Annotated in this window: 53 protein-coding genes and 2 tRNA genes (2 of these 55 cut by a window edge); 35 read left to right on the top strand and 20 right to left on the bottom strand. The window is 67.0% G+C overall.

The features are described 5' to 3' along the window. From AB4Z32_RS17960 to trxB, 3 genes are all read right to left on the bottom strand, one after another. Positions 1-617, bottom strand: partial view of an ATP-binding protein gene (locus AB4Z32_RS17960; RefSeq protein ID WP_442123224.1) — the beginning only. It extends 1,603 nt beyond the left edge of the window; the window shows 617 of its 2,220 coding nt (coding positions 1-617); its start codon is at positions 615-617; its stop codon lies off the left edge, out of view. Between the two features lie 155 nt (positions 618-772). Then, positions 773-1,453 (bottom strand): Smr/MutS family protein, encoded by a 681-nt coding sequence (locus AB4Z32_RS17955; protein WP_442123223.1) that lies wholly within the window; start codon positions 1,451-1,453, stop codon positions 773-775. 57 nt (positions 1,454-1,510) lie between these two features. Next, positions 1,511-2,464 (bottom strand): thioredoxin-disulfide reductase, encoded by a 954-nt coding sequence (gene trxB, locus AB4Z32_RS17950; protein ID WP_442123222.1) that lies wholly within the window; start codon positions 2,462-2,464, stop codon positions 1,511-1,513. Positions 2,465-2,648: 184 nt separating this feature from the next. On the opposite strand from trxB, the gene AB4Z32_RS17945 reads away from it, so the two are divergent. The 8 genes from AB4Z32_RS17945 to AB4Z32_RS17910 all read left to right on the top strand — a co-directional run bounded on the left by AB4Z32_RS17945 (position 2,649) and on the right by AB4Z32_RS17910 (position 10,371). Continuing rightward, the gene (locus AB4Z32_RS17945) at positions 2,649-5,291 is read left to right on the top strand and encodes a DNA translocase FtsK (RefSeq protein WP_442123221.1); all 2,643 of its coding nucleotides are present in this window, start codon (positions 2,649-2,651) and stop codon (positions 5,289-5,291) included. Between the two features lie 107 nt (positions 5,292-5,398). After that, complete coding sequence (gene lolA, locus AB4Z32_RS17940; RefSeq protein ID WP_442123220.1) at positions 5,399-6,043, top strand: outer membrane lipoprotein chaperone LolA; 645 nt, start codon at positions 5,399-5,401, stop codon at positions 6,041-6,043. Next, positions 6,040-6,660 carry an energy transducer TonB gene (locus tag AB4Z32_RS17935; RefSeq protein ID WP_442123219.1) on the top strand — a complete coding sequence of 207 codons (621 nt, stop codon included), beginning with the start codon at positions 6,040-6,042 and terminating at the stop codon, positions 6,658-6,660. Before lolA ends, AB4Z32_RS17935 begins: the two co-directional genes overlap by 4 nt. A gap of 48 nt (positions 6,661-6,708) precedes the next feature. After that, a complete protein-coding gene (locus AB4Z32_RS17930; RefSeq protein WP_442123218.1) occupies positions 6,709-8,034 on the top strand; it encodes a replication-associated recombination protein A in 1,326 nt (441 codons plus the stop codon). Between the two features lie 152 nt (positions 8,035-8,186). Then, a complete protein-coding gene (locus tag AB4Z32_RS17925) occupies positions 8,187-8,411 on the top strand; it encodes a hypothetical protein (RefSeq protein WP_442123217.1) in 225 nt (74 codons plus the stop codon). A gap of 110 nt (positions 8,412-8,521) precedes the next feature. Then, positions 8,522-9,817: a serine--tRNA ligase gene (gene serS / locus AB4Z32_RS17920; protein ID WP_442123216.1), complete on the top strand. Its 1,296-nt coding sequence runs from the start codon at positions 8,522-8,524 to the stop codon at positions 9,815-9,817. A gap of 80 nt (positions 9,818-9,897) precedes the next feature. Beyond that, a tRNA-Ser gene (locus AB4Z32_RS17915) sits at positions 9,898-9,987 on the top strand. A gap of 294 nt (positions 9,988-10,281) precedes the next feature. Continuing rightward, positions 10,282-10,371: transfer RNA gene (locus AB4Z32_RS17910), tRNA-Ser, on the top strand. A 62-nt stretch (positions 10,372-10,433) separates the two neighbouring features. On the opposite strand, the gene AB4Z32_RS17905 is transcribed toward AB4Z32_RS17910, so the two are convergent. Then, positions 10,434-11,402: a methyltransferase gene (locus tag AB4Z32_RS17905; RefSeq protein ID WP_442123215.1), complete on the bottom strand. Its 969-nt coding sequence runs from the start codon at positions 11,400-11,402 to the stop codon at positions 10,434-10,436. A gap of 191 nt (positions 11,403-11,593) precedes the next feature. Here AB4Z32_RS17905 and AB4Z32_RS17900 point away from each other — a divergent pair, with 191 nt between their 5' ends. The 5 genes from AB4Z32_RS17900 (at position 11,594) to AB4Z32_RS17880 (ending at position 16,653) form a co-directional block, all read left to right on the top strand. Beyond that, positions 11,594-11,779, top strand: coding sequence for a hypothetical protein (locus AB4Z32_RS17900; RefSeq protein WP_442123214.1), 186 nt, complete (start codon positions 11,594-11,596; stop codon positions 11,777-11,779). A gap of 15 nt (positions 11,780-11,794) precedes the next feature. Beyond that, the gene (gene ypfJ, locus AB4Z32_RS17895) at positions 11,795-12,661 is read left to right on the top strand and encodes a KPN_02809 family neutral zinc metallopeptidase (protein ID WP_442123213.1); all 867 of its coding nucleotides are present in this window, start codon (positions 11,795-11,797) and stop codon (positions 12,659-12,661) included. Positions 12,662-12,884: 223 nt separating this feature from the next. Next, on the top strand, positions 12,885-14,069 hold the full coding sequence (locus AB4Z32_RS17890) for a zinc-dependent alcohol dehydrogenase (RefSeq protein ID WP_442123212.1): 1,185 nt from the start codon (positions 12,885-12,887) through the stop codon (positions 14,067-14,069). A gap of 9 nt (positions 14,070-14,078) precedes the next feature. Next, positions 14,079-14,654, top strand: coding sequence for a hypothetical protein (locus tag AB4Z32_RS17885; RefSeq protein ID WP_442123211.1), 576 nt, complete (start codon positions 14,079-14,081; stop codon positions 14,652-14,654). A 211-nt stretch (positions 14,655-14,865) separates the two neighbouring features. After that, on the top strand, positions 14,866-16,653 hold the full coding sequence (locus AB4Z32_RS17880) for a M4 family metallopeptidase (protein WP_442123210.1): 1,788 nt from the start codon (positions 14,866-14,868) through the stop codon (positions 16,651-16,653). 12 nt (positions 16,654-16,665) lie between these two features. On the opposite strand, the gene AB4Z32_RS17875 is transcribed toward AB4Z32_RS17880, so the two are convergent. Both AB4Z32_RS17875 and AB4Z32_RS17870 read right to left on the bottom strand, forming a co-directional pair. After that, positions 16,666-17,370 carry a M23 family metallopeptidase gene (locus AB4Z32_RS17875; protein ID WP_442123209.1) on the bottom strand — a complete coding sequence of 235 codons (705 nt, stop codon included), beginning with the start codon at positions 17,368-17,370 and terminating at the stop codon, positions 16,666-16,668. Positions 17,371-17,424: 54 nt separating this feature from the next. Continuing rightward, positions 17,425-18,609 carry a L,D-transpeptidase family protein gene (locus tag AB4Z32_RS17870; protein ID WP_442123208.1) on the bottom strand — a complete coding sequence of 395 codons (1,185 nt, stop codon included), beginning with the start codon at positions 18,607-18,609 and terminating at the stop codon, positions 17,425-17,427. Positions 18,610-18,736: 127 nt separating this feature from the next. Between AB4Z32_RS17870 and AB4Z32_RS17865 the strand changes: the two genes are divergently transcribed. Continuing rightward, entirely contained in the window at positions 18,737-19,039 is a 303-nt protein-coding gene (locus tag AB4Z32_RS17865) for a 2Fe-2S iron-sulfur cluster-binding protein (protein WP_442123207.1), read from the top strand. Here the strand turns inward: AB4Z32_RS17865 and AB4Z32_RS17860 are convergent. Then, the gene (locus AB4Z32_RS17860) at positions 19,036-19,926 is read right to left on the bottom strand and encodes an alpha/beta hydrolase family protein (protein WP_442123206.1); all 891 of its coding nucleotides are present in this window, start codon (positions 19,924-19,926) and stop codon (positions 19,036-19,038) included. The two genes, AB4Z32_RS17865 and AB4Z32_RS17860, sit on opposite strands and share 4 nt — an antisense overlap. A 141-nt stretch (positions 19,927-20,067) precedes the next feature. Between AB4Z32_RS17860 and AB4Z32_RS17855 the strand changes: the two genes are divergently transcribed. Beyond that, a complete protein-coding gene (locus AB4Z32_RS17855) occupies positions 20,068-20,250 on the top strand; it encodes a hypothetical protein (RefSeq protein ID WP_442123205.1) in 183 nt (60 codons plus the stop codon). Next, positions 20,247-20,483, top strand: coding sequence for a hypothetical protein (locus AB4Z32_RS17850; protein WP_442123204.1), 237 nt, complete (start codon positions 20,247-20,249; stop codon positions 20,481-20,483). The genes AB4Z32_RS17855 and AB4Z32_RS17850 overlap by 4 nt, the downstream gene beginning before the upstream one ends. Here the strand turns inward: AB4Z32_RS17850 and AB4Z32_RS17845 are convergent. Then, positions 20,456-20,659 carry a hypothetical protein gene (locus AB4Z32_RS17845; protein WP_442123203.1) on the bottom strand — a complete coding sequence of 68 codons (204 nt, stop codon included), beginning with the start codon at positions 20,657-20,659 and terminating at the stop codon, positions 20,456-20,458. The genes AB4Z32_RS17850 and AB4Z32_RS17845 overlap by 28 nt on opposite strands. Before the next feature lie 195 nt (positions 20,660-20,854). Between AB4Z32_RS17845 and AB4Z32_RS17840 the strand changes: the two genes are divergently transcribed. Together AB4Z32_RS17840 and AB4Z32_RS17835 are read left to right on the top strand one after the other, a co-directional pair. After that, positions 20,855-20,992, top strand: coding sequence for a hypothetical protein (locus tag AB4Z32_RS17840; RefSeq protein ID WP_442123202.1), 138 nt, complete (start codon positions 20,855-20,857; stop codon positions 20,990-20,992). Positions 20,993-21,062: 70 nt separating this feature from the next. Further along, complete coding sequence (locus tag AB4Z32_RS17835) at positions 21,063-21,434, top strand: hypothetical protein (RefSeq protein ID WP_442123201.1); 372 nt, start codon at positions 21,063-21,065, stop codon at positions 21,432-21,434. A gap of 23 nt (positions 21,435-21,457) precedes the next feature. Here AB4Z32_RS17835 and AB4Z32_RS17830 read toward each other — a convergent pair whose 3' ends face one another. The 3 genes from AB4Z32_RS17830 to AB4Z32_RS17820 form a co-directional block, all read right to left on the bottom strand. Continuing rightward, positions 21,458-21,673, bottom strand: coding sequence for a hypothetical protein (locus AB4Z32_RS17830; protein WP_442123200.1), 216 nt, complete (start codon positions 21,671-21,673; stop codon positions 21,458-21,460). 160 nt (positions 21,674-21,833) lie between these two features. Further along, positions 21,834-24,677, bottom strand: coding sequence for a bifunctional diguanylate cyclase/phosphodiesterase (locus AB4Z32_RS17825; RefSeq protein WP_442123199.1), 2,844 nt, complete (start codon positions 24,675-24,677; stop codon positions 21,834-21,836). A 120-nt stretch (positions 24,678-24,797) separates the two neighbouring features. After that, positions 24,798-25,526 carry a methyltransferase domain-containing protein gene (locus tag AB4Z32_RS17820; protein WP_442123198.1) on the bottom strand — a complete coding sequence of 243 codons (729 nt, stop codon included), beginning with the start codon at positions 25,524-25,526 and terminating at the stop codon, positions 24,798-24,800. 99 nt (positions 25,527-25,625) lie between these two features. Between AB4Z32_RS17820 and AB4Z32_RS17815 the strand changes: the two genes are divergently transcribed. From AB4Z32_RS17815 to AB4Z32_RS17785, 7 genes are all read left to right on the top strand, one after another. Continuing rightward, positions 25,626-25,901: a hypothetical protein gene (locus tag AB4Z32_RS17815; RefSeq protein ID WP_442123197.1), complete on the top strand. Its 276-nt coding sequence runs from the start codon at positions 25,626-25,628 to the stop codon at positions 25,899-25,901. 7 nt (positions 25,902-25,908) lie between these two features. Next, a complete protein-coding gene (locus AB4Z32_RS17810; protein WP_442123196.1) occupies positions 25,909-27,081 on the top strand; it encodes a GGDEF domain-containing protein in 1,173 nt (390 codons plus the stop codon). 78 nt (positions 27,082-27,159) lie between these two features. Beyond that, on the top strand, positions 27,160-28,119 hold the full coding sequence (locus tag AB4Z32_RS17805; protein WP_442123195.1) for a Ppx/GppA phosphatase family protein: 960 nt from the start codon (positions 27,160-27,162) through the stop codon (positions 28,117-28,119). A gap of 19 nt (positions 28,120-28,138) precedes the next feature. Beyond that, entirely contained in the window at positions 28,139-28,924 is a 786-nt protein-coding gene (locus AB4Z32_RS17800) for a substrate-binding periplasmic protein (RefSeq protein ID WP_442123194.1), read from the top strand. Between the two features lie 7 nt (positions 28,925-28,931). Next, positions 28,932-32,516, top strand: coding sequence for a response regulator (locus AB4Z32_RS17795; RefSeq protein WP_442123193.1), 3,585 nt, complete (start codon positions 28,932-28,934; stop codon positions 32,514-32,516). After that, on the top strand, positions 32,513-33,643 hold the full coding sequence (locus AB4Z32_RS17790; protein WP_442123192.1) for a response regulator: 1,131 nt from the start codon (positions 32,513-32,515) through the stop codon (positions 33,641-33,643). Before AB4Z32_RS17795 ends, AB4Z32_RS17790 begins: the two co-directional genes overlap by 4 nt. A gap of 86 nt (positions 33,644-33,729) precedes the next feature. Beyond that, positions 33,730-34,308 carry a hypothetical protein gene (locus AB4Z32_RS17785; protein ID WP_442123191.1) on the top strand — a complete coding sequence of 193 codons (579 nt, stop codon included), beginning with the start codon at positions 33,730-33,732 and terminating at the stop codon, positions 34,306-34,308. 65 nt (positions 34,309-34,373) lie between these two features. Here AB4Z32_RS17785 and AB4Z32_RS17780 read toward each other — a convergent pair whose 3' ends face one another. Further along, the gene (locus AB4Z32_RS17780; protein ID WP_442123190.1) at positions 34,374-34,691 is read right to left on the bottom strand and encodes a hypothetical protein; all 318 of its coding nucleotides are present in this window, start codon (positions 34,689-34,691) and stop codon (positions 34,374-34,376) included. A gap of 275 nt (positions 34,692-34,966) precedes the next feature. Next, the gene (locus AB4Z32_RS17775) at positions 34,967-35,614 is read right to left on the bottom strand and encodes an ABC transporter ATP-binding protein (RefSeq protein WP_442123189.1); all 648 of its coding nucleotides are present in this window, start codon (positions 35,612-35,614) and stop codon (positions 34,967-34,969) included. Positions 35,615-35,693: 79 nt separating this feature from the next. Here AB4Z32_RS17775 and egtD point away from each other — a divergent pair, with 79 nt between their 5' ends. The 4 genes from egtD to AB4Z32_RS17755 all read left to right on the top strand — a co-directional run bounded on the left by egtD (position 35,694) and on the right by AB4Z32_RS17755 (position 39,807). Beyond that, positions 35,694-36,713, top strand: coding sequence for an L-histidine N(alpha)-methyltransferase (egtD, locus tag AB4Z32_RS17770; RefSeq protein WP_442123188.1), 1,020 nt, complete (start codon positions 35,694-35,696; stop codon positions 36,711-36,713). Between the two features lie 21 nt (positions 36,714-36,734). Further along, positions 36,735-37,970, top strand: coding sequence for an ergothioneine biosynthesis protein EgtB (egtB, locus tag AB4Z32_RS17765; protein WP_442123187.1), 1,236 nt, complete (start codon positions 36,735-36,737; stop codon positions 37,968-37,970). Next, entirely contained in the window at positions 37,967-38,905 is a 939-nt protein-coding gene (locus AB4Z32_RS17760; RefSeq protein WP_442123186.1) for a YihY/virulence factor BrkB family protein, read from the top strand. The genes egtB and AB4Z32_RS17760 overlap by 4 nt, the downstream gene beginning before the upstream one ends. A 77-nt stretch (positions 38,906-38,982) precedes the next feature. After that, the gene (locus tag AB4Z32_RS17755) at positions 38,983-39,807 is read left to right on the top strand and encodes a YdcF family protein (RefSeq protein ID WP_442123185.1); all 825 of its coding nucleotides are present in this window, start codon (positions 38,983-38,985) and stop codon (positions 39,805-39,807) included. Here the strand turns inward: AB4Z32_RS17755 and AB4Z32_RS17750 are convergent. Together AB4Z32_RS17750 and leuA are read right to left on the bottom strand one after the other, a co-directional pair. After that, positions 39,791-40,657, bottom strand: coding sequence for a cupin-like domain-containing protein (locus AB4Z32_RS17750; RefSeq protein ID WP_442123184.1), 867 nt, complete (start codon positions 40,655-40,657; stop codon positions 39,791-39,793). The two genes, AB4Z32_RS17755 and AB4Z32_RS17750, sit on opposite strands and share 17 nt — an antisense overlap. Beyond that, the gene (gene leuA, locus AB4Z32_RS17745; RefSeq protein ID WP_442123183.1) at positions 40,657-42,345 is read right to left on the bottom strand and encodes a 2-isopropylmalate synthase; all 1,689 of its coding nucleotides are present in this window, start codon (positions 42,343-42,345) and stop codon (positions 40,657-40,659) included. The genes AB4Z32_RS17750 and leuA overlap by 1 nt, the downstream gene beginning before the upstream one ends. Before the next feature lie 507 nt (positions 42,346-42,852). Between leuA and AB4Z32_RS17740 the strand changes: the two genes are divergently transcribed. After that, entirely contained in the window at positions 42,853-43,065 is a 213-nt protein-coding gene (locus AB4Z32_RS17740; RefSeq protein ID WP_442123182.1) for a hypothetical protein, read from the top strand. 126 nt (positions 43,066-43,191) lie between these two features. Here AB4Z32_RS17740 and selD read toward each other — a convergent pair whose 3' ends face one another. Both selD and senB read right to left on the bottom strand, forming a co-directional pair. Further along, positions 43,192-44,244 carry a selenide, water dikinase SelD gene (selD, locus tag AB4Z32_RS17735; protein WP_442123181.1) on the bottom strand — a complete coding sequence of 351 codons (1,053 nt, stop codon included), beginning with the start codon at positions 44,242-44,244 and terminating at the stop codon, positions 43,192-43,194. Between the two features lie 10 nt (positions 44,245-44,254). Continuing rightward, positions 44,255-45,223: a selenoneine biosynthesis selenosugar synthase SenB gene (gene senB, locus AB4Z32_RS17730; protein ID WP_442123180.1), complete on the bottom strand. Its 969-nt coding sequence runs from the start codon at positions 45,221-45,223 to the stop codon at positions 44,255-44,257. A gap of 41 nt (positions 45,224-45,264) precedes the next feature. Here senB and senA point away from each other — a divergent pair, with 41 nt between their 5' ends. Next, a complete protein-coding gene (gene senA, locus AB4Z32_RS17725) occupies positions 45,265-46,467 on the top strand; it encodes a selenoneine synthase SenA (protein WP_442123179.1) in 1,203 nt (400 codons plus the stop codon). 85 nt (positions 46,468-46,552) lie between these two features. Here the strand turns inward: senA and AB4Z32_RS17720 are convergent, their stop codons facing one another. Together AB4Z32_RS17720 and AB4Z32_RS17715 are read right to left on the bottom strand one after the other, a co-directional pair. Continuing rightward, on the bottom strand, positions 46,553-48,085 hold the full coding sequence (locus tag AB4Z32_RS17720) for a DEAD/DEAH box helicase (RefSeq protein ID WP_442123178.1): 1,533 nt from the start codon (positions 48,083-48,085) through the stop codon (positions 46,553-46,555). Between the two features lie 409 nt (positions 48,086-48,494). Beyond that, positions 48,495-49,865 (bottom strand): transglycosylase SLT domain-containing protein, encoded by a 1,371-nt coding sequence (locus tag AB4Z32_RS17715; RefSeq protein WP_442123177.1) that lies wholly within the window; start codon positions 49,863-49,865, stop codon positions 48,495-48,497. 437 nt (positions 49,866-50,302) lie between these two features. Between AB4Z32_RS17715 and AB4Z32_RS17710 the strand changes: the two genes are divergently transcribed. Next, positions 50,303-50,872: a DUF1415 domain-containing protein gene (locus AB4Z32_RS17710; protein WP_442123176.1), complete on the top strand. Its 570-nt coding sequence runs from the start codon at positions 50,303-50,305 to the stop codon at positions 50,870-50,872. Continuing rightward, a complete protein-coding gene (locus AB4Z32_RS17705; protein WP_442123175.1) occupies positions 50,853-51,068 on the top strand; it encodes a DUF1289 domain-containing protein in 216 nt (71 codons plus the stop codon). Before AB4Z32_RS17710 ends, AB4Z32_RS17705 begins: the two co-directional genes overlap by 20 nt. A 33-nt stretch (positions 51,069-51,101) precedes the next feature. Here the strand turns inward: AB4Z32_RS17705 and AB4Z32_RS17700 are convergent, their stop codons facing one another. Next, positions 51,102-51,611 carry a DUF1993 domain-containing protein gene (locus AB4Z32_RS17700; protein WP_442123174.1) on the bottom strand — a complete coding sequence of 170 codons (510 nt, stop codon included), beginning with the start codon at positions 51,609-51,611 and terminating at the stop codon, positions 51,102-51,104. 220 nt (positions 51,612-51,831) lie between these two features. Here AB4Z32_RS17700 and AB4Z32_RS17695 point away from each other — a divergent pair, with 220 nt between their 5' ends. Together AB4Z32_RS17695 and AB4Z32_RS17690 are read left to right on the top strand one after the other, a co-directional pair. Continuing rightward, on the top strand, positions 51,832-55,017 hold the full coding sequence (locus AB4Z32_RS17695) for an EAL domain-containing protein (protein WP_442123173.1): 3,186 nt from the start codon (positions 51,832-51,834) through the stop codon (positions 55,015-55,017). After that, on the top strand, positions 54,980-55,449 hold the start of the coding sequence (locus AB4Z32_RS17690; RefSeq protein ID WP_442123172.1) for a molybdopterin cofactor-binding domain-containing protein. 1,852 nt of this gene lie beyond the right edge of the window; 470 of the gene's 2,322 nt are visible here — the first part of the coding sequence; it begins with the start codon at positions 54,980-54,982; the stop codon falls past the right edge of the window. The genes AB4Z32_RS17695 and AB4Z32_RS17690 overlap by 38 nt, the downstream gene beginning before the upstream one ends.

The raw sequence follows: 55,449 nt of genomic DNA, 5'->3' as shown, positions 1-55,449 counted from the left end.
ATGTCGCCGGCCGGATAGCGCTGGCCGAGGTAGGGCACGAGGTCGTCGCGGCGCGCCTCGGCCACCACGTCGCCGCTGTCGTCGGGGCGGAAGCGGTAGGCCATCACGCGGTCGAAGCCGGTGAACTCGCGCACCTGGCGCACGGCGGTGTCCAGCAGGGCGTCCACGTTCTTCTGGCGGCGCAGGCGGTCGATCGAGGAGTGGGCCTTGATGGCGAACTGGGCGACGGTATCGGCGGCGACCTCGCGCGCCTCGAACTCGGCGATCACGCGGCCCTCGTGGGCATGCACGACGCAGTCGTATTCGGTGTCGCCGACGGTAATCGCGGCAACCATCGGCATGGCCTCGCCCTCGCTCATGCTGTCCAGCGATTCCTGGATCAGCTCGGTGACTTCGGCCGGCAGGCCGAGTTCGCCGAAGGGCTTGGCGAGTTCGAGATGGGCGGCGAGGGCGGCGGGGGCGTTTTCGGTCCAGCCTTCGACCTCGCCGGCGGCGGTGAAGAAGATCAGTGCTCCGTGCGGCTGGATCGAACCCGGGATGTGGATCGGTTCATCTGCACAGTTGAGCAGGTCGACACGCATCGGGGCGCCCATCGGCACCGGTGATCTTGACTTCAATTCGCATCATCCCTTCTCATGCAAAACCACCATGGTTTCGCTAAGAGTGCATCTTACAGGTTTCAAAGAAGGCATGCCGTGCGTTTTTCAACTTAACGCGACAGTGGAGGGCTTTTTAGCCCGAAGTAGACCAAAAATTTGAACAAATGTAAGACTTAGTCGTCATTTAGCGCAGGGCGCAGAAGGACGATGAGGGCGCCATGGCCGCCATCGGTCCGGCCGGCCACGCAGAAGGCGACCACCTCGGCGGTCTGCACCAGCCAGCTGTGCACCATGCCGCGCAGCACCGGCTCGCCGCCGGCGGAGCCGTAGCCGACGCCGTGGATGATGCGCACGCAGCGCACGCCATTCTTGCTCGATCGGCGCAGGAAGGCATCGACCAGGCGCCGCGCGAGGTCGCGGGTATGGCCGTGCAGGTCCAGCTCGTCCTCGACCTGCCAGTGGCGTTTTCTCAGCTTCTTGACGACGTCGGGGCCGACGCCGGGCGCCGACCAGCTGAGGGTGGGATCTTCGTCGAGCAGGCCGTCGACGTCGAACTGGTCGGACAGCATCGACTCGCGCAGCACCGCCTCGATGTCTTCCTCGTGCAGCGGCGGACGCTGCGGGCCCGGCCCGGCGGCGCGGCGCTCGGCCTCCTGCACCGGGCGCCAGACGTAGCGGTCCGATTCCGGCATCGGCTTGACGTCCTTGACGGCCTCGCGGAACTCGACCGCGTTCGCCTTGTCGATGCGCTCGCGCCGCGCGCGCGCGGCCTTTTCGATGGCGCGCTGGCGCTGATCTTCCTTGAGCTGTTCACGCAAGGATTTGAGATCGGAAAAGTCTTTCAGGCCCGCCACTTCATTTCACTCCTTTGTCATTCCCGGCATTGCCGGAAATGACCTCCCACCAAGTAATTACTCCAGCGCTTCCAGATAACGCTGCGCATCCAGCGCCGCCATGCAGCCGGTACCCGACGAGGTGATCGCCTGGCGATACACGTGATCCTGCACGTCGCCGGCCGCGAACACGCCCTCGACGCTGGTCGCCGTGGCCATGCCCTCGGTGCCGCTGCGGGTCTTGATGTAGCCGTTGTGCATCTCGAGCTGGCCGTCGAAGATGCCGGTGTTCGGCTTGTGGCCGATCGCCACGAACAGGCCGTGCACCTTGATGTCCTTGGTGGCGTCGCCGGCGCTCGACTTCAGGCGCAGGCCGGTCACGCCGCTGGCGTCGCCCAGCACCTCGTCCAGGGTCTGGTTCAGCTCCAGCACGATCTTGCCTTCCTCGACCTTGTGCATCAGGCGGTCGACCAGGATCGGCTCGGCGCGGAACTTGTCGCGGCGGTGGATCAGGGTCACCTTGCTGGCGATGTTGGACAGGTACAAGGCTTCCTCGACCGCGGTATTGCCGCCGCCGATCACCGCCACTTCCTGGTTGCGGTAGAAGAAGCCGTCGCAGGTGGCGCAGGCGGACACGCCCTTGCCCATGAATTCCTGCTCGCTCGGCAGGCCGAGGTACTGGGCCGAGGCGCCGGTCGCGATGATCAGGGCGTCGCAGGTGAACTCATGCGAATCGCCCACCAGGCGGATCGGCTTTTCGTTCAGAAAGGTCGTGTGGATGTGGTCGAACACGATCTCGGTATTGAAGCGCTCGGCGTGCTGCAGCAGGCGCTGCATCAGTTCCGGACCCTGGACGCCCAGCGGATCGCCCGGCCAGTTCTCGACGTCGGTCGTGGTCATCAGCTGGCCACCCTGCTCGACGCCGGTCACCAGCATCGGGCTCAGGTTGGCGCGTGCGGCGTAGACGGCGGCGCTGTAGCCGGCGGGGCCGGAACCGAGAATCAGGACTTTGGCGTGTTTGCGAGTGGTCATTGCAGGAATTCGTCTTATTGGTAAGGGAAGGGAACTGGGGCTGAAAAGCCACTTTATCAAGGGGATATGTGGCTCACATTATAGTCGATGATGCACACGGGCATGAATCGTGGGCCCGCTTGGCAATATATCGCTTAGAATGGTCGATCTTTGTAAGTTCCCAGCAGCATCGGTTTCAATCAGCATGAGTAAGAATAGTCAATCGACAACTTCGACCTATACCCGCAAGCCTGCGCCGCCCCGGCAGCCGATGCCCAACCGGCTGGTGCGCTTGCTGTCGGAAGCGCGCTGGCTGGCCACCGCCGTGGCACTGCTGTATTTCGTCCTGATCCTGCTCAGCTATAACAAGGCGGATCCGGGCTGGTCGCACGAGAATGCGGTGCCCCACGTGGTCAACCTGGGCGGCCGCGCCGGCGCCTGGCTGGCCGACCTGCTGCTGTTCATCTTCGGCTTTTCCGCCTGGTGGCTGTGCGTCTGCTTCGCGCGCGCCGTGTGGAGGGGCTACCGGCGCCTGCACAACCGCTTCGTGATCGAGGCCGCCGAGCCGGAACCGGAGCACCAGGGCGAGACGGTGATCCGCTGGGTCGGCTTCGCCCTGATGTTCGCCGGCAGCGTCGGCCTCGAATACCTGCGCATGTGGACGCTGAAGGTGGAGCTGCCGCGCTCCCCCGGCGGCGTTCTGGGCCAGCTGATCGGCCATTCCGCCCACACCGCCTTCGGCTTCACCGGCGCGACCCTGCTCCTGCTGCTGCTGTTCGGCCTGGGCTTTTCCTGGTACTTCCAGGTGTCCTGGCTGGCGGTGGCCGAGCGCATCGGCGAATCGGTCGAGACCAGCCTCGCATGGTTCCGCCTGCGCTACGAAGACCGCGAAGACCGCCGCCAGGGCGAGGTTGCGGCCAGCCGCCGCGACGAAGTGGTGGTGAACGAGCGCGCCAAGTACGTCGAGAAGCATGCGCCGCCGGCCCCGAAGGCCTTGCCGGAGCCGGACGACGAGTCGGAGAACGCACCGGCGCCGGGCTTCCTGGCCAAGATGATGTCGAAGGTCGGCAAGGGCAAGGCAGAGAAGGCGGAGACCAAGGGCGAGGCCAAGCTCGAGCCGCGCGCCGAGCCGATGCTGGAAGACGAGGTCGACGAGGATGGCGTGGTGACGCCGCGTGCCCCGGCGCCGCGCGAGCCCGCGTTCGCGCCGCCTGCCGCCGCCGAACCTGCGCCGCGCGCCCCGGTATCGGCATCGGCCGCCGCGCCGGCGCCGATCAAGATCGAGCCCCAGGTGACCAGCGTGCCGCGCTCCGAACGCGCCGAGAAGGAAAGGCAGAACAAGCTGTTCGAAGGCATGCCGGGCGATTCGACCCTGCCGCCGCTCGGCCTGCTGGACGATGCGCCGCCGGCCCAGGAATCGGTGGCCATCGAAACCCTGGAATTCACCAGCCGCCTGATCGAGAAAAAGCTGTCCGACTTCGGCGTCGAAGCCAAGGTGGTGGCCGCCTATCCGGGCCCGGTCGTGACCCGCTACGAGATCGAGCCGGCCACCGGCGTCAAGGGCAGCCAGATCGTCAACCTGGCGCGCGACCTGGCGCGTTCGCTGTCGCTGACGTCGATTCGCGTGGTCGAGACCATCCCCGGCAAGAACTACATGGCGCTGGAGCTGCCGAATCCGAAACGCCAGATCGTGCGCCTGACCGAGATCCTCGGCTCCAAGGTCTACGGCGACAGCGCTTCCAGCCTCACCGTCGCGCTGGGCAAGGACATCGCCGGCAAGCCGGTGATCGCCGACCTGGCCAAGATGCCGCACCTGCTGGTGGCGGGTACCACCGGTTCCGGTAAGTCGGTCGGCATCAACGCGACGATCCTCTCGCTGTTATATAAAGCTGACCCGGACGATGTGCGCCTGATTCTCATCGACCCGAAGATGCTGGAGATGTCGGTCTACGAAGGCATCCCGCACCTGCTGGCGCCGGTCGTGACCGACATGCGCCAGGCCGGCCACGCCCTGAACTGGGCGGTGAACGAGATGGAGCGCCGCTACAAATTGATGAGCAAGCTGGGCGTGCGTAACCTGGCCGGCTACAACGGCAAGATCCTGGAAGCGGCCAAGCGTGAAGAGCACATACCGAACCCGTTCTCGCTGACCCCGGACGCGCCGGAACCGCTGGACAAGCTGCCGACCATCGTCATCATCATCGACGAGCTGGCCGACCTCATGATGGTGGTCGGCAAGAAGGTCGAGGAACTGATCGCCCGTATCGCGCAGAAGGCGCGTGCCGCCGGTATCCACCTGATTCTGGCGACCCAGCGTCCGTCGGTGGACGTGATCACGGGCCTGATCAAGGCGAACATCCCGACCCGTATCGCGTTCCAGGTGTCGTCGAAAATCGACTCGCGCACCATTCTCGACCAGATGGGCGCCGAGACCCTGCTGGGCATGGGCGACATGCTCTACATGCCGCCGGGTACCGGCCTGCCGGTCCGCGTGCACGGCGCCTTCGTCTCCGACGACGAAGTGCATCGAGTTGTAAAACATCTGCAATCGACGGGCGAACCGAATTACATTGAGGGCATCCTCGAAGGCGGCGTGGCCGAGGAAGGCGGCGCCGACGGCGCGGTGGCGGGCGAGGGCGGCGGCGAATCCGACGCCCTGTACGACCAGGCCGTGCAGGTCGTGCTGAAGAACCGCAAGGCCTCGATCTCGCTGGTGCAGCGCCACCTGCGCATCGGCTACAACCGCGCGGCGCGCCTGATCGAGCAGATGGAGCAGAGCGGCCTGGTGTCGCCGATGCAGTCGAACGGCAACCGCGACATTCTCGTGCCTGCGACCAGCGCCGAATAACGTACGTCGCGTTTGCGTAGGGTGGGCACGCCGTGCCCACGCGGGCGCATGCGTCGTGCCAACGTAACGCGTGGGCACCGGGTGCCCACCCTGCAAGGAACATATCGATGAAGAATATGACGCTGAAATTTTCCCTGGCCACCCTGCTGGCCGCAAGCTCGCTGGCCCTGAGCGCCACCGCCTCCGCCAGCGCCCTCGAACAGTTCAAGAGCTTCGTCGCCGGCACCAAGTCCGCCCGCGGCGACTTCATCCAGACCCAGGTCCGCAGCAAGGCCGCCACCGGCAAGGCCCAGCCGGCATCAAGCGGGACCTTCGTGTTCGCCCGTCCCGGCAAGTTCATCTGGACTTACCAGAAGCCCTACGAGCAGGTGCTGCAGGCCGACGGCGAGACCCTCTATGTCTACGACAAGGACCTGAACCAGGTCACCACCCGCAAGCTCGGCAACGCCCTGGGCAGCTCGCCGGCCGCGATCCTGTTCGGCAGCAACGACCTGGAAAAGAACTTCACCCTGGTCGAAGCCGGCACCCGCGACGGCCTGGAATGGATGACGGCGACGCCGAAAGCCAAGGACACCACCTTCGAGCAGATCGGCATCGGCCTGAAGGACGGCGTGCCGCAGGCGATGGAGCTGAAGGATTCCTTCGGCCAGACCTCGGTGCTGAAGTTCACGAACTTCCAGCGCAATCCGCAGCTGGGCGCCCAGCAGTTCAAGTTCGAGGTGCCGAAGGGCGCCGACGTGGTGAACCAGTGAGACACGGCCTTGCGCTGCTGACGGCGGCGCTGGCCGCCTTTCATGCAGCGCCGGCCGCCGCCCGGATACCGCCGCCGCCCAAGGCCTGCGCCGCCGCGGAATACCCTCGCGAGGCGGTGCGCTACGAACTCGAAGGCATCACGACCCTGCGCTACCGGCTGGCCGCGGACGGCCGCGTGAGCGAAGCCCAGGTCGCCAGCTCGAGCGGCTGGGCGCTGCTCGACGATGCCGCCATCCGCACCATCCGCTCCTGCAGGTTCACGCCCGCGGAAGCCGCGCGCGCACAAGGCGCGGCGCTGCCGGTGCAGTACGTCTGGCGCCTGAACGGCGGCGGTGTCCTGCGTCCCCACCTGGTGCCCGGCAGCTGCCCCGCGAGCGGCCGCTTCGCTGCCTTCCAGCCCTACGAGAACGCGTCCAGCGGTCCGGACGGGGTCAAGGTTCGCTTCCTCGTCGACGGCGCCGGCCAGGCGCGCGGCGTGAAGCTGGAAGGCGCCAGCCTGCCGCCGGAGAGCGCCGCCGCCCTGGTCAGCTATGTCGAAAGCTGCCGCTTCGGCTTCGACCCGGCCGTCAAGGGCGAGCGCACCGATACCGCCTACGGCCGGGTCTTGTTCCGCTGAGCCGCCGCACCGGCTACCGGCCGCGCGTCCATCGGCTACACTAAGCACATGGACAACCACGATTTATTCAAGGCCGAACCTTCGCCCCCGCTGGCCGAAGCCCTGCGGCCCAAAACCATCGCCGAGGTCATCGGCCAAAGCCATCTGCTGGGCCCGGGCAAGCCCTTGAACCTGGTGTTCCAGTCCGGCCGCCCGCACTCGATGATCCTGTGGGGTCCGCCGGGCGTCGGCAAGACGACCCTGGCGCGCCTGACCGCGAACGCCTTCGACTGCGAATTCATCGCGCTGTCGGCGGTGCTGTCCGGCGTGAAGGACATCCGCGCCTCCATCGAGCAGGCCGAGCACTACCTGGCCGGCGGCAAGCACACCATCCTCTTCATCGACGAGATCCACCGCTTCAACAAGTCGCAGCAGGACGCCTTGCTGCCGTTCGTGGAGAGCGGACTCGTGACCCTGATCGGCGCCACCACCGAGAACCCGTCCTTCGAAGTCAATTCGGCGCTGCTGTCGCGCTCCCAGGTGTATGTGCTGAAGGCGCTGAACGACGACGAGATGCGCCAGCTGTTGGCGCGCGCCCGGGAGCGGGTGCTGCAGAACCTGCAGTTCGACGAGGTGGCGGTCGACACCCTGGTCGGCTACGCGGACGGCGACGCGCGCCGCTTCCTCAACCTGCTCGAGCAGACCAAGACCTCGGCCGACACCGCCGGCGTCACGCGGATCACGCGCGAGTTCGTCGAGAACGCGCTGACCCTGAACGCGCGCCGCTTCGACAAGGGCGGCGACAACTTCTACGACCAGATATCCGCCTTGCATAAATCGGTGCGCGGCTCGCATCCGGACGCCGCCCTGTACTGGCTGTGCCGCATGCTGGACGGCGGCGCCGATCCCAAATACCTGTCGCGCCGCATCGTGCGCATGGCCTGGGAAGACATCGGCATCGCCGACCCGCGCGCGATCCAGCTCGCCAACGACGCCGCCGAGACCTTCGAACGCCTCGGTTCGCCCGAGGGCGAGCTGGCGCTGGGCCAGGCCGTGATCTACCTGGCGATCGCGGCCAAGAGCAATGCCGGCTACAACGCCTTCAACGCCGCCATGGCCTTCGTCAGGAAGGACAAGTCGCGCGAAGTGCCGGTCCACCTGCGCAATGCGCCGACCAAGCTGATGAAGGAACTGGGCTACGGCCACGCCTACCGCTACGCCCACGACGAGCCGCACGCCTACGCGGCCGGCGAAACCTATCTGCCCGACGGCATGCCGGAGCCGGGCTGGTACCAGCCGGTGCCGCGCGGCATCGAGGCCAAGATTGCCGAGAAGATGGCCTGGCTGCGCGGCCTGGACGACGAGGCGCGCGACGGCGGGGACGGCGGAAGCTGAGCACGCTGCGGGCGCCGGAAAAGATCGCTTTTTCGCGTTTCATCCCGCATTTCGTGCGCTTTGTCGCATCTCGATGGAGTCCGAGGAGGGGAGTGGCTACAGTACCACCATACCGAAGCACCTCAACCAGACACTACACCAAGGACACCATCATGAAACTGCTCAAGAACCTCGAAGCCACCTTCCTCGTCGCCGCCGTCGTGACCAACTTCGCCAGCTACGCCGTCGCCTCGGCACAGGCACCGGAAGCGATGCGCGCCGCCCCGGTCGCCGCCGTGGTGAGCCCGGCCGTCAAAGCCGAAGTCAACCCGAAGGTGCCGGTGGTCGTGGTCAGGGCCCAGCGCCTGAGCGCCGCCGAAAAAGCGGCACTGAACTAAAACATTCCGAGCTGATTCTGTAATCGATCGATTACAAACTCGCGGACCTGGAGCTGTCGGCTTGGTACAATTGCGCATTCGATAAAACCAATCGCAACGCAAACCCCGACATGATTGACATCCAACTTCTCCGCAAAGACATCGACAACGTTGCAGCGCGCCTCGCGACCCGCAAATTCCAGCTCGACGTCGCCGGCTTCAATGCCCTCGAAGCCGAGCGCAAGGCGATCCAGACGCGCACCGAAGAACTGCAGGGCAAGCGCAACAGCCTGTCCAAGCAGATCGGCATGCTGAAGGGCAAAGGCGAAGACACCAGCGCCGTGATGGCGGAAGTGGCCGGCATCGGCGACGAACTGAAGGCCAACGAAGTGGCCCTGGCCCAGGTGCAGGAGAAGGTGGCGCGCTTCATGGAAGCGATCCCGAACCTGCCGCACGAGTCGGTGCCGGTCGGCCAGGACGAATCGGGCAACATCGAAGTGCGCAAGGTCGGCACGCCGCCTACCTTCGACTTCGAAGTGAAGGACCACGTCGACGTCGGCGCCCCGCTGGGCCTGGACTTCGACACCGCGACCAAGCTGACCGGCTCGCGCTTCTCGGTCATGAAGGGCGGCATCGCTAGATTGCACCGCGCACTGGCCCAGTTCATGCTCGACACCCACACCGGCCAGCACGGCTATACCGAGTGCTACACCCCCTACATGGTCAACGCGGATTCGCTGCGCGGCACCGGCCAGCTGCCGAAGTTCGAGGAAGACCTGTTCGCCGTGAAGAAGGGCGGCGCGGAAGGCGAGGGCGAGAACTTCTACCTGATCCCGACCTCGGAAGTCTCGCTGACCAATATGGTGCGCGACGAGATCGTGGCGCTGGACTCGCTCCCGTTCAAGGTCACCGCCCACACCCCGTGCTTCCGCTCGGAAGCCGGCAGCTACGGCCGCGACACCCGCGGCATGATCCGCCAGCACCAGTTCGACAAGGTCGAGCTCGTGCAGGCCGTGCACCCGGAAAAATCGTACGAAGCGCTGGAAGAGATGGTCGGCCAGGCCGAGTTCATCCTGAAGAGCCTGGGCCTGCCTTACCGCGTGATGGCGCTGTGCACCGGCGACATGGGCTTCGGCGCCGCCAAGACCTACGACCTGGAAGTCTGGCTGCCGGCCCAGAACACCTACCGCGAGATCTCGTCGCTGTCGAACACCGAAGCCTTTCAGGCCCGCCGCATGCACGCCCGCTTCCGCAATGCCCAGGGCAAGCCGGAACTGCTGCACACCCTGAACGGCTCCGGCCTGGCAGTCGGCCGCACCCTGGTCGCCGTGCTGGAGAACTACCAGCAGCTTGATGGCAGCGTGGTGATCCCGGAAGTGCTGCGTCCTTACATGGGCGGCATCGAGCGCCTCGTTCCGGCTGCCTGAGCGGCTGCGTAAATAGCTCTTCCGTTTTCGCATCAGGCTGCTATAATGTGGCCTCTCGCGAATACAGCGACCGGTTACCAGGAGAGGTGGCAGAGTGGTCGAATGTACCTGACTCGAAATCAGGCGTACGGGTGACCGTACCGTGGGTTCGAATCCCACCCTCTCCGCCAAAACAAAGAAAAAGGCTCCCACCGGGAGCCTTTTTCTTTTGGCGAAGAGGGAGGGAAGCGCCTGCGCGCTTCCCGTTGGGATTCGAAGGGCTGGGCATGCTTGCCCAGCCCGCCCGAATCGCCGATCTGCAGTTCCTTGCGCGCTGCGCGCGCAAGGAACTGCGCCGCGCGCCGAGGGCGCGCGCTCCTTCACCTGACCTTCAGCCAGTAGCAAAAAGCAAGCCCCAAACCCTTGCGAGAAACCCAAGCACCCCCTATAATGCGTGCTCTCGCGAATACAGCGACCGGTTACCAGGAGAGGTGGCAGAGTGGTCGAATGTACCTGACTCGAAATCAGGCGTACGGGTGACCGTACCGTGGGTTCGAATCCCACCCTCTCCGCCAGAACGAAAAAGGCTTCCTTCGGGGAGCCTTTTTTCATTCCTGCATGCCGGGAAGCAGTCTCGTCAAGCTGCCGTCCTGAGCATCGCATGCAGCCACACAGCCGCAATCCGCTCCACCCGCTCATACCCATCGCATTCCAGCTGCCCGCCAAAGATGTCCGGATCCAGCTCCTCATAGCGCCACTCCTCGCAGGACGCCTCCAGCAGCGGACGGATCGCGGACAGGAAGCGGTCCTCGCCGTCCACGATCGCGACGCCGGTGTAGAGCAGCAGGCTGCCGCCCGGATGCAGGCGCGCCAGGCCGGTCTTCACGATCTGGATCGACAGTTCGGCGCCATGCTCGCCGCCGCCGTGGCGGTAGGGCAGTTCGTCGGCGTCGAGGATGTAGGGCGGGTTCGACATCACGACGTCGAAGTGGCCGTCGACGCCGTCCAGCAGGTTGCTGCGGCAGGGGATGAGCTTTGCGGCGCCGTTCAGCTCGGCGTTGACGGCGGTGAGGGTCAGCGCGTCGTCGTTGATGTCGGTGCCGTAGACGGTGGCGTCGGGGCAGCACAAGGCCAGCTCGATGGCGCCGGGACCGGCCCCGCAGCCGACGTCGACCGCGCGGCGCACCGGACGCCGCAGCAGGCTTGACGACAGCGAACGCCGCAGCGCGGCCACGTAGCGGTAGGTGTCGGGACCGAAGAAGACGGCGTCCTCGTCGTCGGTCGGCCAGGCGGAATGGAAGTACAGCTGGCGGCCGATGGTCGAGGCGCGCACTCGCGCGCGCCGGCCGGGCTCGCCGTCCTTTTCGATCTGCTCGCACAGCCCGGCCTCGACCAGCCGGGATTCGATCTCGTCCGGCACGGCGCCCGGCCGCCAGGGACGGCTCCAGCCGAGCACGCCGCGCAGGTCGTGGGCCCAGGCGTTCTCCGCGCGGCGGTTGACGCGCCTCTGGGTGGCCGGGGTGACGGTGACGAAGCGGTAATCCCGGTCGCGCAGCTGGCGGCCGAGGGCGACGAGGGCGGAAGGGGCGCGCAGATGCAAGGTCATTGCGCCAGCATGGCGTCGGCGCACACGGGTCTCCGTGCGTTAGCGTACATAGTGGCGTCATCGGCTAAAATCCTGAACCAGGGAAAACCCGATGCACTATGTGAAGGCTCGTACATACCCGGCCGGTACCTCCGCGCATACTGCGGCAACGGGCTGGGCGATGGCACCGGCCTACTTCACCAAGGATAGCCATGAGTACGAAACTGCCGAATGTCTCCACCCGCGACCGCATCGAGCGCGAAGTCGAACGCGAGCGCCATGAGCGCCATCTGCACGACGAGCGGCGTGCCGGGCTGGCGGTCGACGAGGAATTCCGGAACAAGGATGTCCGCGAACAGGCGGGCGTGGTGGGCCAGAGGCGGCCCATCGGAAAGTAAAGCAAGGAGAACGATATGCGTTGGGAAGGCGATGAACAGAGCAGTAATGTAGAAGACCGCCGCGGCGGCGGCGGCGGTTTCGGCATCGGCGGCGGCACGGTAGGGATCGGCACGATCGTCATCGCGCTGCTCGGTTCCTGGTTCTTCGGGGTGTCGCCGGGCACCATCCTGAGCCTGCTGTCCGGCGGCGGCTCGCCCGCGCAGGTGCAGCAGGCGCCGTCCCATCCGCCCGCCACCGACCGCGAGACCCAGTTCGTCCGCACCGTGCTGCGCTACACTGAAACCACCTGGACCCAGATCTTCAAGGCCAACGGCGCCACCTACACGCCGCCGGTGCTGGTCCTGTACGACGAGCGCACGCCGACCGGCGGCTGCGGCACCGGCCAGGCCGCGGTCGGTCCCTTCTACTGCCCGGCGGACCGCAAGGTCTACATCGACCTGACCTTTTTCCGCATGATGCAGCAGCGCTTCCACGTGGGCGGCGAATTCACCCAGGCCTACGTGATCGCGCACGAGGTCGGCCACCACGTGCAGAACCTGCTGGGCATCTCGGGCAAGGTCGACGGCATGCGCCAGCGCCTGTCCGAGACCGAGGCGAACGCGCTGTCGGTGCGGGTCGAGCTGCAGGCCGACTGCTTCGCCGGCGTGTGGGCCTACCACACCAACGAAGCCAAGCAGATCATCGAGCAGGGCGACGTCGAATCGGCCCTGGCCGCCGCCACCGCGATCGGCGACGACGCCCTGCAGCGCCAGTCGCGCGGCGAGGTGGTGCCGGATTCCTTCACCCACGGCACCTCGGCGCAGCGGGTGCGCTGGTTCAAGCGCGGGTTGGAGACCGGCTCGGTCAATCAATGTAATACCTTCGACGCTCGTCAACTCTGACGCCGGCTTTGCAGCAGCGCCACGGCCGCCAAGTGCGGCCGTTTTCTATTGGAATTAAATATAGTTCCTTTTAAAAACAAAGAACTAACTGACGCAAAAAAGTTGTCCAGAAACCCGTGTTCGTTTCCGTGCGCGTATCGCCTTCCTTGGCGTTTTGACATAACTTCGTGTCCAAGTGCCCATTCCTGAGCTGTGGGCCGTCAACCAATCCCGAGGAGGACATATGCTGGCAATGAATTACCGGGGGCCATATCGCGTCCGTGCCGACCACAAGCCCGATCCCATGATCGAGCATCCTGGCGACGCCATCGTGCGCGTGACGCGTACCTGCATCTGCGGTTCCGACCTGCACCTGTACCATGGCATGGTGCCCGATACCCGCGTCGGCCATACCTTCGGCCACGAGTTCATCGGCGTGGTCGAGGACGTCGGTTCGGAAGTGCAGACACTGAAACCCGGTGACCGCGTGATGGTGCCGTTCAACCTGTTCTGCGGCTCCTGCTTCTACTGCCAGCATGAATTGTTCGGCAACTGCCACAACACGAATCCGGAAGCCACCGCGGTCGGCGCCATCTACGGTTACTCGCACACCGCCGGCGGCTACGACGGCGGCCAGGCCGAGTACGTGCGCGTGCCGATGGCCGACGTCGGCCCGATGCTGATCCCGGACGACATCCACGACGACGACGCCGTGCTGCTGACCGACGTCACGCCGACCGGCTACCAGGCCGCCGAGATGGGCGACATCAGCGAAGGCGACACCGTGGTCATCTTCGGCGCCGGTCCGATCGGCCTGCTGGCCGCCAAGTCGTCCTGGCTGATGGGGGCGGGGCGCGTGATCGTGGTCGACGAGCTCGAGTACCGCCTCGAATTCGCCAAGCGCTGGGCCCAGTGCGAAGTGGTGAACTTCCGCGAAGTCAACGACATGGCCGAGCACATCAAGAAGATGACGGACTGGATGGGCGCCGACGTCTGTATCGACTGCGTGGGCGGCGACGCCGCCGGCTCGATCGCCCAGACCCTGACCGGCCGCCTGATGAAGATGCAGGCCGGTTCCTCGACCGTGCTGCACTGGGCCATCAACTCGGTGCGCAAGGGCGGCAATGTCTCGATCGTCGGCGTGTATGGCCCGACCTTCAACATGGTCCCGATGGGCAATGTCCTGAACAAGGGCCTGACGATCCGCGCCAACCAGGCCAGCGTGAAGCGCCACCTGCCGCGCCTGATCGAGCACATCCGTGAAGGCCGCCTGAGCCCGAAAGATATCATCACCCACCGGGTGCCGCTGGAAGAGGTGGCGGATGCCTACCACATCTTTTCGAGCAAGCTCGACGACTGCATCAAGACCGTCCTGATCCCGCCGCGCGCCCACGAGGTCCGCGCCGTTCAGGCCAGCGCACTGCATTAAGGAGCCCCCATGCAAACTTCCGATCAAGTCGATCCGCATTCGCACCAGCACCACCACCGCGGCCACGCCGACGAGCACCAGAACGACTACCCGATGGTGCCGCAGCGGCCGACCCGCGAACAGCTGTCCCACATCCACGGCTGGGGCGCCGACCTGGACCGCAAGAACCGTCCGGCGGTGCCGATGGAGCGCACCCCGCCGCGCTTCATCCACGCCCATGAGGGAAAGCTGACGCAGCAGCCGGAAAACGTCGAGATCCTGGTCTCGACCGAGCGTCCCGGCATCACCCCGATCTTCGGCACCGCCCAGCCGCCGAAGGGCCTGTCCGGCATGCTGCGCCGCCTGGCCTTCCGCTGGTCCGAGAACGACATGCGCCACTGGCTGATCCTGCTGGCCGCCGACCGCGTCAACGTGGTCGAAGGTGTCGGCGAAGACCTGGCCAAGGGCAAGGTGCCGAACGTGCTGGCCGAGATGGGCATCAAGTCCGAATGGCAGCACAACAAGGCTGGCCTGGTGAAGAAGGCGGCGATTGCCACTGCCGTTGTCGGTACGGCGGTGTACCTGATGCGGCGTCGGGATCGCTGAAACACCGGCTGCGCTGAGTCTCCGTCATCCCCGCGAAAGCGGGGGCGACGGTCAAGTACCAAAAGTACCGTCCCACGATACGCCCCACGGCGCTTCCCGCGCGCCGTGGGGCTTTTTGCGTTCGAGCAAATCCTTGAACGGAAGCTCGTCCACACTCTGATGGTGCCCAAAGCAGAGCTTGCTTACGGCTGTCCAACCGAATGGAGGCGAGATGAAACACCCTTCCCGCAAACTGCTGGCGGCGTCGATCGGCGCCGCTTCCTGTCTGGTCTGCCTGGCCTGCCTGCCGCTGGCGGCGGCGCCGCTTCCCCTGACGATGATGAGCGCGCCGGTCAAGGTCACGCCGCAGGCCAGCGCCGGCATCGTCGCCCAGCTCGAGGCGCGCCGGGCCCAGCGCGGCCTGGACGCGCGCCATGGCTTCGCGGTGCTGGGCCAGCATCCCGGCATGCAGGGCACCCAGGTCGCGCGCGTCGCCCACACCTGGAAGGGCGTGCCCATCTTCGGCTCGGAGTCGGTGGTGGTGCTCGGTCCGAACGGGAAGATCCAGTCCGAGTCGGCCTCCGAACGCCGTGCCGGTCTCGGCAAGAGCGCCCCGGGCGCCGCCACCGGCGGTCCCGGCAGCGACTTCAGCGTGGTGCCGGCGATCTCGTCCAGACAAGCGATCGACGCCGCCCTCGGCTCGCTCGGCGCCAACGCCAGCCACGTGGCGCCGCCGAGCGCCGAACTGATCATCTACCCGGTGCTGCGCACCGAGCGCACCGCCGCCGCGCGCGACAAGCCGGAGTATGAGCTGAACGCCCTCGACGTCGAGGACGTCGTCGACCACTACGAGCTGGCCTACCTGGTCCACACCCGCATGCACGTCGGCGAGAAGCCGGTCTACCACGACACCGTGGTCAGCGCGCGCGACGGCAGCATCCTCGACCAGTGGAGCATGCTGCAGACGGTGACCGGTGTCGGCAAGAGCCAGTACAACGGCGAGGTGCCGATCAACACCACCCTGGTCGATGGCAAGTACAAGATGATCGACGATACGCGCGGCACCGGCGGCATGTTCGGCGCGATGGCGATCACCAACGCCAACAACACCTCCAAGGCCGGCAATGTCTACGTCAACGACAGCAATACCTGGGGCGACGGCAAGAACTACATTCGCGGCGGGTCGACCACGGACGCCAACGGCCAGACCGCGGCGGTGAACGCCATGTGGGGCCTGATGAACACCTACGACACGCTGAAGAACGTCTTCGGCTGGCAGTCGCTGGACGGCCACAATACGGCCACCTACATCGCGGCCCACGTCAACACCGCCTACGACAACGCCTACTACAGCGACACCTGCCGCTGCATGTTCATCGGCGACGGCTCCAGCTTCTACAGCCTCGGCTCGATCGACGTGATCGGCCACGAGATGGGCCACGGCGTCACCGCCGCCACCTCGAACCTGATCTACTCGGGCGAATCGGGCGGCCTGAACGAATCGGCCTCCGACATCAACGGCGAAATGGTCGAAGCCTATGCGCGCGCCGGCGGCAAGGGCGACACGATACCAAGCGAGGGCAACGACTGGGTACTGGGCAAGGAGATCAGCAAGAACGGCACGCCGCTGCGCTGGATGTACAAGCCGAGCAAGGACGGCAGCAGCCCGGATGCCTGGAGCACCTCGCTCAGGCGCATCGATGTGCACTACAGCAGCGGCCCGAACAACCGCATGTTCTACTTCCTGTCGCAAGGCTCGAACGCGGACAAGGCCAGCGACTACTACAGCAAATACCTGGTCAAGAATCCGGCGGCGATGACCGGCATCGGCCTCGACAAGGCCTACCGGATCTGGTTCAAGGCCAACACCACCAAGTTCACCTCGAGCACCAATTACGCCGATGCGCGCACCAGGATGATCGAGTCGGCCGAGGAGTTGTACGGCAAGGGCAGCCGCGAGGCCATCGCCGTCCAGCGGGCCTATGCGGCGATCAATGTTGGGGCGGACGTGGACGAGTAAGCAGGCCTGTGTTCACTCGCCCAGCAGCGGATAGGGATTCACCGGGGTCCCTTTCCACCACTGCTTCTCGGGCGTCAGCTCGAACACGGCAAAGTGCAGGTGGGGCGCGTTCGGATCCGCATTGCCGGTGCTGCCCACATAGCCGATCAGGTCGCCGCGCTTGACGTCCATGCCTTCCTTCAGGCCCTCGGCATAGCGGTCCAAATGGGCGTAGTAGTAGGCGTATTTTTCGGTGGGATCGAACTCGTAGACGGTCAGGCCGCCCGGCTTGCTGGTGAACAGCTTGGCGATCTTGCCGTCGGCCGTGGCCAGCACCTTCGTGCCCTTGGGCGCCATGATGTCGAGCGCTTCGTGGTGGCGCTCGGTGCCGCGTGGCTGGTCGAAGTTGTCCTTGATGCTGGCCAGGCTCATGCCCTCGACCGGCACCATCAGCTTGCCGGAGGGGGCGGGCGCAGACGGGACGCCGGTATCGGCCGGCAGTGCCGTGACCGAGGGACGCAGCGGCAAATCGAGTTCGGTGAGGTCGGGCGTGACCTTGGGCGCCGGCGGCAGCTTGCTCTCGATGTCCGGCCCGGCCGGGGCGGGCAGGGAGCCCGTGTTCACCTGGGCTTGCGCCTGCGTCGTCGCCGGCGCTTCATGCGGCACCTGGCGCAGCCAGGCAAACAGGCCGCCCGCGCCCACCACCACGCCGAGCAGGAAGGTCAACAGCCATCTCATCGCGATCTCCTTGTTGTTGGTATTTTTCGTTGTGATACTGATTCCGTTAAGTATTTACTCCGTTAATACGACTTCCGTTCCCTTCTGCACCAGTCCGGCGACCTCGGCCGCGCTCCAGTTCGTCAGGCGGATGCAGCCGTGCGACTCGGTCTTGCCGACCAGGCCGGGCACCGGCGTGCCGTGGATGCCGTAGTGGGGAATCGACAGGTCGATCCAGGCCACACCGACCGGATTGTTGGGGCCGGCCGCGATCTTCGCCTTGGCGTCGCCGGGCTTGGCGTCCCAGAACAGCTTGGGGTTGTAGTTGTAGGTCGGGTTGCGCGCCACGCCGTCGATCTTCCAGTTGCCGATCGGGAGCGGGTCGTGCTCGCTGCCGGTCGAGGCCGGATATTGGGCGATCGGGCGGCCGCTAGCGTCTTCCAGGGTCAGGATGTGGGCCTCGCGCGAGACCACGACGCGGGCCGCCGGCGGCAGGGTCGGGGTGCCCATCACATTCGGCACCATGATCTCTTCGCCAGCGCGGCTGAGGTTCTTGCCCTTGTTGAGCTTCTCGATCAGGGCCGGGCTGGCGTGGAATTTCTCGCCCAGGCCTTCCTGCACGGTGGCGTAGCCAAGGGTGGGCAGCTTGGCCTTTTCCATCATGTCCTCGGGGACGGGGCGGAAGGGGCCGGCGACGTCGGCGTCGGCCAGCGTGTAGGCGACCAAGGTGGGCGCGTTGTCGGCGTTCAGGGCTTGCCAGGTGGCGTCGTCGAGCTTGCCCGTCACCGGCAGGCCGCGCGCCTTCTGGAAGCCGGACAGCGCCTGTTTCATGTTGGAGCCGAAGGCGCCGTCGATCTCGCCCGGCGAGAAGTGGGCACGGTCGAGCAGGACCTGGGCGCGCAGGCGGCGGTCGAATTTGGTGGCGACGCCGGCCGGCGTCGCGCCTTCGGTGGCGCTGACAGCGGCTTGCGGCGCCGATGCCTGATCGGGCGTCTGGGCGGGCATGGGCGCTGGCGTTTGCGCGGGCGCTTGTGTGGACGCAGGTGTCTGGGCTGGCGTCGAAGCGGCTTCCACGGCGCTGGTCTGCGCACGCGCGGCGGCGGCGGTCTGGGCGTTGGCGGCCGAGGCGGCGGCGACGCGCGACTGCACGGTCGGCTGCGCCGGCTGCTTGTTCTTGACGAGATAGGCCTGCTGGGCACCGGCGGCAGCGCAGACGCTGCCAAGGAGAACGGCCAGGGCGGGGGCAGTAAAGTATTTCATTGGCTTCCTGCATTACTTGCATATGGAAACCTCAGCGTAGTGCCGCCCCGGGCAAGGGTCTGTGCGCAAACGAACTCATCGTCCGGCTGAGTAAGCCGGCATCCGGACAGGTACAATCGGCAGCATCATGAGCGACGCCACGATCACCTTCCAGCCCGCCGGCTGGACCGTCCCCGCACCGGCGGACACGACCATCCTGCACGCCGCCGAACAGGCCGGCATCGACTTGCCGAGCTCCTGCCGCAACGGCACCTGCCGCACCTGCATCTGCCGCCTGGCGAGCGGCAGCGTGCGCTACCTGGTCGAGTGGCCGGGCCTGTCTTTCGACGAGAAGAGGGAAGGCTACATCCTGCCCTGCGTCGCCGTGCCGGTGGGCGACGTGGAAGTCGAGCAGCGCCTGGCGAAACGCCTGAACGCTCAGGTGGACTAGCGGGCCAGGGCCGACTCGATCGCCCGCAGCACCAGCGGCCAGGAATGCGAGCTGGCCGCGACCTCGTCGTAGTGACTGGCGCCGGGCAGGATCACGACCTCGGCGGCGTCGCCGGCGGCGCGGGCGCGGGCGGCGAAGTCCTTCGCCACGCGCGGCGGCGAGATGCGGTCCAGCTCGCCCGTCACGAGGATGGTGCGGCTGCCGTTGGGTAGCAGGTCGCCGGCATTCGTGTCGGCGAAGACGTCGGGGCGCTTGTCGCTGGGCGCGCCGGTCAGCTGGCCGATCTCGCGGTCGCAGCTGGACTTGATCAGGGCCTGCTCGCGGCGCAGGTCGGCCAGGCCGCCCAGGCTCACCACCTTCTTCACTGGCAGCGGATCGGGCTGGTAGAGCGGGCTGGTGTCCGGGATGCGCGGCCGGCCCGCCATCCATTGCACCAGCTGGCCGCCGGCCGAGTGGCCGACCGCGACCAGGCGGTTCAGGTCGAGCGGATAGCGGCGCGCCTGCTGGGCCAGCATGGCCAGGGCCGCGTTCATGTCCTGGTAGGTGCCCGGATAGCCGCCGCCGGCCTCGTCGACGCGGCGGTATTCGACGTTCCAGGAAGCGATGCCGCGCTCGGCCAGCGCCGCCGCCAGGTTGCGCAGCTGAATGACGCCGCCGAATTCCTTGGTCCAGCAGCCGCCGTGCACCAGCACCGCCACCGGGAAGGGACCGGGGCCGCCCGGCACGTAGAGTTCCGCGTACTGCGAAGGCGCGCTGCCGTAGGCGAAGGTGGCGTTGGGAACCGGCCCCTTCAGGGCCATGTAGTCGGCCAGGGTCATCGGTTTTGGCGGCGCGGCGCCGGCGGCGGCGCAGACGAGGGCGAAGGCGGCGGGGAGCAGGCGCAGCATGGGAGCGATCATCCAGTGTAAAAACGGCAAGAACGCCATCATACCAACACCGCGCACGATTGAAAGCCGGCCCCGTTCCAACGTGCTAGGCTGCGCGAAAACGTCAACCGTTCATCACGTGTTCACTCGAGGAGAATTGCTATGACCCAATCGAAATCCAGCGGCAACCAGAACAAGCAGTCGGCCAACGATTCGGAAGAGGATCTGGCCAAGCGCCGTGCCGGCGTGAATCCGGACAAGAGCAGCCATAACGAGAAAACCACCGTCAAGGCCGGTAAAGGGAAGGGCGCCGGCGGCGGCGCGAAGCAAAAGGAATCGCGATGATGGGAGCGATTCCGGTAGCTAGCATTGTGGAACGCGAGCTGATGCCGGCCCTGCGCGCCCACACCACGCCGGATCCGACCGACCCGGACCAGCCGCCTCCGCAGCCGAGTCCGGATCCTGACGACGTGCCGGCGCCGTCCCGCGCGCCGGTCGAAGAACCCGGGATGCCCCAGCCGCCGATCAAGGCCGGCAAGGGCGCCCGGTATCAGGGCTTGCCCGGCTTGCCCTGCTGATTGCCGGCGTCGCCGGTATCCTGCCGGCTGCCGCGCTGCGGCAGCGGCGGGATCTCCTTGATCATCTCATTGGTTTCGTGCTGGCCCGGCGTGATCTCGCCGCTGCCGATGTCGCCTTCGTGCATCATCGGCGGCCCTTTTGCGGCTGGGTCCGGCTTGGGGATGGAAGTGTTCATGGTGCTCTCCTTGTGTTGGCGGGTTGTCGCGTTGAGATGATCCTAGCAGCCAGCCGCACCCTCCGGCGCTCGATAGGCGCCCACGGCGTGTTGCTTTATCGATACAAAATCGACACTATGTATGCGGGCGCACATAGTGCCTCAAGGAAACTTTCTATAATGGTCCATCGGTCAAGCACTCTCGGGGAGGACAGCATGGGCAGCACCTTATACAACAAGATCTATCTCGGAAGAAGCTCGCTGCTGGGCTCGCGACGCATGCAGGCGGCGCTGGCGCTGGGCGCGCTGGCCGGGGCCGGCCTGGTGTGGACGGCCGTGTGCGTGCTCAGGTAAATCAAGCGGAAGTTGCGGGAGAACCCGGGCCGCCTTACCATGGCGACCTTTGCTCCCAATGAAAGTCTGAATGAAGAATGAGAAACTGACGGGCGACGAATACGACGCCCTCGAATTCATCCGGCGCGGTGCCCGCAACGACCGGGTGAATGCCTGCGTCGGCCGCAACGCCAAACGCCTGTCCGGCCTGAAACTGGTGCAGTATGGGAAGAACGGCAGCCTTTCCTTGAGCCCGAAGGGGCAGGAAGTGCTATTTCTGAAGCGCTGTATCGAAGCGCTGCGCGCGCTGCAGCAGGATCCGGCGAGCGCACTGGATGAGGATGTGGTGCAGTTCCTGAGCCGCAAGTCGCACATCGCCGCACTGGAAGGCGGCGGCTACGAACTCACCGAACGCGGCCGCGAATCTTTGGCCGACATCAGCGCCCAGGATCCACGCAAATAAGCACGCAAATAAGCGCGGCGAAATCAGTTCGAACGGCGGCGGTGCGGATACACCAGGGTGCGCACCGCGATTTCGGCCGGCACGTTCATCGCCGCCAGGAATTCGGCGGCGCGCTGCAGGCCCAGGGTCGGGATCGATGCTACCGCCTGGTTGACCAGGTCGCGGGTACGCATGTCGGTACGCGGCCTCCGGTCGGCCACGCTCTCGATGGCGCCCAGTCCGCCAGTCTCGTAGTTCATATCATCCCTCGTTATTATGCGCACGGCATTATTGCCAAACGTTCACTACTATTGTATGGGAACGATATTATTTCTGCCACAAAAAATTTCAGATAAAACAAAGAATACAAGGCCTTAGCGGCCTTTGTTCATGCAGAACGATGCAATTGTGATGTAATCGTCAAGCCACCGCGGCTTGCGGCTCATCGTCGAAGGCCGCCAGGCCGCGGCGCTGGCGCAGCAGTTGTTCGAATTCGTGGGCCGGCAGCGGACGCGAGAAGTAATACCCCTGCATTTCGTCGCAGCCCTGGTGGCGCAGGTAGTCGAGCTGCTCGGCCGTCTCCACTCCCTCGGCGATCACCGACAGGCGCAGGTTGTGCGCCAGCGCGATGATGGAGGCGACGATCGCGGCATCGTTGGCATCGTGGCTGATGTCGTTCACGAAGGAGCGGTCGATCTTCAGCACGTCGATCGGGAAGCGCGACAGGTAGGAGAAGCTCGAGTAGCCGGTGCCGAAATCGTCGATCGAGAGCTTCACGCCCAGCGCCTTCATGCGGTGCAGCAGCTCCACCGCCGGCGTGACGTCGCTCATGAACAGGCTTTCGGTCAGCTCCAGCTCCAGGCAGGCGGGATCGAGTCCGGTATCGATCAGCACCTGTTCGATGCCCGGCACCAGGTCGGTCGCGCTGAACTGGCGCGCCGACAGGTTCACCGCCACCCTCAGCTTGCCCAGGCCCGCGTCGTGCCAGATCTTGTTCTGGGCGGCCGCGGTGCGCATCACCCAGGCGCCGATCGGCACGATCAGGCCGGTGTCCTCGGCCACGCCGACGAAGCGCGAGGGCGGCACCATGCCCAGCTCCGGATGCTTCCAGCGGATCAAGGCCTCCATGCCGACGATCTGACCGGTCTTCAGGTCCACCTGCGGCTGGTAGTGCAGCACGAATTCGTTACGCTCCAGCGCATTGCGCAGCGCGCTCTCGATGCGCACCCGCTCCAGCGATTCCTCGTTCATCGCCGGCGTATAGAACTGGAAGTTGTTGCGGCCCAGCTTCTTGGCGCGGTACATCGCGATGTCGGCGTGCTCGATCAGGTTCTCGGCCGAGGTACCGTCGCTCGGATAGGCCGCCACCCCGATGCTGCAGGTGACGAAGAATTCCTTCGGCCCCAGCATGACCGGCTGGGCCACCGAATCCATCACCCGCTGCACGATGTCGCTGGTCAGCGGCTGGTCTTCGTGCTGCGACAGGATCACCACGAATTCGTCGCCCGACAGGCGGGCCACGGTGTCGGTGTCGCGCAGCGAGCCGCGCAGTCGCGCCGCCACCGTCATCAGGAGCACGTCGCCGGCCTTGTGGCCCATGCTGTCGTTGACGAACTTGAAGCGGTCCAGGTCGATCAGCATCACCCACACCGGATGGCCGCTGCGGGTCGCATAGGCCACCGCCTGGCCCAGGCGGTCCTGCAGCAGCGAACGGTTCGGCAGGCCGGTCAGCACGTCGTGCTGGGCCACGTGGTGCACGCGCTGCTCGGTGATCTTGCGCGCCGTGATGTCGCTGCCGGTGCCGCGGTAGCCCGTGAAGCGGCCGTTGTCGTCGAACATCGGCTGGCCGCTGACGCAGAACCAGCGCTCCTCGCCGTTGTCGTCGAGGGCGCGGTATTCCAGGTTCTTGAAGGGTTCGCGCGCCTGGATGGCGGCCAAGTGTTCGCGTCCCGATTCGTTGTCCGCCATGCCGGACACGAATTCCCAGCGCGTCTTGCCCAGGAGGCGCTCGACGGCGATGCCGGATTTTTCCGTGAAGTGGCCGGTCATGGCGACGAAGCGCAGCTGCTCGTCCTGTTCCCAGTACCAGTCGGAGGACATGGCCACCAGCTGGCGGAAGCGCTGCTCGCTTTCCTGCAGCGCCTTTTCGGTGCGCTTGCGGGCCAGTACGTCGTCGATCAGGCGCTGGTTGGTCAGTTTGAGGTCGGCGGTGCGCTCGCGCACCAGTTCCTGCACCTTGCGCGCGCGCTGGCCGGCGGCCTGCACGAAAGCGGTCAGCAGCAGGGTGGACAGCAGCCCGCCGGCCAGCAGCAGCGACGAGGCCAGGTGGTCGGCCAGGTAGGGCTTGGGCGCGGCGGCGGCTTCCACGGTCCAGGTCTGGCCGGCGGCCACGAAATGGTCGAGCGAGCGCGCACCGGCGCGCGCCAGCCAGCGCATCGGCGGCAGCTCGGGCGCGGCGGCCTCGCGTTCGTCGTGGTTGGCGTAGACCATCGCGGCGGGGAGGGAGCGGGCGCCGATATAGAGCTTGAGCAGCATGCTGCGGTCTTCCAGCAGGCCGGCGCGCGCCAGGGTGGAGCGCGCCAGGGTCTGGACGTCGAGCACGGCGGCGGTGTCGCCCAGCAGGCGGCCGGCCGGGCCGTAGACCGGCATCACCACCTCGAAGCTGGGCCTGCCGCCCGGGTCCTGGGCCAGGTTCAGCAGGCCGGTGGCGGCCGCGTGTCCGCTGGCATGGGCGCGCGCCAGGGCCCGCGCCACTTCATTGTTCACGCCCACGTTCAGGCCGAAGGCCGGCTCGTTGCCTTGCATCGGCTCGAGGTAGTCGACCACGTTGTAGCGCGGCCGGCGCGGCGCCGGCACCAGGCGGCCGTCCTGCATCTCGTGCAGGACGGTGCCGGGGCGCACCCGCTGCAGCTCGGCTTCGAAGGCGGCGCGTTCGCTGTCCTCGACCGCGCGGTGGAAGTTGAAGGCCTTGATGTAGGGATTACGCAGCAGCAGCGGACTGGTGAAATCGCGGAACTGCGAGCGCGTCACCGGCTGCACGGTGGCGAACAGCTGGTTGGTGACGTTCAGGACTTCGACCGCCTCGTCCATGCCCTGGCGCAGGGCGGCCACGCGCACGGTCGCGCCCTGTTCGAAGGCGAGGGTCCGGTTGTCGATCTCGAGCTGGTTGACCGCTGCCGTCAGCACGGCGGTCGTGACGAGGCCGCCCCCAAGCGTGAGGGCCGCCGCAAGCGTAAGCGAAAGCTGCAGTCGTCGACGCGGCATCCAAAGTCCTATAGTGAAATTACTTGCTCAAAGGCATGTGGGCGGGCCAAGTTTGTCACAGAAAGGCTTGTTTCCGCAAACAAATTGTCTCTTAGAAGCAAGTAGCGGACCCAGGTGTGGCTAGCCCAAAACACTGCGCCATGCCATCCGAATAAGGTTGAGGCGTATGCATAGACGGTTCAATAATGGCGGGCGCCGCAGCACACGCGCCGCGTGTCCAGCGTCGCCGGCGGCGGCGAACAGGATGTGGTTGTTGCCGGCCACCTTGTCGAGCCGGCAGGTGCGGTCGTCGAAGGCCCGGTCCAGGGCGCCCAGCACGTCGGCGCGGCGCGGGTCGTAGCTGAAGACATTTGCCACCAGCACCCCGTCCGGCCGCAGGAGGCGCCGGCAATCCTCGTAGAAGCGGCGGCTGGACAGGGCCGGCGGCAGCCCGGCGGCGTCGAAGCCGTCGACCACGATCACGTCGGCGATCGCGTCGTCGGCGCGGGCCGCGGCGGCCATCCATTCGGCGGCATCGGCATGGATCACGCTGAAGCGCTCGTCGTCGGGCGGCACCAGGAAGTGCTCGCGCAGGGCGATCACGTCGGCGCTCAGCTCGAGCACGGTGATGCGGCAGTCCGGAAACCGGCGCCGGCAGTACGTGGCCATCGATCCGCCGCCCAGGCCGACCATCAGGATGTGGCCGGGGTGGGGCACGAACAGCGGAAAGCACATCATGGCGCGCGCATAGGAGAGCACCAGCGCGTGCGGGCGCGACAGCCGCATCGCGCTCTGGATGTCGCCCGGCGTGAACTCCAGTGTGCGGCGGTCGCCCTCGGTGCGGACCAGCGGCTTCGAATGATTCGGCATGGCCGGCAGTATACGATGCGGATCGCGGCGAGTCCGGTCCGGCTTGTTGCAGTGGATAAGTTTCTGATAAGCTGGCCGCCGCAGCCTCACGGAGACCTCATGTTCCTGGACCATCCCACCATCACCGCCACCAACAGCCAGACCGAGCCCGACCGTATCGAGCGGCTCGACCGTGTCTATGGCTACGCGATGGCGCTGGCCGACGTGGATGGCGACGGCGGCTTCGTCGAGAAGCTGAACCAGCTGCACGACCACAAGGGCACCCTGATCGTGTTCTGGCACGAAGCCCCGAGCGAAACCCAGATGCAGTACTGGGCGCGAGCCTGGGCCAGCAAGGTCGGCGACGGCACCACCGCCGTGGTCCACGAGATCTGAGGCGGCCATGGATTCGACCACCATCGTCCTCGCCCTGGCCCTCGGCAACCTGGCCATCTGCGCCGCACTGTTTTTCTTCGAACATAAAAATGGCCGTCCGGCGGCCCTGTCGACCTGGGGCTGGTCGCGCCAGATGCAGGCGGCCGGCTGGCTGCTGCTGACGATCGGCGGCGCCAACGTGGTGCCCGAGCGGCTGGCCTTGCCGGTAGCCTACGCCCTGGTGATCGCCGGCGTGGCCTGGGAAGCGGGGGCGCTGTGGGAACGCGCCGGCGGACGGCGCTGGCGCAGCATCACCACCCCGGCGCTGGGGCTGGCGCTGGTGGTCTTCCTGTTGTGCTACTGGATCGACGAGATCGGCCTGCGTGCGCTGGCATCCTCGCTGATCCTCGGCGCCTTTTATCTGTCGGCCGCCGCCGCCCTGGCGCGCGGCTGGGCCGGGGCCTCGATGCTGCGCCGCTTCCTGGCGCTGGCGACCGCGCTGCTGGCCCTGGTGGTGGGCATGCGCGGCGCCCTGGTGCTGCTGGCGCCGTCCGGCTGGGGCTGGATGAGCAACGAGCTGCTGCGCCAGCTCTACTCGGCGGCGCTGTACCTGCTGATGCTGATGGGCGGCTTCGGCTGGCTGCTGCTGGGCCGCGAAAGCCTGGAGGACCAGCTGGCGCGCCTGGAAGTGGTCGACCCCCTGACGGACGTCACCAACCGGCGCGGCTTCTTCCAGGTGCTGGCGCCGTGGATGTCGCTGGCGCGCCGGCCCGGCGCCCCGACCGCGCTGGTGCTGTTCGACTTCGACCAGTTCAAGCGCGTCAACGACAGCTACGGCCACCCGGCCGGCGACGTCGTCCTGCGCAGCCTGCTCGAAGTCTGCAAGCGCCAGCTGCGCGACAGCGACCAGCTGGCGCGCCTGGTCGGCGTCGAATTCGCGATCCTGCTGCCGCGCACCAGCGAGCAGGACGCCGCCATGGTCGCCGAGCGCATGCGCGCCGCGATCGCCGCCACCCCGGTCAAGACCGAGCGTGCGATGGTCACCCTGAGCGCGAGCTTCGGCGTGACCACGATCCGCGCGGACGACAGCAGCGTGACCCTGCTCGCGCGCGCCGACGAAGCCCTGCGCACCGCCAAGGCGGCGGGACGCAACCGCGTCAAGCTGGCGCCGCCGGCGCCCGCCGTTCCCGCCGAGGTCTGAGGCGATGCGGACCGGGCCTGTCATCGAACCGTCATCCGGGCCCGCTATCGTCTCGCCGAACAATTCGCCGGAGCAGCCATGAACGACCATTATCCCGACCCATCCGCGCCAAGCTATGCCGCCCTGGTGCTCGGTTCCGACAGTTTCCGCCTGCTGGTGGCCAGCTACCGCGACGGCGTCCCGCTGGAACTGGAGAGCGAGCACGTGCCGCTGCGCCTGGCCGCCGGCCTCGATGCCAGCGGCTGCCTGAGCCAGGAGGCGATGCGCGACGCCCTCGAGTGCGTGGCGCGCCTGCGCGAGCGCCTGCGCGCCCGCCCGCTGGAAGCCGTACGCGCGGTCGCCACCTCCACCTTGCGGATGGCGCGCAACGCCCATCTGTTCCTGCCCGCGGCCCAGCAGGCCCTCGGCCATGAAGTGCGGGTCCTGTCCGGCGAGGAAGAAGCCATCCTCACCTGGATGGGCGTGGCCGGCGCCGCCCCCGCCGGCGCACGCACGCTGGTGCTGGGCATCGGCGGCGGCTCGACCCAGTTCGCGCTGGGGCAGGGCATGCGCGTGCGGCGCGCCGGCTCGGTGGCGCTGGGCACGGTGCGCCAGGCCCTGACTTTCTTCGGCAACGGCCGCATCGACGCCGTGTCCTTCGCGGCCGCGGTGGCCTCGGCACGCGTGCGCATGGCCGACCATGCCGCCGACTACGCACCCGGCACGCGCGACTGCGTGTACGGCGCCTCCGGCACGGTCCGCACCCTGGCCCGGCTGGCGCGCGAAAACGGCACGCACGGCGGCGCGCCGGCCGGCGCCGACGGTGTCAGCCGCGCCGACCTCGAACAGCTCGGCGCACGGGTGCTCGAGCATGCCGGCGGCGGACGCCCGCTGGCCGGACTTGGCCGCCTGCTGCTGCGCGACGTCGCCGCCGCGCTGGCGATCCTGCTGGCGCTGATGGAGGAGCTGGAGATCCGGTCGCTGCTGGAAACCGATGCCGGCCTGCGCTGCGGGCTGCTGCATGAGCTGCACCGGCAGCGGCAGGTGCAGGCGGCCTGAGTTAAATCCGACCACCGCCATGCAGCGTTCGTTCACCATCGGCTTCCTCGTTTCCAGCCTGCTGGCCGGCGGCCCGGCCGCGGCTGCGGGCAAGCCAGGCATTCCGCTCTGCTTCGAGCGCCAGGAAGTACTGCCCTGGCGGACCCTCGACGGCGGCGGCCTGAACTTCGAACTGCTGAACGAGGTGGCGCGCCGCACCGGGGTCGAATTCGATTACCAGAGCATGCCGTGGAAGCGTTGCCTGGCCCAGCTCAAGGCCAACCAGGTCGGCGGCGCCTTCGCCGTCAGCTTCTCGCAGGAGCGGCTGGCACTGGGCGCCTATCCGGGCGGGCAACAGGCCGACACGGAACGCCGCATGCATGTCGACCGCTACCTGCTGGTGCGGCGCAAGGGCAGCCGCGTCGACTGGGACGGCAAAAGCTTCCAGAACCTCGACGGGCGGATCGGCTTCCAGCTCGGCTATTCGGTGGGCGACTTCCTGCGCGCCCAGGGCGTGCAGGTGGACGAGGGCAGCCAGCGTGCCGACGAACTGCTGCAGAAGCTGGTCTCCGGCCGCATCCATGCGGCGGCGCTGGGCGGCGCCGATGCGGTGCGCCTGGTGCGCGGCCCGATGGCCGAACAGCTCGAGGTGAGGCCGGTGCCGCTGGTCGAGAAACCGTATTACCTGATGCTGTCGCACGATTTCGTGGCGCGCCAGCCGGCGCTCGCGGAGCGGATCTGGAAGGCCGTCGCCGAGGTCCGCAACAGCCCGGCCTACCGCAAGCGCGAGCGCGAGCTGAGCATCGTCCCGCAATCCGGAAGGTGACGTGCGCATGGCGGACCCCGGCATCGAGCGCAGCAACAACGCAGTAGACGTCCGCCGGCACCGCGCGCGCGGCCCTGGCGCGCTGGCGCGCCGGCTCGGCGAAGGCTGGCGCCAGAACGTCGTGTTCCGGCTGGGCGCCGGCATCGTGCTGGCGGTCGCGCTGTCGACCGGCGTCTATACCACCTATGTGATGCAGACCCAGCGCGAGGAAGCCAATGCGCGCCTGCAGGAGCGCGTCGAGCGCCAGGCCGCGGTGCTGTCGCAGGCGCTGGCGAGGCCGCTGTTCGACATCAACAGCGCGGCGATTTCCTCGGTCGTCGATTCGCTCGGCGCCACGCCCGAGATCGCGATGCTGCACGTGCTGGCGCCCAGCGGCGCAGTGCTGGCCGCCCTCGGCAGCGACGACGGGGCGCCGGGAACGATTCGCGTGGCCCGCAAGATCGTCTACCGCGACGGCGCCCGCGACTATCACGTCGGCAGCATCGACCTGGCATTCTCGCGGCGCCAGATCGACGAGGACCTGCGCCGCCAGATGGTGCAGACCGTGACCGCCAACCTGCTGCTTACTCTCGCCATCGTCGTCTGCGTACTGCTGGTCGGACGGCGCATGACCCAGCCCTTCACCGACATCCAGGAAGCGCTGGAGAAGCTGGCGCGCGGCGAGACCGACATCTACCTGTCCGGCATCGGCCGGCGCGACCAGATCGGCCGCCTGTCGTCGGCGGTGCGCAGCTTCCGCGATACGCTCAACCGGCTGCGCCGCGCCGAGCAGGTGACCAACGGCCTGCTGCGCGAGAAGAGCACCATCGAGCAGCAGCTGCGCGAACTGAACGAAGACCTCGAGCAGAAGATCGCGGCGCGCACGCGCGAGCTGCTGAATTCGATCCGGATCGCGCGCGACAGCCAGGAAAAGCTGCAGGCCATCGTCGACACCGCCCTCGACGCGGTGGTGAGGATGGACCGCCAGGGCCGCATCGTCGGCTGGAACACCCAGGCCGAGAAGATCTTCGGCTGGCGGCGCGACGAGGTGCTGGGCCTGGACCTCGACCAGTGCATCGTGCCCGAGCGCCACCGAGAGGCCCACCGCAACGGCCTGGCGCGCTACGAGCGCAGCGGGGTCGGCGGCGTGCTCGACACCCGCATCGAGACCTATGCGCTGCGCCGCGACGGCAGGGAGTTCCCGATCGAGCTGGCGATCACGCGGGTGCAGCTGGCCGCCAGCGCCGACTACGAATTCTGCTCCTTCATCCGCGACATCTCGGAACGCCGCGAGCGCGAGCAGTCGCTGGTGGCGGCCAACGTGCGTGCCGAAGCGGCCAACGTGGCCAAGTCCGAGTTCCTGGCGAACATGAGCCACGAGATCCGCACCCCGATGAGCGCCATCATCGGCATGGCCTATCTGGCGCTGCGCACCGAGCTCTCGCCCAAGCAGCAGGATTACGTGGGCAAGATCCATCGCGCCGCGCTGTCGCTGCTGGGCATCATCAACGACATCCTCGACTTCTCCAAGATCGAGGCCGGCAAGCTGGACGTCGAGCAGATCCCCTTCTGCCTCGACGACGTGCTGGCCAACGTCGCCAGCGTGACCAGCCAGAAGGCCGCCGACAAGCAGCTCGAATACCTGTTCCACGTGCCGCACTCGATCCCGCGCATGCTGGTCGGCGATCCGCTGCGCCTGGGCCAGGTGCTGATCAACCTGGTCAACAACGCCGTCAAGTTCACCCCGGCCGGCGAGCTGGAGCTGTCCTGCATGCGGCTCGACCCGGTGTCGAACGCGATGCAGCCGATCGCGGCCCGGGCCGACCGGGTCAAGCTGCGCTTCGCGGTGCGCGATACCGGCATCGGCATGAGCGAGCAGCAGCAGGGCAAGCTGTTCCGCGCCTTCCACCAGGCCAACGGCTCGACCACCCGCGAATACGGCGGCACCGGCCTCGGGCTGTCGATCTCGCAGCAGCTGGTGGGGCTGATGGGCGGCCGGATCGTGGTCAGGAGCAGCCCGGGCAAGGGCGCGACCTTCCACTTCGACCTCGAATTCCCGCTGTCCGGCGAGCCCGAACGGGTGGCGGTGGCGCCGCCCGAGCTGGACGGCGCGCGCCTGCTGCTGGTGGACGACAGCGAAGTTGCGCGCGACATCATGTGCGAGGCCTTGCAGGCCCTGCCGCTGCGGGTAGATACCGCCGCCAGCGGCCTGGAAGCCGAGGCCGCGCTGCTGGCGGCCGACGCCGGCAGCGACCCTTACCGCGTGGTGCTGACCGACTGGCAGATGCCGGGCATGGACGGCATCACCCTGGCGCGACGCATCGCCGGCAATCCGGCCTTGCGGCATCCTCCTTCGGTCGTTCTGGTAACCGCCTTCGGCCGCGAGGAGGTGCAGCATGAGGCGGAAAGCGCCGGCATCCGCGGCTTCCTGACCAAGCCGATCGGGCAGTCGGCGCTGGTCGATACCCTGTTGGCGCTGTTCGCGCCGCCGCGCGCGCCGAACGCGCGCGGCCGCTGTGAAGAGACGGGCGACTGCGTGGCGCGCGTGCTGCTGGTGGAGGACAACCTGGTCAACCAGCAGATCGCGCTGGAACTGCTGCAGGTCCAGAACATCGAGGTGGACGTCGCCTGCACCGGCCACGAGGCGCTCGAGCTCCTGATGAGGGGCGGTCCCGAGGCCTACGACCTGGTGCTGATGGACCTCGAGATGCCGCAGCTGGACGGCCATGCGGCCACCGTCGAACTGCGCAAGGATGCGCGCTTCGACAAGCTGCCCGTGATCGCGATGACCGCGCATGCGCTGGCCGAGATCCGCGAGCGCTGCCTGCGCGAAGGCATGCAGGATTATGTGTGCAAGCCGGTCGAGCCGGAGAAGCTGTACGCGACCCTGGCGCGCTGGATCGGTTCGCAGCTGCCGCCGCCGCTGCCGCGCGCGCTCGCGCCGGAGGCGGCCGACGGGCCCTCGCTGCCGGGCCTGTCCAGCCTGTCCGGGATCGACTCGGCCTTCGGCCTGCGCCACGTGGCCGGCAATGTCGCGCTCTACGTGCAGCTGCTGGACCGCTTCCGCGCCACCCAGCGCGACGCCGGCGCCGCGATCCGCGCCGATCATGACGCCGGACGCCGGATGGAAGCGGCCAGCCGCGCCCACACCTTGCGCGGGGTGGCCGGCAATGTCGGCGCGCGCGAGCTGCAGACCCTGGCCCAGGCGGTGGAGGAGGGCCTGTCCATGGCGTCCAGCGACCGCACCCGCCTGGCGGCCGGCGTGCGCGCCCTCGAGGCCGGCGTGGACGCCACCATGCACTCGCTCGACAGTTATTTTGCTTCCCACGGCGCGCACGTGCTCGACCCGCCGGTCCCGGATGCGCAGCAGGAGAACGGCGCGGCGCCGGCCGATGCCCAGGAAGCCGTGGCCCAGCTGGGCCAGCTGCTGGCCGAATTCTCGGGCGAAGCCACCGATTACTTCGAGTCGGTGCGCGCGCAACTGGCGGCCGTGCTCGATCCCCAGGTGCTGGCGCGCCTGGAGCAGCATCTGTCGCGTTACGAATTCGAGGAGGCGCGCCAGCTGCTGCCGCAGGCGGCGGCGCCGCGTCCCGACACAGCGGGAACTTCATGAGCGACACCACCAGGCAGAACCACCAGGACCTGCGGCCGACCATCCTGATCGTCGACGACACGCCCGACAACATCATGCTCCTGTCGCGCCTTCTCAAGGACAGGTACAACACCAAGGTCGCCAACAACGGCAGCACGGCGCTGCAGATCGCCAATGCGGTCCCTGGCCTGGACCTGATCCTGCTCGACGTGATGATGCCAGGCCTGGACGGCTACGAGACCTGCCGCCAGCTGAAGGCGAACCCGGCGACCAGCGAGATCCCGGTGATCTTCCTGACCGCGAACAACCAGGTCGAGGACGAGGCCATGGGCCTGTCGCTGGGCGCGGTCGACTACATCGCCAAGCCGATCAGCCCGCCCGTCCTGTTCGCGCGCGTGGCCACCCAGCTCAACCTGCGCAGCGCGCGCCGCCAGCTGCAGGAGCACAACGAGAACCTGGAAAAGCTGGTGCGGGAGCGCACCGCCCAGCTCTACCTGATGCAGGAAGCGATCATCGTGGCGATGGCATCGATGGCCGAGACCCGCAACCACAGGACGGAGGACTTCGGGGGCAAGCACATCCGCCGCACCCAGCACTACGTGCGCGCGCTGGCCCGCCACCTGCAGAGCCACCCCCGGTTTGCCGCCGAGCTCAGCGACGAGGCCGTCGAACTGCTGTACCGCTCGGCGCCGCTGCACGACATCGGCAAGGTCGGGATCCCGGACCGCATCCTGCTCAAGCCGGGCAACCTGGACCGCGAGGAATTCGAGCTCATGAAGCTGCACGCGGTGTATGGGCGCGACACCGTCATGCTGGTCGAGAAGCACATCGGCGGCAGCAACAGCTTCCTGATGTTCGCGCGCGAGATCGCCCACTCGCACCAGGAGAAGTGGGACGGCTCCGGCTATCCGCAGAACCTGGCGGGCGAGCAGATCCCGTTGTCGGCGCGCCTGATGGCGGTGGCCGACGTCTACGACGCCCTGATCAGCAAGCGCGTCTACAAGCCGGCCTTCACCCACCAGCAGGCGCTGGATGTGATGCGCAAGGGACGCGGCACCCATTTCGACCCGGACGTGCTGGACGCCTTCTTCGAGATCGAAGCGGAATTCGCCGCGATATCCGACGCCTTCGCCGACGAAGCGCATTGAGCGGGCACGGGCGGCTTGCGTGCCGCCCTTCCGGATCGGCTGCAAATCGACTATATTGTTTGGTTTGTTTGACGATGGAGTAGGGGATGGCGAGGACAACAGCCGCCGGCGCCGCCGCGAAAACGGCGCGCGCGACAGCATCGAAGGCTTCCGTGTCGCCAGCCAGGTCGGCTGCGAAGACTACCGCGAAGACCGCCGGCACCGCCAAGGCCGCGGCGGTGAAATCCGCCGCGAGCGCGCGCAAACCGGCGGCGCCGAAGACGTCCGCCACGGCGGCCAAGAAGCCGGCGACCGCAAAGAGCGCCGCCACGCCGGCCGCAAAGGCAGCCAGGGCAGCGGCGAAAGCCGTCGCAAAACCGGCTGCAAAGGCGGCCGCAAAGCCGGCCGCGAAGGCGCGCGCCGGCCGCGACGCCGGGATCGTCCGGCCCGAAGCGGCCACGCAGGCGCGCCCGACCCTGGTGCGCGACAGCTTCACCATGCCCGAGCAGGAATACGCCGTCCTCGGCGCCGTCAAGCAGGCCTGCCTGAAGGCCGGCTTCGAGGTCAAGAAGAGCGAACTGCTGCGCATCGGCGTGGCCCTGCTGGGCCAGCTCGACGTGACGAGCCTGCGCGCCGTACTCTCCGGCCTGCCTCAGCTCAAGACCGGACGCCCGCCTGGAGAATGAGAGCGCGCCGCGCCGGCCCGGCAGCGTCCTGCCGCATGGACCGGCCCCGCCGCGCCCGCGTCCGCTCAGTGCGTCGTCCGCCCCAAGGCCTGCGCCTGCGCCCGCGCCTCGGCCGTGAGCTCCTTCAGCTCACGGATCGGGATATTCGACTTCTCGTGCATCCTCAGCAGGATGGTGGCACCGACGTTCAGCTTGCGGTGCCTGATCTTGCTGATGATGGGCGGCTGCACTTCGAGCACGCGGCACAGCTCCGCGTCGTTCTTCAGCTGCATGCGTTGAATCAGGGTGTCGAGCAGGGGATTCGGAACGAAACTCGACGGCTCCAGCGCCCGGGCACGGTGCATCGCCTCGAGCAGCTCCTGTTTTTTCTGTCGTACGCTCATGAACTCCTCCGTGATGGATGAAAATTCAAGACAGACCGACTGTTTTGGAGTGGAGAGTGAACAAAGGACGCATGGCGGCGTTGCACTGTCTCGCCGTACCGACGTACTGTCTTCGACAGTGCGCCTTGCCCTGAGCCCTATGTTCGACGCTCCTGCCCGACCGTATTGTGCTGACTTATGCTGGGTGGGTTTGTTGGAATGCTACTACGATTTTGTCAATCTTGACGCACTGTTCATGAATAAAAGCCCATAACTTCTGGCTTTCTGCGTGGAACTTACATTAATTTCAGTCCAGAACGTGTCAAGACGAGGACCCGATCGGCCATCGCCGCGGCGGCGTGCGAGTGGGTGACCATGATGGCGCCGGCGCCGCTTTCGCGGATCTCGGCACGCAGCAGGTGCAGGATGCCGTCCGCCGTTTCCGGGTCGAGGTTCCCGGTCGGTTCGTCGGCCAGCAGCAGGGCCGGACGGTGCACCAGGGCGCGCGCGATCGCCACCCGCTGGAGCTCGCCGCCGGACAGCTGGCGCGGGAAATCGGCGCCGCGCCCCTTCAGGCCGACGGCGTCCAGCATGGCCCGCGCGCGGGCGGTGTCGGCGCTGCCGTTCAGCAGCAGCGGCAGGGCGACGTTCTGTTCCAGGGTCAGGTGCGGCAGCACGTGGAAGGCCTGGAAGATGAAGCCCATGCGGCTGCGGCGCAACCTGGTGGCGGCATCGTCGTCGAGCGCGGACATCGGCACGCCGTCGACCACGACCTGGCCGCTGTCGGGCGCATCCAGGCCGGCGATCAGGTTCAGCAGGGTGGACTTGCCGACTCCGGATTCCCCCATCACGGCGACGAATTCGCCGGCTGCGAAGTGGTAGGAGAGATTGGCCAGCACGGTGCGGCCGCCGTAGGATTTGGTGAGGTCGACGAGTTCGAGCATAGACTGCTACTGTAGCATGCGCAGGGAATGACGTAATTCGCGTATGATGGAAAATCGTCAACATTCCAGGGGCTCACCGATGTCGAACCACCCGACGCAGGACCAAGCCGACGGCGCGCCGATGCCGGCCGCCGATACCGCTGTCGACACCTCGGCCGGGGCCCTGCGCCTGCGCGCCGAACTGGACGCCGGGCTGCGCGCCCGCGAAGCCTGCATCTCGCCCAAGTTCCTGTACGACGCACTCGGTTCCAAGTTGTTCGAGGCGATCTGCGAACTGCCCGAGTACTATCCGACCCGCACCGAGGCCCTGATCTTCGAGCGCCACGGCGCCGAGATCGCGCGCGCGGTCGGCCAGGGCAGCACCCTGATCGACCTCGGCGCCGGTAACTGCGCCAAGGCCGCGCGCCTGTTCCCGCTGCTGCACCCGGCCCAGTACGTGCCGGTCGATATCTCGGCCAACTTCCTGCAGGACGCCGTCGAGCGCCTGCGCCAGCGCTTCCGCCACATCGAGATGAACGCCCTCGGCATGGACTTCTCGGGCGGCGACTGGCAGCTGCCGGACAGCGTGCGCCGCGAGCGCCGCCTGTTTTTCTATCCCGGTTCCTCGATCGGCAACTTCACGCCGGACGAGGCGCTGGCCTTCCTGCGCCGCGTGCGCGCCCAGTGCGGCCCGGACGGCGGCATCCTGATCGGCATCGACCTCGCCAAGGACCGCGCGGTGCTGAACGCCGCCTACGACGACGCCCTCGGCGTGACGGCCGCCTTCAACCTGAACGTGCTGCGCCACGCGAACCGACTGCTGGGCGCCGACTTCGACATCCGCGCCTGGCGCCACCGGGGCTTCTACAATGAACGCATGGGCAGGGTCGAGATGCACCTGGAAGCCAGGACCACCCAGCTGGTGAGCTGGCAGGGCGCCTGCCGCCGCTTCGAAGCCGGCGAATGCATCCACACCGAGAACAGCTACAAGTACCGCCCGGCCGCCGCGGTCGAACTGCTGGAGCAGGCCGGCTTTGCCGCCTCCGGCATCTGGACCGATGCGCGCGCCTGGTTCGCCGTGATCCACGCGCGCGCGATCCGCCCGGGCGCCATGCACTGATCCCTCGAGACGGAGGAAATCATGGGAGCGAACGAACACCGCCAGGCCCGCCAATTCGAACAGGTGCGCCAACGCTCGCTGCACCTGGCCGAACCCTTGTCGAGCGAAGACTGCTGCGCGCAGTCGATGCCGGACGCCAGCCCGATCAAATGGCATCTGGCCCACACCACCTGGTTCTTCGAGACTTTCATCCTGGAGCCGCACGAGCCGGGCTTCCGGCCCTTTCATCCGGCTTTCCGGGTGCTGTTCAATTCGTATTACAACGGCGTCGGCGCCCGGCACCCGCGGCCTCAGCGCGGCCTGCTGACGCGTCCCGCCTACGACGAGGTGCTGGCCTGGAGGCATGACGTCGACGCCCGCATCGCCTGCCTGCTGCAGGCCGCGCCGCGGGACGGCGAACTGGCCCGCGAGCTCGCGGCGCTGGTGGAACTGGGCATGCAGCACGAGCAGCAGCACCAGGAACTGATGCTCACCGACGTCAAGCACCTGCTGGCGCAGAACCCGCTGGCGCCGGCCTACCTGGCCTCGCCGCTGCCGGAATCCTGTCCGGCGGGACAGCTCTCCTGGCTGGACTTCGACGGCGGCCTGGCCGAGATCGGCCACCGCGGCGCCGGCTTCAGCTTCGACAACGAACTGCCGCGCCACCGCCAGTACCTGGCGCCCTTCCAGCTGGCCTCGCGCCTGGCGACCAACGGCGAATACCTCGAGTTCGTCGAGGCCGGCGGCTACCGCGACCCGGCCCTGTGGCTGTCGGATGGCTGGGACCGGGTCTGCGGCGGCGAGATCGAACAGCCGCTCTACTGGCGCCGGGAAGAGGGTGGCTGGATGGAGTTTACGCTGCATGGCATGCAACCGCTCGATCTGGCGCGTCCGGTCACCCACGTCTCGCTGTACGAGGCCGACGCCTACGCGCGCTGGCGCGGCGCCCGCCTGCCGCTTGAGGCCGAATGGGAATTCGCGGCGCGCGACGTCGCCATCGCCTGCGGCGACCTGCATCCGCGCGCGGCCGGCAGCGATGGCCTGGCGCAGATGTTCGGCGAATGCTGGCAGTGGACCGCCAGCAGCTACGCGCCGTATCCGGGCTATGCGCCGGCGGCCGGCGCGCTGGGCGAGTACAACGGCAAGTTCATGGTCAACCAGTACGTGCTGCGCGGTTCGTCCTGCGCCACCCCGCACGGCCACGCGCGCGCCAGCTACCGCAACTTCTTCCCGGCGGGCGCGCGCTGGCAGTTCACCGGGATCAGGCTGGCCCGATGAAGGTGACGCGCGGCCTGCGCCTGCGGCTCCTGAACCGGCGCGCGAACCTCTACATCCTGGGCCATCCGCTGGAATTCGCCCTCGGTGTCCTGAAATGCTTCCGCGCCAACCAGGGCCTGCTGCTGGCCGGCGCCGTCGCCTATTACGCGCTGCTGTCGATCGTGCCCTTCCTGATGCTGGTGGTGGTGGTGCTCTCGCACTTCCTGAACGAGGCCGAACTGCTGCTGACCATGCGCCGCTACCTCGAGCTGCTGATTCCCGGCCAGTCGGGTGCCATCGTCACCGAGGTCGCCCACTTCCTCGACGAGCGCGACCTGATCACCTGGGTGCTGGTCGCCACCATGCTGTTCTTCAGCTCCTTCGCCTTCACGGTGCTGGAAAACGCCATGAGCGTGATCTTCGTGCACCGCGTGGCTGTGCGGCGCCGCCACTTCCTGATATCGGCGCTGCTCCCTTACTGCTACATCCTGGCGCTGGGTTTCGGCGTGATGATCGTGACCCTGGTCGCCGGCACCCTGCAGGTGATCGGTACCGAAAGCGTCAACCTGTTCGGCTACAGCTGGTCGCTGCACGGCGTGTCGGGCGCCTTGCTCTACCTGCTGGGACTTGCCGGCGAAATCCTCGTGCTGACCTCGATCTACATGGTGATGCCGGTGGGACGGCTGTCGCTGTCGCACGCGCTGGTGGGCGGCGTGACCGCGGCCCTGCTGTGGGAGATTGCGCGCCATGTGCTGGTCTGGTACTTCACCACGCTGTCCAAGGTGAACGTGGTGTACGGCTCGATGAGCACCGCCATCGTGGTCATGTTCAGCCTCGAGATCGGGGCCGCCCTGCTGCTGTTCGGGGCCCAGGTGATTGCCGAGTACGAGCGGGTCGGGCAGCAGGGAGGGGCGAGGGGCGAGCCGAAAAAGATGGAGACGCGGCCGCAGGAATGAACGGCGGCCGCAAGATTCGAACATCGTGTCGGTCATAAACGGCTACACTAGAACGAATTGCAATACTTTCCGTTTCCATGATCCTGATACCGGTGCTCGACCTGCTCAACGCCGTCCCGCGCGACCTGATCCTGCCGCCCGCCAACCTGTTCCTGCTGATCGTGATCGGCCTTGCCGTCTGGCACCGCTGGCCGCGCGCCGGACGCATCGCCGCCGGCACCGGCCTGGCGCTGCTGGCCTTCCTGTCGACCACCGCCGGCGCTTCGCTGCTGGTCAGGCCGCTGGAAGGGATGACGGCGCCGCTGCGGGCGCCCGAGCGCGCCGGCGCCCAGGCGATCGTCGTGCTGGCGGCCGGCCGCCTGCAGGATGCGCCCGAATACGGCGGCCGCGACATCCCCGACTACCTGGCCCTGGCGCGCCTGCGCTATGCGGCCCACCTGCAGCGGCGTACCGGATTGCCGGTGCTCGTCAGCGGCGGCCTTGGCGCCAAGGCGGTCCAGTCCGAAGGCAAGGCCGGCGCGGAGGCCCTGGCGGACGCCATGGCGATCGCGCTGCGCGAGGATTTCGGCGTACCGGTCAGGTGGATCGAGCCGCGCTCGCGCGACACCTTCGAGAACGCGGCCTACAGCGCCGCGATGCTGCGCCAGGATGGCGTCAGGCGCATCCTGCTCGTGACCGATGCGATGCACATGCCGCGCTCCCGCAGCGCCTTCGAGCGCGAAGGCCTGGAGGTGGTCAGCGCGCCCACCATGTTCTTCGGCGACCAGGCACGCTCCCTCGGTTCATGGGTGCCCAGCGCCGAGGGCATGCGGCGCTCCTGGTATGCGGCGTATGAACTGCTCGGCATCGCCTGGTACCGGCTGCGTTTCGCCGGCGGCCCTGTACTCAGGCGCCTTCCTTGAGAGCCAGCGGCACCCCGCGCGCCCAGCGGTTCGAAGATAAGGAAAAGCTCAGCGCCCGGACCTGGTGATACCAGCCGGCCGGCACGTACAGCATGTCGCCCGGCTCGACCACCACCTCGATGATGGCGGCCTGGCGCGCCAGCGGGAAGGCGTCGAAGTCAGGCGCTTCCGGATCGAAGGGGGAGCCGAACAGCACCGGGTTGGCTTCGCGGGTGTAGAGGAAGGCGTCGTGGTGGGGCGGCGCCAGGAAGATGCGCTTGCTGCCCCAGATCTGGGCAAAGATATTGTCGTCGTAGTCGCAGTGCAGCGGCGTGACGGTGCGCGCCGGGCCGAGCCAGAAGCGCGGCGGTCCCATGCGCTCGAACCAGGACGGCCAGTGGCACATGGCGTTCAGTTCGCGCAGTTCCAGGTTGCCGACGTAGGGCGGCAGCTCGCTGTCGGGCGCCGTGCCGAGCTCGAGGTAGTCGCGCAAGGACATGTCCCGCATTGCCCGGTCGGGGGCGAAGGCGGTGGCCACGTAGTCGCCGACGCGTGCACGCACGGGCACGTCGCCGAAGCGCTCGCGCAGTGCATCCGGGGTCAGTGCGCGCAGGGGCCAGCGCTTGACCGCGCCGGCGATCAGGAAAGGCAGGCCCTCGGCGGCGCGGGCGCGGAAGCCCGCGTTATCGAGCCGGCCGACGCGCGGTACTTCACGGATGAGCGGCCGGGCGCGCGAGGCCTCGCGGATCGCTTCGCGCATCGCCTGGATCGACGATACGCCGCGCACCTGCGCGGCCTTCCGCTCGCGCACCGCCGCCGGCTGCAAATCCAGCCGCGGCGGCAAGCGCCTTGCAGTCGCCTCCGAACCCATCAGGCCGCGCGGGCCACCGGCTGCTCGCCGGCCATGGCGATGTGGCGGTTCACGGCCGACAGCACGGCCTTGAAGGAAGCGGTCACGATATTGCTGTCGATGGCGGCGCCGAACAGGGTCGGGCCGTTCCCGAGGCGCAGTTCGACGTAGCAGGCCGCCCTGGCGTCGGCGCCCGAGCCGATCGCGTGCTCGTGGTAGTCCATCAGGCGGATGTCGAGGCCGAGTGCGCTGACGAAGGCGTCGATCGGGCCGTTGCCCTGGCCGTGATGGCTGGCGGTCACGCGGTCGTGCTCGACCGAGACATCGATGTCGACGCGGTGTTCGCCTTCGCTGTCCTCGGCCATGCGGTGCGAGACGTAGCGGTAGGCCGGGTTCTCCTGGTCGAAATATTCGCGTGCGAACAGGGCGTGGATGCTCGATGCCGCGACTTCGGTGCCGGTGGCGTCGGCATGGCGCTGGACCACGCGCGAGAATTCGATCTGCAGGCGGCGCGGCAGCTCGAGGCCGTATTCCTGCTCGAGCAGGTAGGCCATGCCGCCCTTGCCGGACTGGCTGTTGACGCGGATGACGGCGTCGTAGCTGCGGCCGAGATCCGCCGGGTCGATCGGCAGGTAGGGCACTTCCCAGATCGCGTCGCTCTTCTGCACCGCGAAGCCCTTCTTGATCGCGTCCTGGTGCGAGCCGGAGAAGGCGGTGAACACGAGGTCGCCCACATACGGATGGCGCGGGTGAACAGGAAGCTGGTTGCATTCCTCGACCAGTTGGCGCACCGAGTCGATGTCCGAGAAGTCCAGACCCGGGTGCACGCCCTGGGTGTAGAGGTTCAGCGCCAGGGTCACCAGGTCGACGTTGCCGGTGCGCTCGCCGTTGCCGAACAGGCAGCCTTCGACGCGGTCGGCACCGGCCATCACGGCCAGCTCGGCGGCGGCGACGGCGGTGCCGCGGTCGTTATGCGGGTGCACGCTGATGACCAGGCTGTCGCGGCGCTCGAGGTGGCGCGACATCCATTCGATCTGGTCGGCGTAGACGTTCGGGGTGCTGGCCTCGACGGTCGAGGGCAGGTTGACGATCATCGGAGCGTCCGGCGTCGGCTGCCAGGTTGCGCTGACGGCGTCGACGATGCGCTTGGCGAAATCCAGCTCGGTGGTCGAGAAGGATTCCGGCGAATACTCGAAGCCCCACCGGGTTTCCGGATGCTTGGACACCAGCTCCTTGATCAGGCGGGTGCCGTTGACGGCGATCTGCACGATCTCGTCCTGGTCCATGCCGAACACCACGCGGCGGAACACCGGCGCCACCGAGTTGTAGACGTGGACGATGGCGCGCTTGGCGCCGATGCAGGATTCCACGGTGCGGCGGATCAGCTCGTCGCGGGCCTGGGTGAGCACGATGATGCTGACGTCGTCCGGAATGCGCTTCTCTTCGACCAGCATGCGCACGAAGTCGAAATCGGTCTGGGAAGCCGAGGGAAAGCCGACTTCGATCTCCTTGATCCCGATCGCCACCAGCTTTTCGAAGAAACGCAGCTTCTTCTCGGGGCTCATGGGTTCGATCAGCGCCTGGTTGCCGTCGCGCAGGTCGGTGCTCATCCAGATCGGCGGCTGGGTGATGACGCGGCTCGGCCACTGGCGGTCGGCCAACTGGACGGCGGGGAAGGGACGGTATTTGGCGGCGGGATTGGTCAACATGGTCATACTCCTGGATCTATCGCGAATTGTTCAGCTGAAGCGGGGGGCCTGGATCGGCAGTGTGGCGTTGGCTGCCGGACGGGCCACATGACGCGAGGCCCGGCAACCGATCGCTAGCTTTAGCGCCGCTCTACGCTTCGAGCGCGAGCGGAACGGCACACGGCTGGTGCGGATCGGGTGAGAGGTGAACGTGGTTTCGGAGTGCATCGGTACGACTTCCTTGGGGCTACGGGTTCCGGCGGAGGGTGGCCGGGTACGGGTACGGCGGCTTTTCAGGCGCGTAGTAGCAGGCCGGCCGGCAGTAGGGCGCCGGTCAGCGGTAGGAGGGTCGACAGAGGCAGTTGGGAGAACATTTCTTCACTCTATGTGAATATTGTTTGGTCTGTCAAGCGTTTATTGGCTTGTCGTTTGGTTGCTACGCAAAAGTTTCTCAAAAGATTGTTGAGATCACTCAAAGCCTTTGGACGCCAAGGTGGCACATTACACGCTTCCTTACCGGGAGTTACCATGGATGACATCCTGTTCCTCGGCCTTCCGCTTGCCGTCGCGCTGGCGCTCGCCGCCTTCGTGCTGGGCCTGCTGGGCCTGGCTTGTGTGCTGGTATCGCTGGGCCGGCCGGCGCCGCTGCGCATCCCTGGCGACGGCGAATTCCTCTATCCCGCCGAGCTCGACGCCCGGCCGAGCCGAAACGCATCCGGGAAGGCATCATGCCTGTCCTGAACGAAACTGTTACTGGGAGGGGCGGCGCAGGCGCCGTCGGCGCCGGCCTGAAAGATCCGAGGGCATTGATCCCGGCGCCGCTCATCGGAGCGCGGCGCCGGGCTGTTCAGCGGGTAGCGGCCTTGCTCAGGCAACCTTTACACGCGCGGCACCCGCCTCCATGCGGCCGATGACGGCTGCATGGCCGAAGCCTTCGCGCGCAAACAGGGCCAGCACCTCGTCGACGGTTCCCGGGTCGCAGGACACCAGCAGGCCGCCGGAGGTCTGCGGGTCGGTCAGCAGCACGCGCTGGGTATCGCCGACGCCCGCGCCGAGCTCGACGTCCATGCCGTAGGCGTCCCAGTTGCGGCCGGAGGCGCCCGTGAAGTAGCCCTCGTGGGCCAGCTGCTCGACGCCCGGCAGCAGCGGGATCTTCGCCATGTCCAGCTGTGCGCTCAAGCCGGCGCCGCGCGCCAGTTCCAGCAGGTGGCCCAGCAGGCCGAAGCCGGTGACGTCGGTCAGCGCGTGCACACCCGCCAGTTCCGCCAGCGCCTTGCCCGGCTTGTTGAGCTTCGTGGTGTTGGCGATCATGGCCGCATAGCCTTCGGCATCCAGCTTGTCCTTCTTCAGCGCCGCCGACAGCACGCCGACGCCCAGCGGCTTGCCGAGCACGAGGACGTCGCCCGCGCGGGCATCTGCATTGCGCTTGATCTTCGAGGGATGCACCAGGCCCATCACCACCAGGCCGTAGATCGGCTCGACCGAATCGATCGTGTGGCCGCCGGCGATCGGGATGCCGGCTTCGGCGCAGATCGATTCGCCGCCCTGGATGATCTTGCCGATCGTCTCCAGCGGCAGCTTGTTGACCGGCATGCCGACCAGGGCCAGGGCCATGATCGGCGTGCCGCCCATCGCGTACACGTCGGAGATCGCATTGGTGGCGGCGATGCGGCCGAAGTCGAAGGGATCGTCGACGATCGGCATGAAAAAGTCGGTGGTGGCGATCAGGGCCTGCTCGTCGTTGAGCTTGTAGACGGCGGCGTCGTCGGCCGTCTCGATCCCGACCATCAGTTCTTTCGGCACCGGGAAGCCGCTCGACTTCTTCAGGATCTCGGACAGCACGCCGGGCGCGATCTTGCAGCCGCAGCCGCCGCCGTGCGAGAAGGAGGTCAGTTTGATGGCTTGGTCAGGAGTAGTCATGGATGGCTCGTCAAGGATTGCGTAAAAGGAGATTATCCACCAGGTCGAGCAGTGCCGCTCGTTCCCTGGCAGGGGCAAACAGCCGGCGCCGCGCCGCGCACTGGCGCAGCAGTTTCGCATGGAAGCGCTCGTCCATGCTGATGCGGTCGATCAGGCCGGCCAGCGCGGCGGCGTCCCCGAGCGGAAAGAAGCCGGCGTAGTCTTCGCCCAGCATGCCGCGGTTGCCCGGGATATCGGAGGCCAGCACCGGCACGCCGCTGGTCACCGCCTCGATGATCACGTTGGCGCCGCCCTCCATGCGCGAGCAGATCGCCATCGCGCGGCAGCGGGCCAGCCGTCGCCGTGCGGGCATGTGGGGCAGGGCGCCCAGCCAGCGGTAGCGCGGCGTGTTCGCCTGCGACGCAAGTGCGGCGTCGGCAAGTTGCGGATCGAGGGCGCCGCCCACGTGCAGCAGGCGCACGCAGGGACTGCGCACCAGGGCGGCCGCGCGCATGAAGGTGAGGGGGTCTTTTTCTTCGCGCAGGTGGCCGATCATGGCGATGTCGCGCGTGCCCGCGTGCGGGCGTGCCGGGTGCAGCATCGGCGCCGACTGGCAGATCACATGGGCCTTGGCGCGCGAGGACGCGTCCAGTTCGTCCAGGCCGCGCGGCTGCAGCACCACCAGCGCGCCGGCGTGCGCGAGCGAGGCGCGCGCGACGGCGTCTTCGTGGATGTCGCGATAGAGGTCGGTGCCGGTCAGGACCAGCAGGCTGGGGCGGTCCGGGTGCGCCGCGGCGAACGCGGCCAGGGCGCCGGCGGAGCGGCGCGCGTGCAGGGCCACCAGCAGGTCGGGGGCGGGCTGGCCGCTGTCCCAGCCGCGCGCCACCGTCACCTTGCCGCGTGCGCCGAGGAAGCGCATCCAGCGGCTGGCGGTTTGCCAGTTGCCGTTGTTCTCGCGGGCGGAGGCGGGGCTGACGATCAGGATGTGGGGACGCGCCATCGGCTCAGGATAAATTCTGCAAAACGATCGTAGAATGCCGCATGGACCAACACGACCCATCGTTCCGGCACGCCGGACCCGGCCGGCTGGCCGGCATGCTGCGGGATGCCCGGCATTATACGCTCGCGCTGTTCGATACCCTGGCGGAGGCGGGCTATGCCGACAGCGCCCGCGTGCCGCGCCTGGGCATCATCAATCCACCGCTGTGGGAACTGGGCCATACGGCCTGGTTTGCCGAATGGTTCGTGGTGCGCCGGGCCGCCAGCAGCCGTCCGGGCGACGCCTTCGGCCACAGCCTGCTGGCGCGCGGCGACGACTGGTTCGATTCGAACCTGGTGGCCCACCGCACGCGCTGGGCGCTCGACCTGCCGGGCACGGGCGCGATCCGGACCTATTGCGCCGAAGTGCTGGAGCGGATCCAGGAAGGCCTGGCCGGCGAGCCGGTCGACGATGCCGCCCTCTATCCCTACCGGCTGGCGCTGGCGCACGAGGACATGCATGGCGAAGCCCTGCTGTACACGATGCAGACCCTCGGCCTGGGCCTGCGCAGCGAGATGAGCGGAACCATGCCGGCGCCGCCGCCACAGGCCGGCGAGATCGGCTTCGGGGGCGGTGTTTTCCTTCGTGGCGGCGACCAGTCGCGCGGCTTCGTGTTCGACAACGAGAAGGCGGCCGCGCGGTGCCGCGTGGCCCCGTTCGCGATCGATGCCGCGCCGGTGACGAATGCCCGCTACCTGGCTTTCGTCGAGGATGGCGGCTACCGCGATGCGGGGCACTGGAGCGAGGCGGGCCGCGCGTGGCTGAAGGAGTCGGCGCGTTCGGCGCCGCGCTACTGGCGGCGCGGCGGCGACGGCGGCTGGCAGCAGTTGCGCTTCGGCCGCCGCGTGGCGCTCGCCCCGGACGCCGCGGTACGCCACCTGAACCTGCACGAAGCCCAGGCCTTTTGCCGCTGGAGCGGGCGGCGCCTGCCGACGGAGGACGAGTGGGAGTTCGCGGCGCTGTCCGGCCATCCGGATTTCACCTGGGGCAGCGTGTGGGAATGGACGGCTTCGCCCTTCCTGCCTTTCCCCGGATTCGCGCCGGACCGCTACCTCGAATATTCCTCGCCCTGGTTCGGCAGCCGCCAGGTGCTGCGCGGCGCATCCTTCGCTACCCCGGCGCGCCTGCGCAGTCCGCATTTCCGCAATTTCTACACGCCGGAGCGCGACGACATCTTTGCCGGTTTCCGTACCTGCGCGCCCTGAGTACGGACGAAAAAAAAGCTGCCGAAGCAGCTTTTTCTTGAAGGGCTGCCGAAGCAGCCTTTTTGACACTCACACGATCCGGAGATCAGCGATCGCCGAAGGTGCGGCGGGCGTTGTCCGCCGAACGCGGGTGCGAGGAGCGGAAGCCGCCTTCGCGCGGGGCGCTGGCGCTGTCGCGGCGCGGGCCGCCTTCGCGGTTGTATGCGCCGGCCGGACGGGTTTCGCGGTTGTAGCCGCCTTCGCGGCGCTGGCCTTCGCCATCGGCGCGGTAGCCACTGCCTTCGCTGCGGAAGCCGCCTTCACGCGGACCGGAGCCCGGCTTGTGGAAGCTGCGCTGGCCCGGCTTGCCCGAACTGTTGCGGCCGTCGCCCGGCTTCCAGCCCGGACGGTTGCCCGAACGCGCCGGTGCCGAACGCTTCGGCTCGAAGCCTGCGACCACGTCGACCGGGATGGTCTGCTTGGTGAAGCGTTCGATGCGTTTGACGTTGATGCCTTCCGCATGGTTCACCAGCGAAACGGCGATACCGTTGCGGCCGGCGCGGCCGGTACGGCCGATGCGGTGCACATAGTCTTCCGGGAACTTCGGCAGGTCGTAATTCACCACGTGGGTGATGGTCGGCACGTCGATGCCGCGGGCGGCGACGTCGGTGGCGACCAGCACCTTCACCTGGCCGCGGCGCATGCTGTCCAGGGTGCGGTTGCGTGCACCCTGGTGCATGTCGCCGTGCAGGGCGGCGGCCGCGAAGCCCGCGATGTTCAGGCGGTCGGCGATCATGTCGGCGTCACGCTTGGTGGCGGTGAACACCACGGCCTGGTCCAGCGTTTCGTCGCGCAGCAGGTGGTCGAGCAGGCGGTTCTTGTGCGACAGGTCGTCGACGAAATGCACCTTTTGCACGATGTTCTCGTGGCGCTTGGTGCCGCTGGCGATCTGGATCACCATCGGGTCCTTGGTGATGCGGCGGGCCATGTTGCCGACCACGCCGTCCAGGGTGGCCGAGAACAGCATGGTCTGGCGCGAATCGGGGGTCGCGGCGACGATCTTCTCGATGTCTTCGATGAAACCCATGTCGAGCATGCGGTCGGCTTCGTCCAGCACCAGGATCTCGAGCTGGGAGAAGTCGATCTTGCCGGACTCCATGTGGTCGATCAGGCGGCCCGGGGTCGCCACCAGGATTTCAGGATTCTTCGCCAGCAGCTGCATCTGTTTCGGGTAGGGCATGCCGCCCAGGATCGAGACGGCGCGGATGCGGCGCATGAAGGCCGTGTACTGCTCGGTGGCGCTGGTGACCTGCAGGGCCAGCTCGCGGGTCGGGGTCAGGACCAGCATTTTCGGCTGGGCCGGCTTGAAACGGACGCGCTCGCCACGCGCTTTGGCGGCTTGCGCTTCCTGGGCCGGGGTACGGCCGATCGGGGCCGCTTCCTGGTTGGCGAATTTGTTCAGGGCCGGCAGCATGAATGCCGCGGTCTTGCCCGAACCGGTTTGCGACGAGACCAGCAGGTCGCGGCCGGCGATGCCGGCGGGCACAGCCTGCTCCTGCACCGGGGTCGGCTTTTCATAGCCGGCAACCGACACTGCTTTGACGATGGACGTGTGTAAGCCTAGTGCTTCAAAACTCATTGTGTTCTTTACTCTCGGTATAAATCGGTGAGCGCTACGCTATTCAACAGCGGAACGCGAAATAGCAACGCGAGCCAACAATACGAAATGACTCAGAAACGAAAGAAATTTCGGCACAAAAGCTTTGCGCCGGGATGGTGCCTTTTAACAAACGGCACACAGGGCGGGGGGGCTTTATGGAAAGGTATCTTTCTACGATACCTGGGCTTGCGAAGCTTGCTAATTGTCTTGCTACGGTATTACCGGTGCATTGCCGCGACGACGTGTACGCGAACGCGTTTTGCAACGCACAAACGACACTATACCGTATTTTCGCAAAGCGTGCACGGCCTGCGCGTATCGTGCAGGCCGGCTTGCGGGGAGGTTCATGCCGCAGTGCAGCGACGCAGTGGAAGGCTGCCCGGGGCGCTTAGCGGTGCTTGCGGCCGTGCGAGTTCAGCGCCGGCTTGTTGCCGCGCGAAACGCGGGCCTTGATCTCGGCCACGGCGTTCGCCGCGCTGGCCTTGATGCGCTGGGCGCCGCTGAGCTTCTGGCCCTTGCGCTTGCTGTCGCCGCGGTCCGCTTCGAGGGCGATCTGGGCGTTGTCGATAATGTTCTCGGCGATGTCCGAGGCGGTCGAGGTACTGGTCTTCGGCACCAGGATGGTCGAACCGGCCTTCAGGCGCATCTGCGGCGGGATGTTGTTGGCCTGGCGGATGACTTCCGGCGTGGTGCCGAACTTCGAGGCCAGCGAGGCGATCGTTTCGCGGGCGCCGGTGATCTTGTGGGTGGTCCAGGACGACAGCGCGTGACCCCACTGGGCCAGGTTCAGGTGAAACTTCTCGGCGTTTTCCTTCGGCAGCAGGATCTTGGTCGATTCGCCGGTGATGACAGGCTTCTTGAACTGCGGATTCAGGGCCTTGAACTCGTCGATCGACATCTCGGCCAGCTGGGCGGCCACGGCCAGGTCGATGTCCGAGGTCTTGTCGACGGTGGTGAAATAGGGCTGGTTGTCGATCACCGGCAGGCTCACGCCGTACTGGCCGGGATTCGCGATGATGTTCTTGACCGCCTGCAGCTTCGGCACGTAGTTGCGGGTCTCGGCCGGCATCAGCTCGGCCAGGCTCTCGAAGTCGGTCGGCTTGCCGGCCGCGCGGTTCTTCTGGATCGCCTTCTGGACATTGCCTTCGCCCCAGTTATACGCAGCCAAGGCCAGCTGCCAGTCGCCGAACATGGTGTACAGGCGCTGCAGATAGGTGAGGGCGGCGTCGGTCGAGGCCAGCACGCCGCGGCGCTCGTCCTTGAACATGTTCTGCTTGAGGTTGAAATCCTTGCCCGTGCCCGGCACGAACTGCCACAGGCCGGACGCGTCGGCGGTCGACAGGGCTTGTGGATTGAAGGCGGATTCGATCACCGGCAGCAGCGCCAGTTCGGTCGGCATGCCGCGCTTTTCCAGCTCCTGCACCACGTGATAGAGGTAGAGCGAGGCGCGGCCCGAGGTGCGCGCCAGGTAGTCCGGACGGCTGGCGTACCACTGGATGTGCTTGGCGACCAGGGCGTTGTCGACGTCCGGGATCGCGTAGCCGCTGCGGATGCGCGCCCACAGGTCGGGGTCTTTATAGTCGTCGGCCTTGACCGCCGTCAGGGAGGCGGGCAGGGCCGGCTTGGCGATCGCGGCGCTGCTGATGCCGGAGGAACTTTGCGTGATCGTGCTCGGGGCACTGTCGGCGGCGTGGCTGATCGCGGGAGCCAGCAGGATCGCGAAGGCCAGGGCTTGGGTGGTGCGAGTCGTTTCGTACATAGCTTTCCAGTGTTGCGTCCAGGAACGGTTAGGACTGACGAGTAAACGGGGAGTGTACGGACCGGTCGGCGCGCCAGTCAAGAATTAAGTCCTCTCGGTTACAAAATTTTTTGACTATCAAACTTGATAACTCTTACTTGTATTTTGACAACTTACTCAGGGGTATGTGCTTGTTTGGAAGTGTTTTCGTAGGAAAATTTCCAAGGATAATCAAATACACCGGGGTGTATATTGGAAATATGGAAGCAAATAAATTTCCTGTCGAGAGTTTCTATAGTCATAAAGGCAAGGAAAAAACCGGTGCCGGAGGCTAATACCAGAGCCGTTTGCGGTGCCTGCCAAGTTACCCCGGCTTGCCAGTCCATCTATGAGGGCACGCAAAGTGCGCGTACAATGCGGTCTCTGCGCGCCGCGCTTTTTGCAATTTGAGAAAGATCATGAGTACTGCCAACCTCAACGCGGACGATGACGAAATCATCGCCGCCACCCGCCGCTGGCTGGAACGCGCCGTCATCGGCCTGAACCTGTGTCCCTTCGCCAAGGCGGTGTACGTGAAGGAGCAGGTGCGCTACGTGGTGTCGCCGGCGCGCACGCCGGAAGAGCTGCTCGAAACCCTGATGAACGAGCTGCAGGAGCTGTCCGATACCGATCCGGAAAAGATCGACACGACCCTGCTGATCCATCCCTTCGTGCTGAACGACTTCCTGGACTTCAACGAATTCCTGGACGTGGCCGATGCGGCGGTCGAGGACATGCACCTGGACGGCGAGCTGCAGGTCGCGAGCTTCCACCCGGACTACCAGTTCGCGGACACCGACCGGAACGACATCTCGAACTACACCAACCGCGCGCCTTATCCGATCCTGCAGCTGCTGCGCGAGGAAAGCATCGACCGCGCGGTGGACGCCTTCCCGGAGGCCGAAGCGATCTTCGAGAAGAATATCGAGACCATGGAAGCGCTCGGCCACGAAGGCTGGGACAAGCTCGATGTCGGCCCGGCGCGCTGACCGGATGGGCGCCGCACTGCCGGAACGTCCGGACACACCTTGCGTCGCGGTCTGCTCGACCACCTTCGACGAAATCTGCCGCGGCTGCGGCCGCACCGTGGTCGAGGTGGCGCACTGGGTGTCGATGACGTCCGAGGAGAAGGAAGTCGTGTGGCAGCGGATTCTGTCGCAGGGTTATCCGCGCCGCAACACCTAAGTTACTTCGTTCCCGCTTTCGCGGGAACGGCGTTCAGAAGCTCCCGATAAAATCGCGCTTCCCGATCTCCAGCCCGTTATGGCGCAGGATGTCGTACGCGGTCGTCGCGTGGAAGTAGAAGTTCGGCAGGGCGTAGTGCAGCAGGTAGGGCTGGCCGCTGCTGAACTGGCGCTGGTTGGCGCCCGTGCCCACCGTGATCTCGCGGCCGGCGCCGGCCTCGATCGCGTCGCGCGGCACGCTGTCGATGAAGGCCAGGGTCTTCCCGATGCGCTCGCGCAGGCCGGCGAAGTCGGTTTCGACGTCTTCGTAGCGCGGCACCTCGACGCCGCCCAGGCGCGCCACCGTGCCCTTGGCGAAATCGGCCGCCACCTGTACCTGGCGCAGCAGCGGGAACATGTCCGGGAACAGGCGCGCCTGCAACAGGGCCTGCGGCTCGATCTTCTTCAGGTCGGCATGGGACTCGGCCTTGTCCAGGATCGCCGACAGGCTGCCCAGCACCTGCCGGAACACCGGCACCGATGCGGAATACATCGACAAGCTCATCGTTCATCTCCTTCTATATAGTAGTGGTGACGCATCATAGCAATACCGAAACGTGGCTGCACGGTCACGCTTCGCGTCCATACGCCTTCCGGGCGTGACAATTTGCTGACTTGTGGCAACTTTGTGTGCATAATCTGCCAACACTAAACAAGCAATCCACACCTATCCGCTGGCGCTTCCGGGCGCTGGCGTCCTGTCTGCCATGTTTGCTTCCAGGTTCATGTCCAGAGTCGCCAAGCGCGTGCTGCCCCTGCGGCCGCTGCACCTGTATGGGCGTTCGCTGTACGGCGCGCTGCTGCTGATGGTGCTCGGCGGGCTGGTGGTGCCAGCCCTGGTGGGCAGCTATTTCCTGGTCGTGGTGCAGGAGCGCCAGGCCGCGCGCACCATGCTGGACGAGACCCTGCAGCGCAATGCCGACATCCTCGCACTCGGCATGCAGGAATCGCTGTGGAACATGAACGCCGACGCCGCCGGTTCGCTGGTCGAATCGGTGATGCGCGACCCGGCCGTGCTGCACGTGCAGGTGCGGGCCCAGGCCGACGAGGATTTCATCGACCAGCGCGCCCCCGCCGCCGCCGAGGGCCAGGTGTTCCGCACCGAGCGGACCGTGATCGTGCACGGCCAGCCGATCGGCCACGTGCTGGTCGAGATGGACGACAGCCGCAGCCAGCACGACCTGCGCCTCAAGCAGTGGCGCTATGCCGGCGTACTGGCGGTGCAGTTGGCGGTCTCGCTGCTGCTGATCGTCATGCTGCTCAAGCGCCGCCTGCTGGCGCCGCTGCGCAGCCTGACCGGCTTTTCCGACCGCCTCGCGCGCGGCGACTTCGACACCCCGCTGGTGCCGGCCTCGCGCGACGAGCTGGGACGCCTGGGCGCGCAGATGGACACCATGCGGCTCGCGATCCGCGAACTGTTCGCCGACATCGGCCGCCGCGAGGAGCGTTTCCGCACCATCGTGACCCAGGTGCCGGGGGCCGTGTTCCGCGCCCGCCCGGGCGGCAGCATCGACTTCGTCAGCGACGCCATCAAGGACATCTCCGGCTATCCGGCGCGCCTGTTCATGAGCGCCAACACCGACCGCTGGTCCGACATCGTCGCGCCCGAAGACCGGCGCATGCGGCGGCGCCTGGCCAAGGAAGCGGTGCTGGCGGCGCTGCCCTACGAGATCGAATACCGGATCGTCGATGCCCACGGCGTCGAGCGCTGGGTGCTGGAGAGCGGCCAGCCGGTGGGCCAGAACGGCGACGCCGCCTTCTGGATCGACGGCATCATCTCCGACATCAGCGAGCGCAAGCACAACGAGATGCGCATCGAAGCCCTGCTGGCGGAGCAGGAGGCGGTGCTCGACAATGTCATGTTCGGCATCGTCCAGGAGCGCGACCTGCGCATCGTCTCGACCAACCGCCGCTTCGACGAGCTGTTCGGCTACGAGGAGGGAGAGCTGGTCGGCGAATCGATCGCGGTGCTGTTCGAGGACATCGAGGCCTACGAGCGCGGCATCGCCGCCAGCGAGGCCGTCCTCGCCGGCGGCAAGGAGTTCAGCACCGAGCACCTTTACCGCCGCCGCGACGGCAGCCTGTTCATGTGCCAGGTGAGCGGCCGCGCGGTCGATCCGGAGCGCCCGCATGGCGACAGCATCTGGGTCTACGCGGACGTCACCGGGCGCCGCCAGGCCGAGGAAAAACTGCGCCTGGCCGCCACCGTGCTCGAGCACATCGCCGACGGCGTGATGGTGATCGACGTGCATGGCCGGATCGTCGCCGTCAACCCGGCCTACACCCAGATCACCGGCTATACCGAGAGCGAGGCGCTGGGCAGGGAATCGGGCCTGACCCGCGCCAGCCTGGCCAGCAGCGCCGGCCATGCGCCGGAATTCTACGACGCCCTGTGGCGCGCCCTCGCCGAGACCGGCTTCTGGCGCGGCGAGATCTGGAGCACCCGCAAGAGCGGCGAGGTCTATCTCGAGTGGCTGACGGTGTCGGCGGTGCGTAACGACTGCGATACGGTGACCCATTACGTCTGCGTGTTCAGCGACATCACCAAGCTGAAGGAATCGCAGGAAAAGCTCGACCACCTGGCCCACCACGATCCGCTCACGGGCCTGCCGAACCGCCTGCTGTTCCACGACCGCCTGCAGCATGCGATGACGCGCGCGGCGCGCGGGGACGAGCAGCTGGCCGTGATCTTCATCGACCTGGACCGCTTCAAGAACGTCAACGACACCCTCGGCCACCACATCGGCGACGAGCTGCTCAAGCAGGTCGCGGCCACCCTGTCCGGCTGCCTGCGCGACGGCGACACCCTGGCGCGCCTGGGGGGCGACGAGTTCATCGTGCTGCTCGAGGATGTCGACGGCGAGCGCGGCGCGCGCATGGTGGCGGAAAAGCTGATGCGCCTGTTCGAGCAGCCGGCGCTGGTGTCGGATTACGAGCTGTTCGTCACCGGCAGCGTCGGCATCAGCCTCTTTCCCCAGGATGCCTCCGACCTGAACGTCCTGATCCGCAACGCCGACGTCGCCATGTACCAGGCCAAGGCGCGCGGCCGCAACGGCTATGCCTTCTACGCGCCGTCGATGGACGGCGAGGGCGTCGAGCGCCTGCGCCTGGAAGCCCTGCTGCGCCGCGCGATCGAGAAGGACGAGATCTGGCTGGCCTACCAGCCCCAGGTCGAGATCGACAGCGGGTGCCTGATCGGGGTCGAGGCCCTGGTGCGCTGGAACAGCCCGGAGCTGGGCCAGCTGGGGCCGGACCGCTTCATTCCGCTGGCCGAGGACATCGGCTTCATCAACCAGCTCGGCGGCTGGGTGCTGGAACAGGCCTGCCGCCAGATGAGGTGCTGGGACGAGGCCGGCCTGGTGGTGCCGAAGATCGCGGTCAACCTGTCGGCGCGCCAGTTCGACCGCGGCGGCCTGGCCGCCGGTGTCGAGCGGGTGCTGCGCGAGACCGGCCTGCCAGCGCACCGCCTGCAGCTGGAGGTGACCGAGTCGGTGATCATGAACACCGGCGACGCGATGCAGTATATTAATGAGCTGCACGCGATCGGCGTCGAACTGGCGATCGACGATTTCGGCACCGGCTACTCGTCGCTGGCCTACCTGAAGCAGCTGCCGGTGCAGACCCTGAAGATCGATCGCAGCTTCATCCGGGACATCTCGACCGACGCGACCAATAAGGAAAACGAAGAGGCGATCGCGATCGCCATCATCCAGCTCGGCAAGAGCATGAACCTGGCGGTGATCGCCGAGGGCGTCGAGACCGGCGAGCAGGCCGCCTTCCTGCTGCGGCACGGCTGCCGGCGCGCGCAAGGATACCTGTATGCCCGGCCCATGCCGCCGGAGCAGCTGTTGGCACAATGGGGACAGAACACGAATGCGAGACTCGAATACGCCGGAGCAGGACCGGACTGAGGCAGGCAAGCCTGCGCGCGGCAGGCGCCGTTTCCTGCTGGGTGGACTGGCCGCCGGCGGCGCGCTGCTGGTCGGCTGGGGCTGCGCGCCGCCGCGCCAGCGCCTGCGCAGCGCCAGCCCGCTGGCCGTGGAGGCCGGCGCCGTCGCCCTCAACGGCTGGGTCGCGATCGCGGCCGACGGCACCGTCTCGGTGGTCGTCCCGCGCAGCGAGATGGGGCAGGGTGTGAACACCGCGCTGCCGATGCTGCTGGCCGAGGAACTCGATGCGCCGCTGGCCAATGTGCGGATTTCGCAGGCGCCGATCGACAAGATCTTCGGCAACCTCACCGTCCTGCGCGAGAACCTGCCTTTCCACCCCGACGACCGCGGCAGCGTCAGGCAGGGCGTGCAGTGGGTGATGGGGAAGGTCGGGCGCGAGCTGGGCCTGATGTT

Origin of the sequence: Massilia sp. 2TAF26 (assembly GCF_052115005.1) — a bacterium.
GTDB lineage: Bacteria > Pseudomonadota > Gammaproteobacteria > Burkholderiales > Burkholderiaceae_D > Telluria.
The sequence above is the reverse complement of the archived record's forward strand: the minus strand, read 5'-3'. Positions and strand labels throughout refer to the sequence as shown.

Coding starts and splice junctions, on each gene's coding strand:
- trxB (WP_442123222.1), bottom strand. CDS start 2,464: ATGACCACTCGCAAACACGCCAAAGTCCTGATTCTCGGTTCCGGCCCC.
- AB4Z32_RS17945 (WP_442123221.1), top strand. CDS start 2,649: ATGAGTAAGAATAGTCAATCGACAACTTCGACCTATACCCGCAAGCCT.
- lolA (WP_442123220.1), top strand. CDS start 5,399: ATGAAGAATATGACGCTGAAATTTTCCCTGGCCACCCTGCTGGCCGCA.
- AB4Z32_RS17930 (WP_442123218.1), top strand. CDS start 6,709: ATGGACAACCACGATTTATTCAAGGCCGAACCTTCGCCCCCGCTGGCC.
- AB4Z32_RS17925 (WP_442123217.1), top strand. CDS start 8,187: ATGAAACTGCTCAAGAACCTCGAAGCCACCTTCCTCGTCGCCGCCGTC.
- serS (WP_442123216.1), top strand. CDS start 8,522: ATGATTGACATCCAACTTCTCCGCAAAGACATCGACAACGTTGCAGCG.
- AB4Z32_RS17905 (WP_442123215.1), bottom strand. CDS start 11,402: ATGACCTTGCATCTGCGCGCCCCTTCCGCCCTCGTCGCCCTCGGCCGC.
- AB4Z32_RS17900 (WP_442123214.1), top strand. CDS start 11,594: ATGAGTACGAAACTGCCGAATGTCTCCACCCGCGACCGCATCGAGCGC.
- ypfJ (WP_442123213.1), top strand. CDS start 11,795: ATGCGTTGGGAAGGCGATGAACAGAGCAGTAATGTAGAAGACCGCCGC.
- AB4Z32_RS17890 (WP_442123212.1), top strand. CDS start 12,885: ATGCTGGCAATGAATTACCGGGGGCCATATCGCGTCCGTGCCGACCAC.
- AB4Z32_RS17885 (WP_442123211.1), top strand. CDS start 14,079: ATGCAAACTTCCGATCAAGTCGATCCGCATTCGCACCAGCACCACCAC.
- AB4Z32_RS17880 (WP_442123210.1), top strand. CDS start 14,866: ATGAAACACCCTTCCCGCAAACTGCTGGCGGCGTCGATCGGCGCCGCT.
- AB4Z32_RS17875 (WP_442123209.1), bottom strand. CDS start 17,370: ATGAGATGGCTGTTGACCTTCCTGCTCGGCGTGGTGGTGGGCGCGGGC.
- AB4Z32_RS17870 (WP_442123208.1), bottom strand. CDS start 18,609: ATGAAATACTTTACTGCCCCCGCCCTGGCCGTTCTCCTTGGCAGCGTC.
- AB4Z32_RS17865 (WP_442123207.1), top strand. CDS start 18,737: ATGAGCGACGCCACGATCACCTTCCAGCCCGCCGGCTGGACCGTCCCC.
- AB4Z32_RS17860 (WP_442123206.1), bottom strand. CDS start 19,926: ATGCTGCGCCTGCTCCCCGCCGCCTTCGCCCTCGTCTGCGCCGCCGCC.
- AB4Z32_RS17855 (WP_442123205.1), top strand. CDS start 20,068: ATGACCCAATCGAAATCCAGCGGCAACCAGAACAAGCAGTCGGCCAAC.
- AB4Z32_RS17850 (WP_442123204.1), top strand. CDS start 20,247: ATGATGGGAGCGATTCCGGTAGCTAGCATTGTGGAACGCGAGCTGATG.
- AB4Z32_RS17845 (WP_442123203.1), bottom strand. CDS start 20,659: ATGAACACTTCCATCCCCAAGCCGGACCCAGCCGCAAAAGGGCCGCCG.
- AB4Z32_RS17840 (WP_442123202.1), top strand. CDS start 20,855: ATGGGCAGCACCTTATACAACAAGATCTATCTCGGAAGAAGCTCGCTG.
- AB4Z32_RS17835 (WP_442123201.1), top strand. CDS start 21,063: ATGAAGAATGAGAAACTGACGGGCGACGAATACGACGCCCTCGAATTC.
- AB4Z32_RS17830 (WP_442123200.1), bottom strand. CDS start 21,673: ATGAACTACGAGACTGGCGGACTGGGCGCCATCGAGAGCGTGGCCGAC.
- AB4Z32_RS17825 (WP_442123199.1), bottom strand. CDS start 24,677: ATGCCGCGTCGACGACTGCAGCTTTCGCTTACGCTTGCGGCGGCCCTC.
- AB4Z32_RS17820 (WP_442123198.1), bottom strand. CDS start 25,526: ATGCCGAATCATTCGAAGCCGCTGGTCCGCACCGAGGGCGACCGCCGC.
- AB4Z32_RS17815 (WP_442123197.1), top strand. CDS start 25,626: ATGTTCCTGGACCATCCCACCATCACCGCCACCAACAGCCAGACCGAG.
- AB4Z32_RS17810 (WP_442123196.1), top strand. CDS start 25,909: ATGGATTCGACCACCATCGTCCTCGCCCTGGCCCTCGGCAACCTGGCC.
- AB4Z32_RS17805 (WP_442123195.1), top strand. CDS start 27,160: ATGAACGACCATTATCCCGACCCATCCGCGCCAAGCTATGCCGCCCTG.
- AB4Z32_RS17800 (WP_442123194.1), top strand. CDS start 28,139: ATGCAGCGTTCGTTCACCATCGGCTTCCTCGTTTCCAGCCTGCTGGCC.
- AB4Z32_RS17795 (WP_442123193.1), top strand. CDS start 28,932: ATGGCGGACCCCGGCATCGAGCGCAGCAACAACGCAGTAGACGTCCGC.
- AB4Z32_RS17790 (WP_442123192.1), top strand. CDS start 32,513: ATGAGCGACACCACCAGGCAGAACCACCAGGACCTGCGGCCGACCATC.
- AB4Z32_RS17785 (WP_442123191.1), top strand. CDS start 33,730: ATGGCGAGGACAACAGCCGCCGGCGCCGCCGCGAAAACGGCGCGCGCG.
- AB4Z32_RS17780 (WP_442123190.1), bottom strand. CDS start 34,691: ATGAGCGTACGACAGAAAAAACAGGAGCTGCTCGAGGCGATGCACCGT.
- AB4Z32_RS17775 (WP_442123189.1), bottom strand. CDS start 35,614: ATGCTCGAACTCGTCGACCTCACCAAATCCTACGGCGGCCGCACCGTG.
- egtD (WP_442123188.1), top strand. CDS start 35,694: ATGTCGAACCACCCGACGCAGGACCAAGCCGACGGCGCGCCGATGCCG.
- egtB (WP_442123187.1), top strand. CDS start 36,735: ATGGGAGCGAACGAACACCGCCAGGCCCGCCAATTCGAACAGGTGCGC.
- AB4Z32_RS17760 (WP_442123186.1), top strand. CDS start 37,967: ATGAAGGTGACGCGCGGCCTGCGCCTGCGGCTCCTGAACCGGCGCGCG.
- AB4Z32_RS17755 (WP_442123185.1), top strand. CDS start 38,983: ATGATCCTGATACCGGTGCTCGACCTGCTCAACGCCGTCCCGCGCGAC.
- AB4Z32_RS17750 (WP_442123184.1), bottom strand. CDS start 40,657: ATGGGTTCGGAGGCGACTGCAAGGCGCTTGCCGCCGCGGCTGGATTTG.
- leuA (WP_442123183.1), bottom strand. CDS start 42,345: ATGTTGACCAATCCCGCCGCCAAATACCGTCCCTTCCCCGCCGTCCAG.
- AB4Z32_RS17740 (WP_442123182.1), top strand. CDS start 42,853: ATGGATGACATCCTGTTCCTCGGCCTTCCGCTTGCCGTCGCGCTGGCG.
- selD (WP_442123181.1), bottom strand. CDS start 44,244: ATGACTACTCCTGACCAAGCCATCAAACTGACCTCCTTCTCGCACGGC.
- senB (WP_442123180.1), bottom strand. CDS start 45,223: ATGGCGCGTCCCCACATCCTGATCGTCAGCCCCGCCTCCGCCCGCGAG.
- senA (WP_442123179.1), top strand. CDS start 45,265: ATGGACCAACACGACCCATCGTTCCGGCACGCCGGACCCGGCCGGCTG.
- AB4Z32_RS17720 (WP_442123178.1), bottom strand. CDS start 48,085: ATGAGTTTTGAAGCACTAGGCTTACACACGTCCATCGTCAAAGCAGTG.
- AB4Z32_RS17715 (WP_442123177.1), bottom strand. CDS start 49,865: ATGTACGAAACGACTCGCACCACCCAAGCCCTGGCCTTCGCGATCCTG.
- AB4Z32_RS17710 (WP_442123176.1), top strand. CDS start 50,303: ATGAGTACTGCCAACCTCAACGCGGACGATGACGAAATCATCGCCGCC.
- AB4Z32_RS17705 (WP_442123175.1), top strand. CDS start 50,853: ATGTCGGCCCGGCGCGCTGACCGGATGGGCGCCGCACTGCCGGAACGT.
- AB4Z32_RS17700 (WP_442123174.1), bottom strand. CDS start 51,611: ATGAGCTTGTCGATGTATTCCGCATCGGTGCCGGTGTTCCGGCAGGTG.
- AB4Z32_RS17695 (WP_442123173.1), top strand. CDS start 51,832: ATGTCCAGAGTCGCCAAGCGCGTGCTGCCCCTGCGGCCGCTGCACCTG.